The 56817-nt window shown below is 57.6% G+C and carries 56 protein-coding genes (1 of these 56 only partly in view); 19 read left to right on the top strand and 37 right to left on the bottom strand.

Translation table 11 applies throughout. The features are described from left to right. The 3 genes in view from I4W09_RS05770 to I4W09_RS05760 are tightly spaced (each overlapping or abutting the next) and all read right to left on the bottom strand, a layout consistent with a single transcriptional unit that may run on beyond the window. Positions 1 to 367: the 5' portion of a GntR family transcriptional regulator gene (locus I4W09_RS05770; protein WP_002578893.1), read on the bottom strand. The gene continues 17 nt to the left of window position 1, outside the view; only the first 367 of its 384 coding nucleotides appear in the window; the start codon lies at positions 365 to 367; its stop codon lies beyond the left edge, outside the window. Further along, a complete protein-coding gene (locus I4W09_RS05765; protein ID WP_196032698.1) occupies positions 315 to 1469 on the bottom strand; it encodes an MFS transporter in 1155 nt (384 codons plus the stop codon). Before I4W09_RS05765 ends, I4W09_RS05770 begins: the two co-directional genes overlap by 53 nt. Further along, positions 1447 to 1728 (bottom strand): DUF2087 domain-containing protein, encoded by a 282-nt coding sequence (locus I4W09_RS05760; protein WP_055251466.1) that lies wholly within the window; start codon positions 1726 to 1728, stop codon positions 1447 to 1449. Before I4W09_RS05760 ends, I4W09_RS05765 begins: the two co-directional genes overlap by 23 nt. 483 nt (positions 1729 to 2211) lie before the next feature. On the opposite strand from I4W09_RS05760, the gene I4W09_RS05755 reads away from it, so the two are divergent. Then, positions 2212 to 3162 (top strand): hypothetical protein, encoded by a 951-nt coding sequence (locus I4W09_RS05755; RefSeq protein WP_196032695.1) that lies wholly within the window; start codon positions 2212 to 2214, stop codon positions 3160 to 3162. Between the two features lie 136 nt (positions 3163 to 3298). Beyond that, complete coding sequence (locus I4W09_RS05750; RefSeq protein WP_196032692.1) at positions 3299 to 4588, top strand: hypothetical protein; 1290 nt, start codon at positions 3299 to 3301, stop codon at positions 4586 to 4588. A 54-nt stretch (positions 4589 to 4642) separates the two neighbouring features. Here the strand turns inward: I4W09_RS05750 and I4W09_RS05745 are convergent, their stop codons facing one another. The 5 genes from I4W09_RS05745 to I4W09_RS05725 form a co-directional block, all read right to left on the bottom strand. After that, the gene (locus I4W09_RS05745; protein ID WP_196032689.1) at positions 4643 to 4981 is read right to left on the bottom strand and encodes a hypothetical protein; all 339 of its coding nucleotides are present in this window, start codon (positions 4979 to 4981) and stop codon (positions 4643 to 4645) included. A 31-nt stretch (positions 4982 to 5012) separates the two neighbouring features. Continuing rightward, positions 5013 to 6140, bottom strand: coding sequence for a hypothetical protein (locus tag I4W09_RS05740; RefSeq protein ID WP_196032686.1), 1128 nt, complete (start codon positions 6138 to 6140; stop codon positions 5013 to 5015). 280 nt (positions 6141 to 6420) lie between these two features. Next, positions 6421 to 8100 carry an energy-dependent translational throttle protein EttA gene (gene ettA / locus I4W09_RS05735; RefSeq protein ID WP_196032683.1) on the bottom strand — a complete coding sequence of 560 codons (1680 nt, stop codon included), beginning with the start codon at positions 8098 to 8100 and terminating at the stop codon, positions 6421 to 6423. Positions 8101 to 8285: 185 nt separating this feature from the next. Continuing rightward, positions 8286 to 8990, bottom strand: a complete 705-nt coding sequence (locus I4W09_RS05730; protein ID WP_196032680.1) for an SdpI family protein — start codon at positions 8988 to 8990, stop codon at positions 8286 to 8288. Beyond that, positions 8983 to 9261, bottom strand: a complete 279-nt coding sequence (locus I4W09_RS05725) for an autorepressor SdpR family transcription factor (protein ID WP_022094448.1) — start codon at positions 9259 to 9261, stop codon at positions 8983 to 8985. Before I4W09_RS05725 ends, I4W09_RS05730 begins: the two co-directional genes overlap by 8 nt. Positions 9262 to 9560: 299 nt before the next feature. Between I4W09_RS05725 and I4W09_RS05720 the strand changes: the two genes are divergently transcribed. After that, complete coding sequence (locus tag I4W09_RS05720; protein WP_196032677.1) at positions 9561 to 10358, top strand: tRNA threonylcarbamoyladenosine dehydratase; 798 nt, start codon at positions 9561 to 9563, stop codon at positions 10356 to 10358. 14 nt (positions 10359 to 10372) lie between these two features. After that, positions 10373 to 11155 (top strand): TatD family hydrolase, encoded by a 783-nt coding sequence (locus tag I4W09_RS05715; protein WP_230318698.1) that lies wholly within the window; start codon positions 10373 to 10375, stop codon positions 11153 to 11155. A 278-nt stretch (positions 11156 to 11433) separates the two neighbouring features. Here I4W09_RS05715 and I4W09_RS05710 read toward each other — a convergent pair whose 3' ends face one another. From I4W09_RS05710 to I4W09_RS05675, 8 genes are all read right to left on the bottom strand, one after another. After that, positions 11434 to 12297 carry a PfkB family carbohydrate kinase gene (locus tag I4W09_RS05710; RefSeq protein ID WP_196032671.1) on the bottom strand — a complete coding sequence of 288 codons (864 nt, stop codon included), beginning with the start codon at positions 12295 to 12297 and terminating at the stop codon, positions 11434 to 11436. A 14-nt stretch (positions 12298 to 12311) separates the two neighbouring features. Beyond that, positions 12312 to 13280: an SIS domain-containing protein gene (locus tag I4W09_RS05705; protein WP_022094440.1), complete on the bottom strand. Its 969-nt coding sequence runs from the start codon at positions 13278 to 13280 to the stop codon at positions 12312 to 12314. 62 nt (positions 13281 to 13342) lie between these two features. Then, positions 13343 to 14194 carry a sugar phosphate isomerase/epimerase family protein gene (locus I4W09_RS05700; protein WP_196032668.1) on the bottom strand — a complete coding sequence of 284 codons (852 nt, stop codon included), beginning with the start codon at positions 14192 to 14194 and terminating at the stop codon, positions 13343 to 13345. 1 nt (position 14195) lies between these two features. Then, positions 14196 to 15779 carry an amidohydrolase gene (locus I4W09_RS05695; RefSeq protein ID WP_196032665.1) on the bottom strand — a complete coding sequence of 528 codons (1584 nt, stop codon included), beginning with the start codon at positions 15777 to 15779 and terminating at the stop codon, positions 14196 to 14198. Positions 15780 to 15788: 9 nt separating this feature from the next. Further along, positions 15789 to 17252: a YfcC family protein gene (locus I4W09_RS05690; RefSeq protein ID WP_196032662.1), complete on the bottom strand. Its 1464-nt coding sequence runs from the start codon at positions 17250 to 17252 to the stop codon at positions 15789 to 15791. 216 nt (positions 17253 to 17468) lie between these two features. After that, positions 17469 to 18212, bottom strand: a complete 744-nt coding sequence (locus I4W09_RS05685) for a GntR family transcriptional regulator (RefSeq protein ID WP_035138851.1) — start codon at positions 18210 to 18212, stop codon at positions 17469 to 17471. Positions 18213 to 18362: 150 nt separating this feature from the next. Continuing rightward, positions 18363 to 19022, bottom strand: coding sequence for an HAD family hydrolase (locus I4W09_RS05680; RefSeq protein ID WP_328291069.1), 660 nt, complete (start codon positions 19020 to 19022; stop codon positions 18363 to 18365). Between the two features lie 63 nt (positions 19023 to 19085). Next, a complete protein-coding gene (locus I4W09_RS05675; RefSeq protein WP_196032656.1) occupies positions 19086 to 19928 on the bottom strand; it encodes a Cof-type HAD-IIB family hydrolase in 843 nt (280 codons plus the stop codon). 489 nt (positions 19929 to 20417) lie between these two features. Here I4W09_RS05675 and I4W09_RS05670 point away from each other — a divergent pair, with 489 nt between their 5' ends. The 3 genes from I4W09_RS05670 (at position 20418) to I4W09_RS05660 (ending at position 23286) form a co-directional block, all read left to right on the top strand. After that, positions 20418 to 21308: a hypothetical protein gene (locus I4W09_RS05670; RefSeq protein WP_196032653.1), complete on the top strand. Its 891-nt coding sequence runs from the start codon at positions 20418 to 20420 to the stop codon at positions 21306 to 21308. A gap of 63 nt (positions 21309 to 21371) precedes the next feature. Continuing rightward, positions 21372 to 21989, top strand: a complete 618-nt coding sequence (locus I4W09_RS05665) for an ATP-dependent Clp protease proteolytic subunit (RefSeq protein WP_022094432.1) — start codon at positions 21372 to 21374, stop codon at positions 21987 to 21989. Then, complete coding sequence (locus tag I4W09_RS05660; protein WP_196032650.1) at positions 21982 to 23286, top strand: VirD4-like conjugal transfer protein, CD1115 family; 1305 nt, start codon at positions 21982 to 21984, stop codon at positions 23284 to 23286. The genes I4W09_RS05665 and I4W09_RS05660 overlap by 8 nt, the downstream gene beginning before the upstream one ends. Positions 23287 to 23427: 141 nt before the next feature. Here the strand turns inward: I4W09_RS05660 and pgi are convergent, their stop codons facing one another. Together pgi and I4W09_RS05650 are read right to left on the bottom strand one after the other, a co-directional pair. After that, entirely contained in the window at positions 23428 to 25122 is a 1695-nt protein-coding gene (pgi, locus tag I4W09_RS05655; RefSeq protein ID WP_196032647.1) for a glucose-6-phosphate isomerase, read from the bottom strand. Positions 25123 to 25321: 199 nt separating this feature from the next. After that, entirely contained in the window at positions 25322 to 25825 is a 504-nt protein-coding gene (locus I4W09_RS05650) for an iron-containing alcohol dehydrogenase (protein WP_217107727.1), read from the bottom strand. Positions 25826 to 26015: 190 nt separating this feature from the next. Here I4W09_RS05650 and I4W09_RS05645 point away from each other — a divergent pair, with 190 nt between their 5' ends. Both I4W09_RS05645 and I4W09_RS05640 read left to right on the top strand, forming a co-directional pair. Beyond that, positions 26016 to 27587: a Y-family DNA polymerase gene (locus I4W09_RS05645; RefSeq protein WP_196032642.1), complete on the top strand. Its 1572-nt coding sequence runs from the start codon at positions 26016 to 26018 to the stop codon at positions 27585 to 27587. After that, positions 27580 to 28005 (top strand): hypothetical protein, encoded by a 426-nt coding sequence (locus I4W09_RS05640; protein WP_271756766.1) that lies wholly within the window; start codon positions 27580 to 27582, stop codon positions 28003 to 28005. Before I4W09_RS05645 ends, I4W09_RS05640 begins: the two co-directional genes overlap by 8 nt. Here I4W09_RS05640 and I4W09_RS05635 read toward each other — a convergent pair. Together I4W09_RS05635 and I4W09_RS05630 are read right to left on the bottom strand one after the other, a co-directional pair. After that, entirely contained in the window at positions 28002 to 30554 is a 2553-nt protein-coding gene (locus tag I4W09_RS05635; protein WP_196032639.1) for a hypothetical protein, read from the bottom strand. The two genes, I4W09_RS05640 and I4W09_RS05635, sit on opposite strands and share 4 nt — an antisense overlap. Before the next feature lie 272 nt (positions 30555 to 30826). Then, positions 30827 to 31210 carry a heavy-metal-associated domain-containing protein gene (locus I4W09_RS05630; protein WP_006234377.1) on the bottom strand — a complete coding sequence of 128 codons (384 nt, stop codon included), beginning with the start codon at positions 31208 to 31210 and terminating at the stop codon, positions 30827 to 30829. 173 nt (positions 31211 to 31383) lie between these two features. Between I4W09_RS05630 and I4W09_RS05625 the strand changes: the two genes are divergently transcribed. Both I4W09_RS05625 and I4W09_RS05620 read left to right on the top strand, forming a co-directional pair. Further along, on the top strand, positions 31384 to 32088 hold the full coding sequence (locus tag I4W09_RS05625; RefSeq protein ID WP_006234378.1) for a DUF3793 family protein: 705 nt from the start codon (positions 31384 to 31386) through the stop codon (positions 32086 to 32088). Between the two features lie 46 nt (positions 32089 to 32134). Next, positions 32135 to 32554, top strand: coding sequence for a flavodoxin (locus I4W09_RS05620; RefSeq protein WP_006234379.1), 420 nt, complete (start codon positions 32135 to 32137; stop codon positions 32552 to 32554). 117 nt (positions 32555 to 32671) lie between these two features. On the opposite strand, the gene I4W09_RS05615 is transcribed toward I4W09_RS05620, so the two are convergent. From I4W09_RS05615 to I4W09_RS05590, 6 genes are all read right to left on the bottom strand, one after another. After that, the gene (locus I4W09_RS05615) at positions 32672 to 33424 is read right to left on the bottom strand and encodes an amino acid ABC transporter ATP-binding protein (RefSeq protein WP_035138865.1); all 753 of its coding nucleotides are present in this window, start codon (positions 33422 to 33424) and stop codon (positions 32672 to 32674) included. Between the two features lie 12 nt (positions 33425 to 33436). Continuing rightward, positions 33437 to 34798 (bottom strand): ABC transporter permease subunit, encoded by a 1362-nt coding sequence (locus tag I4W09_RS05610; RefSeq protein WP_230318697.1) that lies wholly within the window; start codon positions 34796 to 34798, stop codon positions 33437 to 33439. 118 nt (positions 34799 to 34916) lie between these two features. Further along, positions 34917 to 35777, bottom strand: a complete 861-nt coding sequence (locus I4W09_RS05605; RefSeq protein WP_035138867.1) for an ABC transporter substrate-binding protein — start codon at positions 35775 to 35777, stop codon at positions 34917 to 34919. Between the two features lie 147 nt (positions 35778 to 35924). Beyond that, on the bottom strand, positions 35925 to 36791 hold the full coding sequence (locus I4W09_RS05600) for a deoxyribonuclease IV (RefSeq protein ID WP_035138868.1): 867 nt from the start codon (positions 36789 to 36791) through the stop codon (positions 35925 to 35927). A gap of 152 nt (positions 36792 to 36943) precedes the next feature. Then, positions 36944 to 37963 carry a Gfo/Idh/MocA family protein gene (locus I4W09_RS05595; RefSeq protein WP_196032636.1) on the bottom strand — a complete coding sequence of 340 codons (1020 nt, stop codon included), beginning with the start codon at positions 37961 to 37963 and terminating at the stop codon, positions 36944 to 36946. Positions 37964 to 38054: 91 nt separating this feature from the next. Further along, positions 38055 to 39245, bottom strand: coding sequence for an aldo/keto reductase (locus tag I4W09_RS05590; protein WP_035138911.1), 1191 nt, complete (start codon positions 39243 to 39245; stop codon positions 38055 to 38057). A 325-nt stretch (positions 39246 to 39570) separates the two neighbouring features. On the opposite strand from I4W09_RS05590, the gene I4W09_RS05585 reads away from it, so the two are divergent. Further along, entirely contained in the window at positions 39571 to 40485 is a 915-nt protein-coding gene (locus I4W09_RS05585) for a ketopantoate reductase family protein (protein WP_229090622.1), read from the top strand. A 109-nt stretch (positions 40486 to 40594) separates the two neighbouring features. On the opposite strand, the gene I4W09_RS05580 is transcribed toward I4W09_RS05585, so the two are convergent. The 3 genes from I4W09_RS05580 to I4W09_RS05570 all read right to left on the bottom strand — a co-directional run bounded on the left by I4W09_RS05580 (position 40595) and on the right by I4W09_RS05570 (position 43387). Further along, positions 40595 to 40801, bottom strand: a complete 207-nt coding sequence (locus tag I4W09_RS05580; protein ID WP_161115759.1) for a hypothetical protein — start codon at positions 40799 to 40801, stop codon at positions 40595 to 40597. 189 nt (positions 40802 to 40990) lie between these two features. Beyond that, the gene (locus I4W09_RS05575; RefSeq protein WP_196032633.1) at positions 40991 to 41764 is read right to left on the bottom strand and encodes a hypothetical protein; all 774 of its coding nucleotides are present in this window, start codon (positions 41762 to 41764) and stop codon (positions 40991 to 40993) included. 312 nt (positions 41765 to 42076) lie between these two features. Further along, the gene (locus I4W09_RS05570; protein WP_161115757.1) at positions 42077 to 43387 is read right to left on the bottom strand and encodes an O-acetylhomoserine aminocarboxypropyltransferase/cysteine synthase family protein; all 1311 of its coding nucleotides are present in this window, start codon (positions 43385 to 43387) and stop codon (positions 42077 to 42079) included. Between the two features lie 273 nt (positions 43388 to 43660). Here I4W09_RS05570 and I4W09_RS05565 point away from each other — a divergent pair, with 273 nt between their 5' ends. From I4W09_RS05565 to I4W09_RS05545, 5 genes are all read left to right on the top strand, one after another. Next, on the top strand, positions 43661 to 44599 hold the full coding sequence (locus tag I4W09_RS05565) for a LysR family transcriptional regulator (protein ID WP_161115756.1): 939 nt from the start codon (positions 43661 to 43663) through the stop codon (positions 44597 to 44599). A 12-nt stretch (positions 44600 to 44611) separates the two neighbouring features. Beyond that, positions 44612 to 45148, top strand: a complete 537-nt coding sequence (gene rnhA / locus I4W09_RS05560; RefSeq protein ID WP_161115755.1) for a ribonuclease HI — start codon at positions 44612 to 44614, stop codon at positions 45146 to 45148. A 75-nt stretch (positions 45149 to 45223) separates the two neighbouring features. Further along, positions 45224 to 46330, top strand: a complete 1107-nt coding sequence (locus I4W09_RS05555) for a Gfo/Idh/MocA family protein (RefSeq protein WP_196032630.1) — start codon at positions 45224 to 45226, stop codon at positions 46328 to 46330. Between the two features lie 2 nt (positions 46331 to 46332). Continuing rightward, a complete protein-coding gene (locus I4W09_RS05550) occupies positions 46333 to 46743 on the top strand; it encodes an acylphosphatase (protein WP_161115753.1) in 411 nt (136 codons plus the stop codon). A gap of 61 nt (positions 46744 to 46804) precedes the next feature. Next, positions 46805 to 47185: a Fur family transcriptional regulator gene (locus I4W09_RS05545; RefSeq protein ID WP_192919574.1), complete on the top strand. Its 381-nt coding sequence runs from the start codon at positions 46805 to 46807 to the stop codon at positions 47183 to 47185. Positions 47186 to 47262: 77 nt separating this feature from the next. Here the strand turns inward: I4W09_RS05545 and I4W09_RS05540 are convergent, their stop codons facing one another. The 3 genes from I4W09_RS05540 to I4W09_RS05530 all read right to left on the bottom strand — a co-directional run bounded on the left by I4W09_RS05540 (position 47263) and on the right by I4W09_RS05530 (position 49154). Then, entirely contained in the window at positions 47263 to 48060 is a 798-nt protein-coding gene (locus I4W09_RS05540) for an HAD-IIB family hydrolase (protein ID WP_161115752.1), read from the bottom strand. Positions 48061 to 48143: 83 nt separating this feature from the next. Then, positions 48144 to 48722, bottom strand: a complete 579-nt coding sequence (locus I4W09_RS05535; protein ID WP_052044235.1) for an urease accessory protein UreE — start codon at positions 48720 to 48722, stop codon at positions 48144 to 48146. 3 nt (positions 48723 to 48725) lie between these two features. Beyond that, on the bottom strand, positions 48726 to 49154 hold the full coding sequence (locus tag I4W09_RS05530) for an FKBP-type peptidyl-prolyl cis-trans isomerase (protein ID WP_035138874.1): 429 nt from the start codon (positions 49152 to 49154) through the stop codon (positions 48726 to 48728). Positions 49155 to 49274: 120 nt separating this feature from the next. On the opposite strand from I4W09_RS05530, the gene I4W09_RS05525 reads away from it, so the two are divergent. Next, positions 49275 to 50288: a dipeptidase gene (locus I4W09_RS05525; RefSeq protein WP_035138875.1), complete on the top strand. Its 1014-nt coding sequence runs from the start codon at positions 49275 to 49277 to the stop codon at positions 50286 to 50288. A gap of 74 nt (positions 50289 to 50362) precedes the next feature. Continuing rightward, positions 50363 to 51139, top strand: coding sequence for a M48 family metallopeptidase (locus tag I4W09_RS05520; RefSeq protein ID WP_230318696.1), 777 nt, complete (start codon positions 50363 to 50365; stop codon positions 51137 to 51139). A 6-nt stretch (positions 51140 to 51145) separates the two neighbouring features. Here the strand turns inward: I4W09_RS05520 and folB are convergent, their stop codons facing one another. From folB to nrdD, 5 genes are all read right to left on the bottom strand, one after another. Beyond that, the gene (gene folB, locus I4W09_RS05515) at positions 51146 to 51631 is read right to left on the bottom strand and encodes a dihydroneopterin aldolase (RefSeq protein ID WP_161115749.1); all 486 of its coding nucleotides are present in this window, start codon (positions 51629 to 51631) and stop codon (positions 51146 to 51148) included. Positions 51632 to 51674: 43 nt separating this feature from the next. After that, positions 51675 to 52256 carry an HD domain-containing protein gene (locus I4W09_RS05510; protein WP_196032627.1) on the bottom strand — a complete coding sequence of 194 codons (582 nt, stop codon included), beginning with the start codon at positions 52254 to 52256 and terminating at the stop codon, positions 51675 to 51677. A gap of 2 nt (positions 52257 to 52258) precedes the next feature. After that, positions 52259 to 52816 (bottom strand): GTP cyclohydrolase I FolE, encoded by a 558-nt coding sequence (gene folE, locus I4W09_RS05505; RefSeq protein ID WP_117848756.1) that lies wholly within the window; start codon positions 52814 to 52816, stop codon positions 52259 to 52261. 66 nt (positions 52817 to 52882) lie between these two features. Next, positions 52883 to 53464 carry an anaerobic ribonucleoside-triphosphate reductase activating protein gene (gene nrdG / locus I4W09_RS05500; protein WP_196032624.1) on the bottom strand — a complete coding sequence of 194 codons (582 nt, stop codon included), beginning with the start codon at positions 53462 to 53464 and terminating at the stop codon, positions 52883 to 52885. A 426-nt stretch (positions 53465 to 53890) separates the two neighbouring features. Then, positions 53891 to 56113 (bottom strand): anaerobic ribonucleoside-triphosphate reductase, encoded by a 2223-nt coding sequence (gene nrdD, locus I4W09_RS05495; protein WP_196032621.1) that lies wholly within the window; start codon positions 56111 to 56113, stop codon positions 53891 to 53893. Between the last annotated feature and the right edge of the window lie 704 nt (positions 56114 to 56817).

Raw genomic sequence — 56817 nt, 5'->3', positions numbered from 1 at the left:
CCTCCGTTAAAATGTCCAAAAGGCGATGTAATTCCTCTGTGGATAGATTTGCCATTCTTGCAGCTTTTATTGCTTCGGTGAGATTGTTTTCTACTTTGCAAATAAGCTGCTCCTTAATCAGTTCTGAACCAGACCCCATTACGAAACATCCGCGCCCCTGCACATTTTTAACAAAGCCCTCTTGCTCTAATTCTGTGTATGCCTTTGTCACTGTTAAGACGCTGATCTTTAAGTCTTTGGCAAGTGTTCTAAGGGAGGGCAAAGTTTCTTCGGCTTGAAGCTCGCCAGATAAAATAGCCGCCTTGATCTGCTGTTTAATCTGCTCGTATATGGGGACGCCAGATACATTTGAAATAATCAGTTTCATTGCTGCATCCTCCGTGTGTTTTAACTGTCATGCTGTTGTGTATAACAACAGCAACCGATTGCAAAGACTCCCTAATTGAAAACAGGCCTATCGATTCAGATCCGTCTCTCGCCAAATCCTGCAGCGATGTTATGAGAAGCACATCTTGAATGGCGTTTCCGGCACCGACGATAAAAAGGAAAATAAACGATATCCCAGACGCATAGCGATAGCCAAACGCCAGATACGCACCGAGCGCAAGATACGTCACAAAACAATATGATTTAACGCAATCGGAACCACTGATTAAACGACCATATATTGTATTTCCGAACAACAGTCCGATTGTAAGACTGCCCTGAAGGAATCCGTATTGTATCGATGACGAGTCAAATTGCAATTGCGCTATAGCTGGCAAAAGAGAATTCAGAGAGCCGAATGCCACGCCACTAGAAATATCGATTAATAGGAAACCAATTGCCAAGTGCTTCGCGCTAAGATCACTAAATGCAGTCCTGTATTTTTCATTTTTGCTTATCCCCTCTTTATCATTAACCTCGATAACCGACGGAACATCTCGCAGCAACCAGAACGACGCGGCAAAAGATAGCGCGTCTAATGCAAGAACAGCCTCCGCCCCAAATTGAGCGACAACAAAACCGCCGGCAACTGGCCCCAGAACCATCATCAAATTCTGCAGAAACCCAAACGAATTATTAATTACGTCGCGATTGATACTATTCGTATTGGCTCTTAACAACGAGTAAAAGCAGGGCATTTCAACCGTTCGGCAAAGCGATACCGCGCACGTAATAGCAAACATACTCCATTTACTATCAACAAAAATATAGCAAACGAATAATCCCGCGCGAATTAAGTCTGCCAATCTCATGGCCTGCAGTGTCCCGATACCCATCTTCTGAGGCAGCTGCGCGAGCGCAACTGAAAACAGAGAGGGGGCAAATCTGCAGCAGACCATCAAAGCAGTTGCAGAAACATCGTGAGTTACCTCGTAAATCAGCATTGGCAAAGCAATATTCGCACACCAATTGCCTATTTCGCTTATCCCTCTAGCAATATATAGGACCCGAACCGGACGGCTAGCTCTCAATACCGTGAACATCACGATTAACCTCGTATTTCAGGCCTCGTTCATCCCTTAATAGGAATCCATAATCAACCAAATACCGCCTCAACACGGCATAATCAGGATAGAGCTGTGAAAGCACACGATTAACCTGAAGCTCCGTATAACTTGTATTTAATTCAAAGAAAGAGACGGCCCATAGCAGCATGATTCTTTTATAGCTTTCCTTTTTTGGAATTGAAACCAGCTCGCCATTCTTGAGAAATCGTTTTTTAAAGTCTATTAGCTCATCCATTCACATCCTCCATTTCATACGCATCTAATACTAAAAATGCATACGCTTTAGGTCATCGCATTCAGCTTCTTTATTCGAACTAATCTAAATAATTTGCTCAAACACTCTTCGAAAGCTCGTTTTTCACTCTGAGTAAAATGCCCTTCCCAGTCAGTCCACGAACAGGAAGGCAACTCACAACGAGCGGAGTCGAAGCCCTCTGCCGTCGGTCGTTCAAAATGCACGATAACCTTTTCGACATCGACATCTGTAATCAGGTCAGAATGAATGACCTCGGTACCGTCTTCGAATGTCATATACGGGTACATCACGTAAACCACCTCGCAATCGTAAGTCCAGTTTAGCATCAAGCTATTTCGCCAAAGACAGCAAGCCCCCCTTGATGAGTTGATGGTATCTGTTAAACGTCGCGCACGATTCACATCTGGTGGGTACCCTGAGGGCTACACGAAACGAAGCAGATTTACACCGGGAGGACCCCGTATGACAACCAAGTACACCGACGCGCCGCGCACACGTGTCATGACGCCGGCATCGCTCAACAACGGCGTTCACGAAAACCATTCCATCGGACAGACCATGGCCATCGCGCCCAAAAAGGGCCTGTTCGACGACATTTCAATTCCCCAGATCATCGCCGGCGCCGCAGCTGCCGCCACGAGCGTCGCGCTTGCCTCCAAGATCGGTATCGCCGGATCGGTAATCGGCGCCGCCGTGAGCTCGGTCATCACCGTTGTGTCTTCGCAGGTCTACCGCCACTTTATCTCTGCCAGCGCCGAAGCCCTCAAAGGTACGCACGCCGCCGTCGACTACCCCGCCGGCGCCTATAAGCCCGTTGAGTTTAATGCCGAGGAGCACCTGGGCGGCGCCGCGACTACGCAGGAGATGCGCCAGATTGCGGGGCGCGCAACCACGGCGCGCGTCGCTCCCGACAGCCTGCGCGCCAAGGCGGCGGCAGAGCGCAGCCAGACGCAAAAGAAGGTCATCGTCTTCTCGATCGCCATCGCCATCGTCGCGGTCATCGCCTGCGCCGGCGCCATCCTTATCACCACCGCCGGCGAGGGTCTGGGCGAGCGCCCCGAGCCGATCCTTTCGTCGCGCACGACCAAGAGCGACGCGGATAGCTCCGGCCAATCGCAAAGCCAGCAGGCACAGACGGACGGCACGCAAGACAGTTCTACCTCTGCCGACTCGTCATCGAACACCCAAAACCAATCGCAGGGCACCGATTCCTCTACGTCCAACAGTGGCACGCCGTCCGGCACAACCGACTCAAGCCAAACGACCGACGGTTCGCAGCCGAACACGGGCGGCCAAACTAGCGACACCACGTCGGGAACGAGCACAGCAGACAGCAACAGCAGCAATTCGAGTGGCACCACATCGGGCACGACATCTGACAGTTCAAGCCAAGGCACGACATCGGGCAACTAGGCGCTGCATCCCCAGATAGGCAACCTGTACAACGGGCGCGAATCGATAGCGGTTCGCGCCCGTTTGCCTTGGGTGCCGTCATGGCGAACGCTATGCGATGGTAAGATGCTTTACGTGTGTAAAGAGGAGATTTGCCATGAGCAAGACAATAGTTAGGCCCACGCTATCGCTGGGCAACCACATCTATCTGTATCGCCTGCTGCGCAATGCGATTGGATGCGGCAAGCAAACGTTTATGACGCAGGTCGAGGAGGCGCTCGCCGCTGGCGACATGACTGCTTATGACCTGGGCTTCGAGTCCACGCGCGAGTTGCTCGAGGAACTCGACGACTGCATTAAGCTGACCGTCTTTAAGGGCGGCCGCCTGTATGCCACCGTCATCGCCAACGATACCTGGGATGCCGCCCTTGCCAAGGGCGAGGACAAGCCCAAGGTAGCCAAGGGCGCCAAGCAGTCCTACAAAAAGAAGAAGCGCGGCGAGAAGGACCTGAAGGCCGTGCGCCCCAAGCACGTTAAGCGTCCCGAGCCCGTAGTTGAAGCTGTGCCCGAGCCCGAGCCCGAGATCGAAGTCGCTATTGAGGTAACGGCACAAGCCGAAACCGAAATCGCCACCACGGCCGATCCCAAAGTCATATCCGAGCAGGAAGCCACTGCGGAGCTCAACGAAGCTCCCAAGTCGACAACCGAAGAAGCCGCCGACCAGCCCGAGACGTCTGCGTTCCAAAACAGCGATGTCTTTGGCGACGAGGCCGAGGACGATCAGCCTTGCGAGCCCGCAGAACAGGACGCTACCGAGGTGGCATCGGAGCCCGAGGCACCGCAGCCTGCCATCTCGCTTACGGTCGTCTATGACCCCGAGAACGCCAACGCCGGCATCACCACCATGGCCTCCACGCCCATCGAGGCAAAGTCGAGCGTCGAGAATCAGAGCGCTCCGCAAGTCGAGTTCGACACCGCGACCGCAGACGCACCCGCCATCGTCGAGCCCGCAGATTCCGCGGCGATGCCGAAAGCGGACACCGAATCAGTACTCGGCGCCGAACCCGCGCCCGTCATCGAGGTGACGCCCGTCAATGAGCAGGCCTTCGCACCGACGATGGTACCGGCCCCCGCACCCGTAGCGCCCGCCATCCCCGAGGACTTCCCCGTCGATTTCGCAACCGAGGTCTTCTGCCCCGGCCCGCTTCTGCACCAGTTGTCGACCTATCTCCCCTACGGCGCCGACACGCTCGGCATCGTCGGCGAGTACTACTGGATCGCCCGCGAGCGCGGAACCATCGAGGCCGCGCGAAACCGCGCAAGCTTCCCCCTGCGTTACACGCAGGCAGGCGAGCGCCACGAAGTCACCGTGCGCATCCGCCGCAACACCACCGGCGGCCTCGGAGCCGCCTGGACCATCGACAAGGTCAACGCCCCGGTCGAGTAAAAAACGGCCTCGGATAGCCAATTGACCATCCGAGGCCGTTTGAATTCAGGCCTTTTAGTTGCCATCGGCGCATATAGACACCAGAGAAGCAAGCTCCTCCTCAAGTTGCGGAGCAAAATACCTAAAAGAAACTTGTGCTCCAATCGGTATCGACTCAATCATATTCGCAGCATTATCTGAAACACGGTACGATGCAGTTTCACCTGTCTTTAATTCCTCTATTGAGCAGACAGCGTCTTCAGCATCAATCGACCTAAGCATGCCTTTACCTTGCAACATCACATCGGCATGCCCACCAGCTATTTCCAATGAATCTGAGTTTGTCACAGACATTTCTCCGGAATCTCCGCGCGGCATCTCTTCTTTTGTTGAACAGCTCACCAATAAAGCCATCAACACCAAAGACAGGACTAAACGAATCGTCCTACTTCGAAAAAGTCGTTCCATAAGTCCACGCATAATAACTCTGATCATACTTCAGGAAGGATAAGGATGAATTCCAGCCGTCCGCTATGCCAATCATCTGCCTTGTCTCTCCAGTTTTCTTACCAGTAAGTGTGGCGTAAGCCTCCGCTGTTACAGAATGGGCTGATCCGTTGTACAAACTCGCATGTAAAACATTCGGTCTATTAGAGTTAATCTCATTTTGAATGTTCACGATAGCCGGGGAGGAGACAGTGCGAGCGATAAGATTACTCCCTCTGCTTGCGCAGTAATTTGTAAACCCCGTTGCACAGGTTGAAATCGGCGTTCCGCCCAAAACAACACCGGGAACAGTCTGTTCTTCATCGGAAAGAGCATGGGTATTGGTGTAATTCCATATCTGCATATATTGCGGAGGGTCGCTATATAAATTGGCAATGCCATACAGTTCCGCAACGTTCGAAAAAGCCGTCACCATACAAGCATAGTGGGCGGTAAGCCTCTTAATCTCGCTTTCATCATATGACATAAACTGAGAAATGGAACGAAATCCAGATACTGTGTAATCCTGCATTTGAGTTGCGTAAATTACAACATCGTTCCAGCTTGAAGGTTTATTCGATAAAACGACAGGCCGTCCTTCTATGGAAACAGCCGGGATTGTTCTTCCGCAATTTGTTGTTATTGAACCGTCCAAAGATTGCACGCCGAATTCGAATGGATTGATCATTACGACTGGGTTATTGAAAGAATAAGGCTCGACACCAAGATCTCCTCCCCGATCCATAGGGCTGACTAAGCCGTCTCCAAAACGATATCCCGTAAGTATTTCATCATCTGAAGCATCTAAAACCAAATAGCCCGCGGCTCTATTGGATGTCACAACCGGAACAATGTAACCAAGCGGGGACCCATCAACGTCTACAAAAGGAATAGGGTCAGAAGGCGTATACGAAGAGCCGAGGAGTCCCTTTATATATTTATCGGCAAGCTCTTGCGCAATTTCAGAAGTAAATTGTATCTGCTCACCATCAATATTGCCCGTCGAAGCAAAAACCTCTTTCGGACGTGCGGCTAAGGCGACAATTGAAGACGCGACAAGTTGCAGAAAACGACGACGCGAAAGCATATGTTCTTCTTTCTAGAGGAGCGACTTATAAGATACTCCTATTCTATAACCTTTTTTGTAACGTTACAGCACTGGTTATATTTCAATTCGATTCGCTTATGTCCTTGTAACCCAATACATCTTTACGTTTTAAACGGAATTAGAAAATCACTCATAGCAAAAACGTGCTTTAATCCCAAAGAGATGACTTTGATTATGAATCAAACCAGCAGCCAGGGCATAGCTGCAGTGCAATTGCTACAAGAAAGGCCGCCCTTGCTGGCGGCCTTTCTACTTGCTACTAGTCGCGCGTCAGCTTACGGTGGATACGATGCGGCTGGGCTGCGTCCTCACCCAGGCGCTCGATACGGTTGGCCTGATAGGCCTCAAAGTTGCCCTCGAACCAATACCAGTTGCCCGGATTCTCGTCGGTGCCCTCCCACGCCAGGATGTGCGTGGCGACGCGGTCCAGGAACATACGATCGTGGCTAATGACCACCGAGCAGCCCGGGAACTCGAGCAGCGCCGCCTCGAGCGAGGACAGTGTCTCGACGTCGAGGTCGTTCGTGGGCTCGTCGAGGAGCAGCAGGTTGCCGCCTTGCTTGAGCGTGAGCGCCAGGTTCAGACGGTTGCGCTCGCCGCCGGAGAGCACGCCAGCGCGCTTCTGCTGGTCCTGGCCCTTAAAGCCAAAGCTCGCCACATAAGCGCGGCTCGGAACCTCGGTCTCGCCGACCATCATGTGGTCCAGGCCGTCCGAGACGACCTCCCACAGGTTCTTATCAGGATCGATGCCGGAACGGTTCTGGTCGACGTAAGAAATCTTGACGGTCTCGCCCACCTCGAGCTCGCCCGAAGTCAGCGGCTCCAGGCCCACGATGGTCTTGAACAGCGTGGTCTTGCCCACACCGTTGGGGCCGATGACGCCCACGATGCCGTTACGCGGCAGGGTGAACGAAAGGTCATCGATGAGCACGCGGCCATCGAACTCCTTGTGCAGATGATGGGCCTCGAGAACCTTGTTGCCCAGACGCGGGCCGACGGGAATGCGGATATCGGTCCAGTCGAGCTTCTGGCTTGCGCGGGCCTCGGCCTCCATCTCCTCGTAGCGAGCCAGACGGGCCTTGTTCTTTGCCTGGCGAGCCTTGGGCGAGCTGCGTACCCACTCGAGCTCGGCCTCCATGCGCTTGGCGAGCTTGGCGTCGCGGCTACCCTGCGCCTCGATACGCGCGGCCTTGGTCTCCAGATACGTGGAGTAGTTGCCCTTGTAGGGATAGAGGTGACCGCGGTCGACCTCGCAGATCCACTCGGCAACGTTATCCAGGAAGTAGCGATCGTGTGTGACGGCAAGCACCGCGCCCTGGTAGTTGTGCAGGAAGTGCTCGAGCCACAGGATCGACTCGGCGTCCAGGTGGTTCGTAGGCTCGTCGAGCAGCAGCAGGTCGGGAGCCTCGAGCAGCAGCTTGCACAGGGCCACGCGGCGGCGCTCGCCGCCAGAGAGCACGTTGACCGGCATGTCGGAATCGGGCAGCTGCAGGGCGTCCATGGCCTGGCCGAGCTTGGAATCGATATCCCAGCCGTCGGCGGCGTCGATCTCGTCCTGGAGCTTGCCCATCTCGGCCATGAGGGCGTCCATGTCGCAATCCGGGTCGCACATCTCCTCGCCGATCTTATTGAAGCGATCGACCTTGGCAATCATGTCGCCAAATGCCATGCGCACGTTCTCGATGACGGTCTTGTCGTCGTCGAGCGGCGGCTCCTGTTGCAGGATGCCCACGGTGTAGCCGGGGGTGAGCCTGGCATCACCGTTGGAGACCTCCTCGATGCCGGCCATGATCTTGAGCAGGGTCGACTTGCCCATGCCGTTGGGACCCACAACGCCGATCTTGGCACCGGGGTAGAAGCTCAGGGTCACGTCGTCAAGGATTACCTTGTCGCCATGGGCCTTACGAGCCTGATACATCTGGTAGATGAACTCTGCCATTTGCCTGTTTTATCCTTTCTACCTGCTGTTTCTCTATTCTTGATTCGCTTTAGTGGAAACGAAATGAGGAAACCAGCTCTGAAACTTAACGAAAAAAGGGGCATGGTTGCCCATACCCCCTAATACTACCTGGGAAAAATCCCCCAGAACATACCATGAACTGCGTACGCTAGTTTTCCGCAACCTTAACGAGCGGCTCGCTGCGATTTGCGCCACAGCAGATACGAGTAGACGTAGACGGCTCCGACCGAACCAAACGCCAGAACCGCAATCACCGCGGCGACGACTTCACTCGAAAGCACCGCACCCGCCACGCCCATCACAATCAGGCCAACACCCAGCACCATAAAGCAGGCACCGCCAAAGCGCTGCGTACGGCGCCAGTTCTCGGGATCGGCAAGTGCCCAGGGCGTCTTGATACCGAGCGTATAGTTCTGCTTCACACGCGGCAAGTAGTTGCCTACGCCGATGAACAGCAAACCGATAGCACCGGAAATCAGCACGTTGACCGAACCGACCGCCGGCACCACGCCCCAGACCGTAAGCTCACCCAACCAGCTTATGGCGCACATGAACAAGGTGAAGGCGATTACGAAGCCCTGATAGAACTTGCCCGAGGTTCGATATGCCTCACCTTTGGGATCGATGCGCGGCACCACGCAGAACATTGCGAGAAGCGCCAGCGGCAACGCGCCGAGCGCCGATGCCATCCAGCTAGGACCCCAACCGTCGACGGCGCCGCTCGCTCCCCAGTGCGTGGGGATCTGCGCCGGCAAGCTCGGCATCACCATGAGGTGCGCTACGACATTGGCGACGCACAGAGCGACCAGCGCAATCCACACGCGCGACGATACCCCCGTGGGGTGAATGCCCTTGTTTTCGTTATTCATCCTTATCACCTTCCGTGTTTGTAAAGCCCATAAACCAGCCAATTAAATCCTGCATGACGGTGGTGTTTAAGCTGTATACGATGTTTTGGCCATGGCGCTCGTCGGTCACCAACCCGGCGTTTTTGAGCGTCGCCAAGTGATGGCTCAGCGACGGCTTACTGATATCGAAATGCTCGGCAAGCTCCCCCGCCGTGCAATTGCCCTCGCGTAGCAACTCCAAAATGCGCCGTCGCGTTGGATCGGCAAGCGCCTTAAAACCCTCTCCCGGCATAGGACCTCCTCTCATCATCTCTCATGACGTGCACACTATACTCTATATTTAGATGTTTGTCTAATTATCTAATCTTACACTCAAAAAATAGCCGCCCCCGCGTAATGCGAAGACGGCCACTTCTCACGCTACAAACGTGTTTTGGAGTTGGCTAACCCGCGGCAACGGGCGCCATCTGCTTCAATCTTATGCGAATCCCGATCCCATTTCAACAAACCCCAAGGGTTCAAATGGAATCGTAATAATACCTATAATGGCGATAGCTAAAACACGATTCGCTTCCCCATCGGAGGATGTCTATGGCCGAAACCACAGCCGCAACTCTCATCGAGACACGCGACACCAAGCTCGAGATCATCATGGGCCGCGAGGCACTTAATAAACTCGCCAACGCCACGGTGCTGGTACTCGGCTGCGGAGGCGTGGGCTCTAACTGCTGCGAGGCACTTGCCCGCGGCGGCATTGGTCATTTCGTCATTCTGGACAAGGACATCATCGCGCCCAGCAATATCAATCGCCAGGCCATCGCCTTTCACAGCACCGTCGGCAAGCGCAAGGTAGACGTGATGGAAGCCATGATTCGCGATATCAATCCCGCCGCAACCGTTATCAAGCGAACTGAATACTTGCTGAGCGACAACATCGACAAGTTCTTTGCGAGCGTTTTGGAGCAGACGGACGGCAAGCTCGACTACGTCGTCGACGCCATCGACACCATCTCGGCCAAGCTCACCATTGCCAAATATGCTCAGGACCACGACATTCGTTTGGTTAGCTCCATGGGCGGGGCCAACAAGCTCCATCCCGAGTGCCTCCGCTTTGCCGACATCTTCGATACGGTACGTGACCCCATGAGCCGCATTATGCGCAAAGAATGCAAGAAGCGCGGAATCAAGAGCCTGCATGTACTGTTTAGCTGCGAGGAATCGGTTAAGACACAGCCCCGCGATCCTTCCAACATCCACGAGCGCACCGAGCTGGGAACCGCCAGCTTTATGCCGCCCATCATGGGTCAGATGATCGCCGGCGAGGTTATCCGCCAGATCAGCGGTCGCGGCATCGAGCGCGTGCGCGCCGATGGCCAGCGCCTAGACTAGCGGAGCGCACCGAGATGGAGCCCCGGTTATTTGATGCACACTGCCATCTTGATTTAATGGCCCACCCGGACGCCGTTGCCGATGAGGCAACGGCGCTGGGCTTGGGTCTATTTGATTGCGACGTCGATCCACGCGACTTTTCGGCCGCAAACGAGCGCGCTCGTCGCCACCCGGGCATCATCGCCGGCGTTGGGCTTCACCCCTGGTGGCTCGCCGACGGCCGCTGCGGTCCTGCCGAAGTCGATCTGCTTTGCGAAGTTGCTGCCCAAGAGCGCTACATCGGCGAGGTGGGACTCGACTTTTCCGCACGCTTTGCAGGAAGCGAGCCGCTACAAATACAGGCGCTTGACCGGCTCTGCGATGCGCTCGTGCAGCATCCTCTTGTCGGGCGTGTGATATCAATTCACGCCGTTCGTTCGGCAGGAGCCGTACTGGACGTCCTCGAATCGCATGGACTACTCATCCCAAACTCCGACTCCCCCGCTATCATCTTCCACTGGTTTAGCGGCACTTCGGACGAACTCGCCCGCGCGCGTAATGCGGGCTGTAGTTTTTCCGTCAACGAACGCATGCTTGCGTCTAAACGTGGACGCGAATATGCCCGACAGATTCCACTCGACCGTCTACTGCTCGAGACCGATGCGCCAGCCGAGCCAAACACAGAAACAAGCGCACAGTCGCTCATCAGATCGCTCACAAGGACCTCGATGCGCATTGCCTCACTCAAAAACTGTGACGCTAAGCACATTGAGTCGGCAGTTTTAGCAAATGCGCGCTCTGTATTTGACCTTCGCTAACCCCTGTGGGCAAAAAATGCCAAATATGAGTACTGCTACCGGAATGGATACATTACTTTTAACTTCCCAACCGCCAGAATAATCCTCGATTGTCCGCTAATTAAAGCTTTTACAGTCATTCATCCTGCGTTTTCGCAAATCTTAAACCCCTCCAGACGCTCAAATCACATCTGAAGGGGTTGATTTTGCTGCGACTAAATTAGTCACAGTACTCATATTTGGCATTTTTTGCACACCGAGTCCCGGGGAGGCACCCGCACCTCCCCGGGACCGCTCGGCTATTCGACGATTGGTGCTCCGTGGCCCCAAGAACCTTCCATGCCGCACACGGTCGAAGCAAACCCAGCAGCAAAGTCGAGCGCGCGCTCGATGGCCTCGGCGCCATCCTCACCACGCTTGACGGAATCGAGATAGCACATCAAAAACGAGGTGAGGAACGAGTCGTCCGCCCCCATGGTGTCCTTCATGTCCGTCACCGGTTTAGCCAGCTGGCGGTAATAACGCTCGCCGTCGTAAGCAATGCAGCCCTCGGCGCCCGCCGTAGCCGACACAAAACGCGGACCCAGACCCTTCACCCATGCCAGACGCTCGCGAATCTCGTCCTCGCTCGCGGCATCCGCCGCACTAAAGAAAGCGAAATCGACGTAGGGCGCAATCTGCTCGTAGTACTCGTCGGTGGAGTCGTCCGAAAAGTCAAAAGAGACCGTGACGCCCGCAGCCTTCAACTTGGGCAGCTCGCGCTCGGTAAAGCAGTAGTTGCCCGAATGAACCACATCGAACTGCTTCATGTACGCAAGGTCAAAGCGATCAAGGACATAGCGCACATCGCCACGGATACCGCCCTCGTTGGAGCCAAGGAAGACACGGTCACCGTCAACGACGGTCACGCGAGCCGCCCCGTTCTCGCCAATCATCTGCTCGCACTTGTCAAGCTCGATACCCTCATCCTCGAGGCTTGCAATGACATGCTCGGCAGCGGCGTCATTGCCAAAAATGCCCATGTATGCAGAGCGTGCGGCACCGCATTTCTTGGCATAAACGGCGAAGTTCACCGCATTGCCGCCGGGATACATGGTGTGGATATGCTCGTAGCGATCGACGACGTTGTCGCCAAATCCGAGCGCGTTAACGTTAAATGCCATGGCCTTTGCCCCTTCTAGTACTCGACAACACCCATATAGCGGCGGAAATCGGGATCGTGATCAAACACCTTGCCGCGTGCGGCGCGCAGCTCGCAGTTCATGGCGTAGAACAGCACCGGGTCCAGATAGGCACGGACGCTCGCCGGCACGGCTTCCATACCGTACTCCTTGGCATCAAGCACCATCAGCGTATCGGTATGCGTCTTAAGGAACGCCAGGGCGCGCTCGTCCATAGCACGGCACTCGCTGGAGCCCATCTGCAGGAAGTAAAAAACGCCATCCTGAGTAGCCTCGAAGGGGCCGTGGAAGTACTCGGCAGAGTGGATGTAGCTGCAGTGCTGCCACTGCATCTCCATAAGAGAGCAGATAGCGAAACCGTAGGTCTGGCTAAAGTTGGGACCGCTGCCCAGAATGTAGAAGAACTCGTGCTCCTGGCAAAGCTTGGCAAAACGATCGCCCAGCTCGGCATTTACCTTCTCGCGTGCCGGAGGAAGAATCTTATCCATCTCAGCAATACCGGCATACATATCGGCAAGATCGGCGTAGCCCTCCTGCTGATCGAGCAGCTCGGCCGCAAGCGACAGCGAAATGCCAGCGGGGACCTCGGCCTGCGGCACGCCCTCGCCCCACGGGTAGACCCACGTGGTCCACTTGCCGGAGTCAATCTTGGATCCAGCGTTGTCGGTCTGGGCGATCACCGTAGCGCCGGCAGCAAGGGCAATCTCACAGCCCTCGACGACCTCGGGGGTGTTGCCACTGTGGCTACAAGCGATGACCAGGGACTTCTCGCCCAGACGACGCGGACGCATGATATCGAACTCGCGAGCCGTATAGATATACGAAGTGAAGGTGGTTGCCTCGCGCTGCAGAAGCTCATGGGCCGGGATCAAATCGATCATGGAGCCACCGCAAGCAATCCAGTAGACGCTGTCGAACTTGCCCTTCTCGGCAATTGCCTCTTTGATCAGATCGTGTGCGTTCATATCCAGTTCCTTTCTTATTTGGCCCGCAATCAATGACGTTGGTTGCGTGGCCGATGGTTGTTTTAGTCAATCAGATATTTCTCGAATGCGGCCATGTTCTTGGCATCTGCCGCCGCCGGGTCATCGTAGTAACGACCGTCCGTGATTTCCTGGCCCAGCATGCCGTCGAAACCATGGGCGTTGAGTGTGGCGACGAAGGCGTCCATATCGTGCTTGCCATCGCCCCACACCAGATGACCATACGGATCACCGTCGATAAAGTGCATCTCGTGAATTGCCCCATCACCAAAGGCGACAAACCAGTCCTCGAGCGTCTCGCCTGCAACGCCCATCGCGGTTGTATCAACCATGGGCTGTAAGTACGGGCTCGCGACCTCGTCAATCATGCGCTTCGCATCGGAAACCGTCGTCACAAGGTTGCTCTCCTCGGGACGCAGGCTTTCCATCGTAAGCACCAAACCGTGCTCGCCGGCATACTCCGCCAGAATGGACAAGTGCTCGCGGCTGCGCTTCCAAGCTTCCTCGCGGTCCTCGTCCCAGTCGCCCCAGCCCGAGTTGACGGACATACGGTCGCACCCAAGTACCTCGGCAAGCTCAATGCCGTGCTTAAAGTACGCCAGGCTGCGCTGCTCATGCAGCGGTTTGCGTGCGCAATACTGCCAAGGATAGACAACATTCTCGGGGCACAGAGTACGATACCTAAGCCCACGGTCTGCAGCCTTTTTCGCCAGGACCTCAGCCTCAAAGTAGCCCGTGTGGTCGAGCGTCACATGCGGCTCTGCACACCACAGCTCAATGGACTCAAAGCCCAAGCGCTGCTGCACATCAAGGAAGTAATCGAGCGACCACATGATGTAGTGGATATTCATGCCCGCAATCTGCTCGCGGTGCAGCGTCGGTTTGGATTCAGACATCTTATGCCTCCTTATTTCGATCGAACACGATTTGTCCATCCGACATCGTCATATCAACCGCAAGATCGCGTGCGTCGCGATAATCGAGGTCAAACACATCCCGATCGAGCACGCAGATATCGGCAAGCTTGCCAACCTCAAGCGTACCCAGCTCGTCTTCGCGCATCAGATCGTACGCGCCCCCGGCAGTCCAAGCCCGCAAGAGCTCGACAAGCGTCAGCGTGTTGACCTCATTCACGGGCAGTCCGTCGGCGAAGAATCCGCCGCACGCGCTGTAGATTGACTCGCCCAGGCTCGGAATCAGCAGCGGCAAATCCGTTCCACAGCACACTGTGCATCCGGAATCTTCCATGCCGCGGCGATTCCAGCTGTGTAAAAGTCGCGTCTCGCCAATTTGTCGACGCATCATCGACAGGCAATCCTCGCGCCGGTCCAGCGTCAGAATCTGCGGATAGACCTCGCAAATTCCACCTAACTTGCCAAACTCGACAAGATCGGTCGGGTCAGAGTTCTCGAGATCGGTAATCGCATGGCGGCGAAGCATCCGTCCATGCTCGTCTCGAGGCAGCGAGGCATAGAGCGCCACGGTGCGACGAACGGCGCCATCGCCCTGGCAATGCAAGGAATATCGGAAGCCGTCAGCATCAATTGCACGCAGCTCGCTCTCAATCAGATCCCACTCTGGCTCCTCGACGACCGTCTTGCCGGCAGCGCCCGCATCGGCCGAGTCCTCATAGGGGTCTATCATCTCTGCAAGCCCCGCCCATACGCCGCGATCGGTCATACGGTTGAAGCCAGAAAAACGAACGAACGGTCCCCGGAAGCGCTCTCGTGCCTCGCGGGCATATGCCAGATTTGCACCGGCGCCCACCGGCTGCGACATCATAGAGACGCGAACCGTCAGCTCACCAGATTCCTCACGGCGAGCCATTTCGTCGGCAAAGCCATAGTAGTCATCAAACGCCATTTCCTTGATGGCGGTAACGCCACGCTCGTTAAGCATGCTCATGTAGTCCGAATACCCGGCACGCACCTCGGTCAGCGCAAGGAAATCACTCATCATGCGCCAGATCTTCTCGGCATAGCACGCCTGGGGTGTAAAGCCGTATCGCGCACTGGCGGCAGCATTGAGAACGCAGGTCTCCGCACCCGGTGTAAAGCAGACGACAGGGATATCGCCAAAACAATCGTCAAACACAGCTGCCGTATTTGCGTTCTCGGCATCCGATGCCAACGTTTCGGGTAGGTTGTGGCCAAAAGCCGCCGCGCAATCCGGATGATCTTCTTTCCATGCACGCAAGAGCGACACAGCCTCTTTGGCATCAGCGATGCCGGACAGATCAGACCCCAACGTCCGCAGCGCCCAACCTGTATAGAAGGTATGCACATCGATCAGGCCAGGCATGACAGTGCGGTCGCCCAGGTCAACTACATCGTCCGCCTGGGTCAAATACGAAGTTACCTCACACTTGGTGCCAACAGCCTCAATTCGATTGCCACGGACCGCTACGAAACCTTCAAACGGCAGGTCCCCCGTACCGGTAAAGACGCTCTTAGACGTCAGGACCGTCAAACGATCAGACATCACAACCACCTACACCGGAAGCATGCCAGAGATTGCCGTTACGATCAGGCCAAAGACGACCATGAAAATGAAGAACTTCCAAATGGTCTTCCACCATTGGCCAAACGAAATCCTAGCCACGGCAAGACCGGCGACCGTCATGCCCGCCACGGGGCTGATGGTGTTGATGGTCTGGTTGGCAAACTGGAGCGCGGTGACGGCCGCCTCGGGATTGAGGCCCATGAGCTCGGTCAGGGGGCCCATAACGGGCATGGTGAGAGCCGCCAGGCCAGAACTCGAGGGAACCAGCAAAGAGAGCAGACCAAGGACGACATACATAAACGTGGTGTAGACGGCGGCGGGTGCACCGGCGAGCGCGGTAGCGAGCGCCTGGAGGATGGTGTCGATGATCATGCCGCCCTCGGCGATGACCAGAATACCGCGAGCGATACCGATAACGACGGCAGCGTACGCAAAGTCGGCGAGACCCTTAACGAACTCCTCTGCGATCGTCTGCTGGTCAAGGCCGCCCAGGATACCGGCAAGCAAGCCCATGCCAAGGAACACGGCGGAAATCTGATTCATGTACCAGCCCTGGGTAACAAGACCCCAGACGATAATGCCCATACCGCAAGCAAAATCGATAAGCACGAGCTTCTGACGGATAGTGAACTCTTCCTCGATGGAGGCATCGGTCACGGAAAATTCAATACGCTTGAGCTTATCGTCCTCGTACACAATGGACGACTCGGGGTTTTTCTTGACGCGCATGGCGTAGCGCATGGCCCATGCGATACCGACGGCAGTGAAGATGACCCAAGAAACGGCACGCAGCCACAGTTGCGGATTACCCTCGATGCCAATGATGCCTTGGGCGATCAAAACATTAAACGGGTCGATGGTCGAAGCACAATATCCCAGGTTAGGACCAAGGAAGCAGATGATGAATGCCGTCATCGAGTCATAACCGATACCCATCATGATGGGAATGAAGATGGCATAGAACGGCAGGGCTTCCTCAGACATACCAAACGTAGTGCCACAAATGGACAGCAACGTCATCGTGATGGGAATGATGAGGATGTCCTTGTTCTTGAGCTTTTTAATCACACGGCTCATGCCGGCATTCAAAGCGTTGGTCTTGGTGATGATCGCGAACGATCCGCCAATCAATAAGACGAACGCAACGACGTCGGCAGCCTCTTGGATACCCTTGGTGGGCGCTTGCAGAACCGCGAAGATATCCTGACCCAGATTGATGGTCTCGCCGGTCTCGGAATCGGTGTAGTTCTTATCGACCTGCTCATAGGTTCCAGCAACGGCGACTTCACGCTCGCCCGCCGCTGTCGAAATCGTCTTGCGCTGATACTGACCAGAGGGAACGATCCAAGTCAGGACCGCAAAGACAACTATCAGCAAGAACATGATCGTATAGACATGCGGTAATTTGAACTTAAAACGTCTGTTTGTCTTCTTCGCCTTCGTATCTGACATAGATACCTCCAAAGAACTCGAGACTGCATCGCATCTCGCTTCAACGTTTGCACAATGCAAACGTTCTATGACGTCCCATAGATTACCACAGCTTTTCCTTCATCAAGATAATTTCAAACTGATTGCCGCAACGCGGTTGAACGGTTGCGTTTGCGCCGTGAACGGTATGGAAACGCCCGGTGAGATGATCCACCGGGCGCTTCCATTCGCAATGTCCTAGATGTCAAAAACGTAGCGAGACCCAACGATCCGCTGACGACCGATGATAAACGGCCGCCGCTGCTCATCGAAAAAGAAGGCTTCCATATAAAACAAGGGTTCGCCAACGGGAACTGCCAACAGCCGAGCGACCTCGGGCGACGCGCACGCGATCTCGAGCGTGCACGGGTCGGTAAACGCGGGCGTGCGGCCCGTTCGGTTGCGCACGAACTCAAAAATGGATTGGTTAGATAGAGGTGCCGTTGATAGATAGGCGTTGTCCTCGTAAACGTATATGTTGTTCTCGAGCATGACGGGGACTCCATCGGCAGTACGTACACGCTCAACGCAAATCAAATCAGTTCCAACGGGAACACCAAAGAACTGCGCTTCGGTAGAATCTGCCGGCAGTATCTTTCTCGAAATGACGCACGCCCCCGGCTCCATTCCGTTAACGCGGCATGCGTCCGAAAAACTCTGGACGTCATCCTTCTGGCGAATCTTGCGCTTAAGCTTGGGGGCATTGACAAACGTGCCTTTCCCCTGCCGCTTCGTTAGATAGCCCTGCTGGACGAGCTCCTCAATAGCGCGTCGCACGGTAACGCGGCCAACTTTATAGCTCTCAGCCAATTCGAATTCGTTGGGTATCCGCGCGCCCGCCTTGTAGGCACCGGAGTTGATTTCGTTTTTAATGATATCAATAACCTGTTGGTACAGCGGTATCGCTGCTTTACCATCAGTTAGCCCTTCAGTCGGTGGCATATACCCTCTCCCAGCACAATTAAGTCTAAAACGGGCTTAAGGGCATTCAGCAAGTCCTTAAGCCCGCATTAGCATAAAGTATGCTTGCTGCCGCACCAAAATGTCGGGTATTTACTCATCAGACCCGAAAAACGCGCAACTACCGCGCTCCTAAGAAAGCGTGAGCAGCTCCGGCAGCTGGTCGATAATCTTGTCCGCGGCATCCTGGCTAAAGCCAAAGCGTTCCTCGCGCTTGGCAATGACTGTCAGGCCGGCTCGCTTGCCAGCGGTGATGCCGGGCACCGAATCCTCAACGCAGCAGCAGCGATTCGCGGGCAGCCCCAGCAGATCCAGCGCATGCAGGTAGATGTCGGGCTCGGGCTTGCTCTCCTTAAACTGCTCGCCGCTCACCACATACTCAAAGGCATCCGACAGCCCGCATGCGTTGAGCACTTCCTCGATGCTATCCATGGGAGACGAGCTGGCAAGCGCAACGCGAACGCCGCGGCGCGGCAGCTCTCGAATCGTATCCACGGCGCCCGGGTTGATCAAAGCCTGATAGTCGCGCGGACGCTTATGCGCCCACTCGTCCCAACGGGCCAACGCTTCCTCGCCAGTGAAATGCCCCTTACCGGCACGCTCAAACCAATCGACCAGCATATGCAGGAAGAACTGATGCGAGGTACCGACCTGGCCGTTCAACTCCTCTTGAGTCAGATTAAGCCCAAGCTCCTTGGCAAACGCGGCAGTCTCGCCCAGGTAGTAATACTCGGTGTCGACAATGACGCCGTCCATGTCAAAGATAACGGCGTCGAACGGAAATGCGGACACGGCACCCTCCCTAACAAAAGGGCGCCCGCAAGCGGACGCCCGAACCATGCACTATCGGCGATTCTAACCCAGTAGCTGGTCAAGTGCCACCGCGATACCGTCTTCGTTGTTGTTGGCGGTCACCATCTGGGCCACGGCCTTGACTTCATCGACAGCGTTACCCATGGCGACGCCGGTACCAGCCCACTCGATCATGGACTTGTCGTTCTGGCCGTCGCCAAACGATACGACCTCGCTGGCATCGATGCCGAGCTTGGGCAGGGCACCCTCGAGCGCGCGGGCCTTGTCAATACCGGGCGCCGTGTACTCAAAGTACCAGTCGGCCGTAAACATGCCCGAAAGCGTCTGCTTAAAGGGCGCATACATCTCCTCGTAATGTGCCTGCAGGTAGGCCGGATCGCCCGCCGTCAGCAGCTTGTCCACGGGATAAGCATCCGCCACCTCATGAAGGCTCTCGACTTCGCGAATCTTAAGGTCGCAGGCATCGCGCTCGTATTTGACGATATTCTTCTGCGAGCCGTCCGGCAGTGTAATCATGCAGCGATACGAGTCCTCTACATGCAGGTCGCGCCCGAGCGAGATCATGGGGATCACATCATAGTTTTGCAGGTGATCAATCAGACGGTGCAGCTCGTCAGCCGGCATGGCCTGGTCAAAAAGGACCTCATCGGTCTGAGCGTCGACCACATGCGCGCCATTAAAGGCAACCAGCAGACCGTCATGGTTTTGAAGGTCGAGCTCCTGCGCCAGAGCATGTAGTCCCCATGCGGGACGGCCCGAAGCCAAAATGAGCTTAATGCCCGACTCCTGCGCCGCGAGCAGCTTTTCGCGCGTGCGCGGGCTAATCACTTTCTGGTCGTTGGTGAGCGTACCGTCAATATCCATCGCGATGGCTTTAATTGCCATATGTGCCTCCTTGCATCGTTTTTATCGCGCACTATCTTATCCGAGCCGGGGCACGTTCGCACAGCGCGCGTATGACGGTTGCAAAACCACCCCATTTGAAACAAAGGCAAAAAAGTACTTGCAAAGACGCGTTCCGACATATAAGTTGATAAAAGACCGCCGTTGCGGTTTTAAGTAGATCGAGCATATGAAGTTTGAGTTTTAGCGTGTAAGAGAAGGAAGATCGGCAAAGTACAACCCCAAACGCAATGACAACTTAATGAGGTAACTGCCACATGTGAGGCACCCAGGGCATTGCTGTCTCGATTTTGAGCACGATGCCTTCCGCCTTGCATGGGCCGTTCCATCCCGCCCCTGCAGCAACTGCCTCACGGGCTCATTGAAAACCGCATAGCACCCCAACGTCAGCACATCACCCACGGCAAGCGCATCACTCACGACAACCAGCACATCAACAAACAGCACGAACATCAACCGTTTGGAGAAGCTATGACAAACCACCACGCTGAAGACGGCGATAAGAAAAGCATTCTGGATGCCCGCATTGAGCGAGCATATGCAAACGAATATGACGCCGCCTTTGCCGCCGCGACCATCAAGAACTACGCGTCGCTACCGCTCGCGACGATCTTGGCCGACCACCCTCAACTGCTGAAGCGCTGCACAAAGATCATGGGCGACCCCGACATTCGCAAGCTGACAGACCCCTATGCCCCAAAACGCGACAACGATTCGTACGTTCTTACCGTAGGCTGCCTAGCCCATATGCTTACGGCGCTCGACACGAAACTCAAGCTCGAATGGAAACCCGACGAGCGTCATGAACTCGAAAGCAAGCGGAACACCCTGCGCACCGCACTGTTCCTTCCGTTGGACGGCCTCAAGCGCTGCAACGTCGAGCTCAATACACAGGCGCGGCAAAAGCCCGGGACCACGGGGCAGAAAACTCCAAGACCCCATGTGGCCATCGTCGACCGTAACCGATATAACCGCATGACCGCGCACTTTTCCGCCGAGGGAGCAGCCATAAGGACGCTGATCGACCTGCTGTGCCTCCTGAGCATCAACGAGCTATTTGAGGGCTATCTCGCTCTTGTTCCCGCGACGGCACCCAAGTCGGTAGCAAAGATCATCGAGACCTGCAGACGCCAGTTTGAGCGCCATCGCAATGGCAGCGAGATGAACGCCAGCATCGCGCAGTACTACGCGGCTCATTACAAAAATGACGGATGTGCCCCTGTCGAGCATCAGCTGCGGCTCGCCTACACCACGCCCGCCGCAACGCTCCATCGCTTTGGAGCCCTTGGCGCTTGCGAGCCGCACGAACAGGCAGCCTGCCCCACAACCGAGCTCGATCTCAGGCTCGGACGAACCCTGTAGCCCGCCAGCCCCTCCACGGGCAACAATCCTATTCCACAACACAACCAACAGAAAGGAGTCCTCATGGACACCAATCATTCCCCCATCATCAGCCCCCTCACCATGCGTGAATCCGCCCGAGGTATCACGCTCACCAGCATTTACGATGAGATGCTCGCCCGTCGCGAGCTCTCCGTCATGGGAAACATCGAAACCCCGATGGCCCACGACCTATGTCAGCAGATCCGCCTGCTCGATGCCACCGACCCCAGCCGCCCCATCACCATATTTGTCGCCAGCGCCGGCGGAAGCGTGCGATCGGGTCTTGCGATCTATGACGCCATGCGCCTCGCATCGTGCCCCATCCGCACCGTCTGCCTGGAATTCGCCGCGTCCATGGGCGCCGTGATCTTTATGGGCGGCGACGATCGCCGTATGGCGCCCCATGCAGAGCTCATGATTCACGACCCGCTGATCCCCCAGGGGGCAGGCGGCTCGGCACTTGCGCTGCAGGAAACCAGCCGGCGTCTCATGCAGACCCGCAAGACCCTCACGCAAATCCTCTCGGACCGCAGCGGCCTCACGCCCAAGCGCATCCAGTCCCTCACTGCAAAAGACACCTACCTTTCGGCCGAGCGCGCCGTCGAGCTCGGCTTTGCCCACGAAATCCTCTCGACCACCAAGGAGGTCGCCCATGTCTAACCTCGCCAGCCGCCTCGCCGCATCTGAGTCCGCATCGTCCACCATCCTCGCCAAGGATCGAACGCTTTCCTGCGACACCCGCCAAACGGGACTCAACAACAACGCACTTGTGATCGGCCCCTCGGGAGCCGGCAAGACGCGAAACGTCCTCAAGCCCAACCTGCTGCAAATGAACGCAAGCTACATCGTGCTCGACACCAAAGGCACGCTCTGTCGCGAAGTGGGACCCGTGCTGGCAGCCCACGGTTACCGCGTGCAATGTCTCAACTTCGCCGACCTCAACACCGTCCCGGCCCTTGCGCCCGGCATCGAGCGCTGCGGCTACAACCCCCTGAGGCACATTCGCCGCAAGGTGGACGGCAGGCCCAACCAGCAGGACATCCTCTCGGTAGCAAAGGCCATCTGCCCCATCGAGGACAACAACCAGCCTTTTTGGGATCATGCAGCGGCAAACCTGCTGTCGTGTCTTATCGCCTACGTCACCGAACAGCTACCCGCCGACGAGCAGACGATCAGCTCGGTCATCAAGCTGATCGAGCACCTGCAGGACGGTGCCACGAGTCGATTGTTTGACGACCTGATCACGATCGACCCCCAAAGCTATGCCCTCTCGCTATGGCGGCGCTACGCCATTACGCAAAATGCCGAGCGCATGCACGCGAGCATCGTCGGCATCCTTGCCGAAAAGGTCATGTGTCTGGGATTCGACGGTGCGGCACAGCTCTATCGTGAGTGCCATCAGGTGGACTTCGCTTCCATGGGACACACCCCCTGCGCCCTGTTTGTAACCGTGAGCGATATTGACCGCAATCTCGATCCGCTGACCGGCCTCTTTATTTCGCAGGCGTTTATGGGCCTCATTCGTGAGGCCGATAGGCAGCCCGACGGCAGCCTGCCCATGCCCGTGCGCTTTATGCTCGATGACTTCGCAAATCTGCAGATCCCCCAGATCGACAACGTGCTCTCGATTATCCGAAGCCGCAACATCTGGGCAACGCTGCTGCTGCAGTCGACCAACCAGCTCGATGCGCTCTATGGCGAGGCACGCGCACGCTCCATCATGGGCAACTGCGACACGCATCTGGTGCTGGCGTTCCAGGATCCCGAGAGTGCCCGGGTGTTTTCCGACCGCGCCGACGCGCTGCCCAGCACACTCATGGCGACGCCGATTGATTGCTCGTGGCTCTTTGTACGCGGTCGCACTCCCGAACAGGTCGAGCGCTTTAGGCTCGAAGACCATCCGCTCTACGGGGAGCTGCCCGAGGCGCAGCGAGGCCATGCGGAGGCCAAGATCTAAGCGCAGGGTTCTCGCAGCGCGCGGCGCCCCGGCGATGTTCCACAAAGGCCGTGCGCCCCGGGACCACGGCAAAGCAAAGGGGCCCGCATCCGATAGGATACGGGCCCCTGACTATAAGGCACGATGCGTTAACAGCAGCGACTACTTACGGTGAGCGCGGTAGAACTCGATGAGCGCCTGAGTCGAAGCGTCCTGCTCGGCCTTGGCGGCGTCGTCGTGGAAGGCAGGGGTAATCTGCTTGGCAAGCTGCTTGCCCAGCTCGACGCCCCACTGGTCGTAGGAGTCGATGCCCCAGACCGTGCCCTCGACAAATACGATGTGCTCGTACAGGGCGATGAGCTCGCCGAGCGCAAACGGGGTCAGCGTGTCGCCAAAGATCGAGGTCGTCGGACGGTTACCCTCAAAGCAGCGGGCCGGGACGATCTGCTCGGGCGTGCCCTCGGCACGAACCTCGTCGGCCGTCTTACCAAAGGCGAGCGCCTTGGTCTGGGCCAGGAAGTTGCCCAGGAACAGCTCGTGGACATCCTGGCCGCTGTCGGTCGCAGGGTTGGCAGTGTTGGCGAAAGCGATAAAGTCGGCCGGGACCACCACAGTGCCCTGGTGCAGCAGCTGATAGAAGGCATGCTGGCCGTTGGTGCCGGGCTCGCCCCAGAAGATCTCACCGGTATCGGAGGTCACAGCGCTGCCGTCCCAGCGGACGTGCTTGCCGTTGGACTCCATGGTGAGCTGCTGCAGGTAGGCCGGGAAGCGGTGCAGATACTGGCAGTACGGAAGCACGGCGTGGCTCTTGGAACCGAAGAAGTTGACGTACCAGACATTGAGCAGGCCCATCAGCGCGACGGCGTTGTTCTCGAGCGGGGTGTTGCAGAAGTACTCGTCGATGGCGTGGAAGCCTTCGAGGAACTGCCGGAAGCGCTCGGGGCCGAGCACGACGATCAGCGACAGGCCCACGGCGGAGTCAACGGAATAGCGGCCGCCAACCCAGTTCCAGAAACCGAAGGCGTTGGCGGGGTCGATACCGAAGGCCTCGACCTTCTCGAGTGCGGTGGAAACGGCGACGAAGTGCTTTGCCACGGCCTCGGCGTTCTGCTCATCGGAGCCGTCGATGGCGCCCTGAGCCTTGAGCTGCTCGAGCATCCAGGTCTTGACCTCGCGGGCGTTGGTGAGGGTCTCGAGCGTGGTGAAGGTCTTGGAGACGATGATTACGAGCGTGGTCTCGGGATCCAGGCCCTTGAGCTTCTCGGCCTGGTCGTTGGGGTCGATGTTGGAGATGTAGCGGCAGTCGATACCGGCGTCGGCATAGGGGCGCAGAGCCTCGTAGGCCATGACCGGGCCCAGGTCGGAGCCGCCGATGCCGATGGACACCAGATGCTCGATCTTCTTGCCGGTAACGCCCTTCCACTCACCGGAGCGCACGCGCTCGGCGAAGGCATACATGCGGTCGAGGACCTCGTGCACGTCGGCGACGACGTCCTGGCCGTCGACGATGAGCTGGCCCTTCTCGCTTGCCGGGCGGCGCAGCGCGGTGTGCAGGACAGCGCGGTCCTCGGTAGTGTTGATGTGCTCGCCAGAGAACATGGCGTCGCGGCGCTCCTCGAGCTTCACCTCGCGGGCAAGATCGCACAGCAGCTTGACGGTCTCATCGGTCACCAGGTTCTTCGACAGATCGAAGTGCAGGTCACCGGCGTCAAAGCTCAGCTTGTTCACGCGGTCGGCGTCAGCAGCGAACCAGGCCTTGAGGTCGATACCTTCGGCCTCGAGCTTCTCCTGATGAGCCTCGAGCGCCTTCCAAGCGGCAGTCGACGTAGCATCGATAGGTGCGGCAACAGTTGCCATAGAGTCCTCCTCAGCATACGGGCGCACGCCTCCATGCGCCCGGACATTCAGATGCCACTATTCTAGCGCAGGTCAAGACTACAATCAGCGAGCGTTGCCAATCGGCCCCCAAACGGCAACCGATTAAAAAGGGACAGGCTTATTTTGGCAGGTCAAACGCTTTACCAACCAAAAACAACCCGTCCTTTTATGGCAAATATTAGGCCGCGGCGCAGATGCTACCGAGCAACTCACGCAGAGGAGACCCGATGCCCTCCAGCAGTTCGGGCGCGATAATGGCAAAAACGGGAACCTCACCGATGCCCACGACAGCAGGCGCCTTGCCCTCCGAGACAATGCATCCATAAGGGACAAAACCGTCTTCGCCGGCATCGAGCGCCGCCATGCGACGCGCGAGCTCGCGCGCAAAGCCAGCAGTATCGGCATCGCCAATCGCCAGGACAAAGTCCACGCCTTCGTCGGTCGCCAGGGCCACGGCTTCGTCGATCAGCTCGTCTCCCCCGTCGCCCTCAAACGAGCCGCAGCGAAAAAGCACGCGCTCGAGCAGGGCTCGATCAAGCGAGCCAAGTGCCGCCGAGACAAGCTCATCGCGCGTATGCTTGTCACCGCCCAACACGACCAGCGCCTTGGTGCCACCGTAGTGAGCGACCAATCGTCCGCACCAGCGAGCCACGTCTCCATCCGCAACAAGGCGCGTCGGCATACCAAACCCATAATTGACCATCTTTCCCACAACCCTTCCGTGCGCATAGGCGGTATCAATCGTTAGGCTCATGCTACGAAGCGAGGTTTTCCGAGCTGTTTCGCACTCTTTAGAGCTGCGTTAAAACCCAATCCAACCGCACGACCATACCTACCAAAACAAACCAGTCCCTTTTTGACAGGTTTTGACGATGTCCGGACGAGCGGGTATTATCGAACAGATATTCGATAAGAACATGTGTTTGATGGGAGGACGCGTGGGGCACGAGCGTCACACCTATATCTGCATCGACCTCAAGACGTTTTACGCTAGCGTCGAGTGCGTCGACCGCGGACTCAACCCGCTCACCACCAACCTGGTCGTTGCCGACGAATCGCGCGGGCGCACGACCATCTGCCTCGCCATCACACAGGCCATGAAGGACTTAGGGATTCACAATCGCTGCCGTCTGTTTGAGATTCCCGACGGCATCGACTACATCAAAGCCGCACCGCGCATGCAGCACTACATGGAAGTGTCGGCGCAAATCTACGGCATCTATCTGGAATACGTGAGCCCGCAAGACATTCACGTCTATTCAATCGACGAATGCTTTATCGACGTGACGCCCTATCTAGACCTCTACCATACCAATGCCAAAGGCTTTGCCTGCATGTTGCGCGATGAGGTCCTCGCGCGCACCGGCATCACGGCGACGGTCGGCATCGGCCCCAACCTATTCCAGGCCAAGGTAGCGCTCGATATCACCGCCAAGCACGTACTCAGCCGCATCGGCATACTCGACGACGAGACCTTTCGCAAAGAGATCTGGCCCCATCGTCCCATCACCGATATCTGGGGCATCGGCCCCGGCGTGGCAGCACGACTCGAAAAGTATGGCGTCTACGACCTGATGGGTGTCGCCGCACTCGACGAGAACCTGCTCTACGACGAGCTCGGCGTCAATGCCGAATATCTCATCGACCACGCCTTTGGGCGCGAGCCGACAACCATCGCCGATATCCAAGCCTATCGCCCACAAGCAACTTCGACCACCACAGGACAGGTGCTCTCGAAGGGTTATGCCTACGAGCAAGCCTACACCGTCTTGCGCGAGATGGTCGACAACGCCGTGTTGGACTTGGTCGATAAACACGTGGTCTGCGACAGCATCTCGCTCTTTGTGGGCTACGCGAGCGAGCGAGCCGACATACGCCGCCTCGACGCCAGCGGTACAGCGCAATATGTGGACGGATGCGGACACCTGCGCTCGAGCACATCGAGTATCGAACCTACCGCAACCGCCGGCCCCGAGCTCGCGCCCCGTGCTCCCAAGCCCGTCCAGAGCGATGACGAACGGCGCCGCCTGGTGCGCGAAGCGCAGGCAATCGATGGCATCTTTGTGGGAGAGCATGGCGGCAAACCGCGTGGTGGCTATGCCGCACTCTTTGCGCACTCCAATGCCTCGCGAAAGCTACCCGAGCGCACCAATTCGTTCAAGAAGATCATGAGCTATTTCGATGAGCTCTGGGCGCAAACTGTCGATCCCAAACGACCGGTCAAGCGCATCAACCTGGGATTTGGCAACCTCATGCCCGAGGAATTTGCCACCATCGATCTGTTTAGCGATATCGAGGCCGATGAGCGCGAGCGCGACCTGGCGCGCGCCGTCCTGGCCGTGAAAGGCAAGTACGGCAAGAACGCGCTCGTCAAGGGATTAAGCTTTACCGCCGGCGCCACCGCGCGCGAACGCAACGACCAGGTTGGAGGACACCGTGCCTAAGCCCAAACAACAGCCCGTGCGCCCGCCGACCGCCTTCGAGCGCCTGGCGGACCCCGAGGGCAGACGCCGCGTCGCCGACCCCAAGCTCACTGCCAACGGTGCCGTGCGCGCCAACCGCGCCGCACAGTTTATGCCCTTTGCCGCCCTCACGGGATACTACGAACTCGTGCGCAAGCAGGAAATCACCGTCGAGCAAAAACGTGAGCTCACGGAAGAAAAAGCCCTCGAGCTTTCGCAAAAGCTCGAGGGCCTCAAACGCGGCGACTTGGTGCGCGTCACCTATTACGATACGTACGGCTATCGTAGCCGCACGGGCATTCTCGACGAAGCGTTACCCGCATTCAAGCTGCTCAAACTCAGGGATATCGCCATCAACTTCGACGATATCCAGGACATTGAGCTACGCGGACGAGCCTAGCGACGAGAACGCTTGCGCAAGACGAGAGCAATGCCAAGCACTGCGGCAGCTGCAACCAGCAATCCCAAGACCAGCGTGAGGGTCGAGTCGCCAGCGCGAGGCAGCGAGCCGTCCTTCGGAGTCTTCTTAGCGGTCGTCGTGACGGTGGTCGTGGTGCTGCTCGACTGGTCGTTGCCACCCGTCTGGCTGCCGCCAGGCTGATCGCCGCCACCCGGCTGCGAAGGATCGGTGGGTTCCGTCGGATCCGGAGTACCGGGATCAACCGGATTCTCCGAATTCTCCTTGCGTTGGATCCAGACCTGGCAACCATAGAACGGGTTGGCGGTACCAAGGCACAGACCCTGGTTGGTCACCGCAAAGGTGCGCAGACCATGGTTATACGGATCGTTAAAGCCATTGGTCGTCAGCGTCGTAAAGTTCACGCCGTCCTCGGTCACATACATATCAAAGCCGCGCTCGGCATCGCGCAGGTAACACATGCACGTAAGGACACTCTGCAACTTCTTGAGGTTCTCCTCGCTCAGCAGCTTATCGAGCGCATCCTGAATATCGCTCGGCAGCTCGGTGCCATAGGCATCCTCGTACTGCTGCTTAAGGCTCTCATAGCTATCGAGCATGTCCTGATACTGGTCGGCAAAGGACTTGAAGTACGCGATCTCGCCATCGATCTTCTGGACATAAGCGGCGTCGTCCTCAAAGTCCTGGGACATCGTCGCGGCCTGATCGCAAAGACCGCCCGCGGCATCCTCCAGCGCATCGCTCAGATCGCCAAAGCCCTTAGCAACCTCGGTCTTCTCGTCATCGACATCGACGGCCTTGTTTGAATCATCAACCTCAGCAGCTTCGTTCGAATCATCGACCTCGACGGCCTCGTTTGAATCATCGTCCGCAAGCGTGTTCACGGGAACGATGGGGTCGTCAGGCGATTTCTTGTCGAGCAGGTGATCGAGCAGGTCCCTAAGGCGCTGAACCTGAGAGTCCCACTCCTCGGGCGTCATATCGATAATGTCGCCATTGGAGAACTGGCCGATCGGCTCAAGCAGGCTCGCGGTATCAAAGGTACCGATATACAGCTTGCCGTCGAACTTCTGCATGCGCCAAATGTACTGGTTCTCGTTTCGGCCAAAGCCCGAAGTCAGGCCGGAAATACCGCCCTCGGGGAACATGTCGGTGCGATCGCCAACGACGAGCTCCATGTTCTCGTCCTTGTCCATGCGATAGATGTTAACCGACTGCCCAAGATTGGCATTCACAAACGAGCAGTCAACGCCACCCATGCTGCCCTTGCCGCCCTCTTCGGTGTTGGATTTGTTGAACAGGATGCGCTCGAGGGCAATCTCCTCGTCGTTGTATTCACCGATATAGAGGTAGTCGTTGTAGACGATGAGGTTGGCAGCGCCAGAACGGGTACGGGCAGGATCGATGCCAAAGCAGTACTTTGCACCGTCCGTCTTCTGATCGCCGACAATGGGAGTCCACGAATAGCTGCCGTCGGCATTCTTGTCGCCACGGACCATGGCAAACGACTGCATGGAATTATCATCGGGAGCGTTCTCGGGCGTACCGGTGCAGATGGTCGCATAGAGATGGCCATTGTACGAGACCATATCCCAAATGGCGCCGCCGTAGATGCTGTCCTGATAGCGAATCGCCGGATAGCCAAACAGCGTCTCCGAGTTGGCAATCTCGGTGAAGCTGTCCTGGCCCTTCGAGGGGTCAGACGACGTCAGGATTGTCGACACAAAATTACCGTTCGCGTCTTTACCCACATTACTGATGACGAGCTGGCCATCATGGACGCACATGCCGCGGATACCGGTAGAAATGCCCTGCTTGTAGGCAGCACCGTAATCCTGCATGCTCGAAAGGCCCTGATAGACAACTTTGTACTCATCCGTCTTAGGATCGATCTCGTATACAGCAGGCAGGCCGCCTTTGCCGTCATTGGTCCTGACGCTGCCGCAGAAATAGAGCTTACCCTTATAGCTCACGGCATTGCGGAACAAAGGAGCGACGCCGTTGAGCGATTCAGAGAGTAGCAGCTTGGTCTCACCGGTCTTGGTATTGATCTTGACCAAGATGCCGCCGCTGTCCTTGTCGGCCGTGCCGTCCTCCTTCTGCTGTCCATAGAAGAAGGTACCGTTAAACATGGCCTCCAGCGTCAGGCGCATGGTTTCGACATCAAAGGAATCGCCCAGCGTGCTGTTCATGAGCGTCAGCGTGTTGCCCATCGCCGCATAGCAGGTGCCCACATAAAGCCAGTCACCATAGCTCGCAGCCGCCCAAGTGTAGCTCTGGCCGCGATCGCCTTCGTTGTTGGCCGTATTACCATCGGCGCCCGGAACGGCAACGGCACCGTTACCCTGGTAGTCGACGATGCCATCCGGCTGCGACGTTCCTACCGTAGGATGCGAGAGCTTCTCAAAGGAATACCCATTTCCCGCATTGTAGGTAACGGCACCCGATGCGTCTTCGGCGTGCGCCGGCAGCGGCGATACCAAGATAGCGGCAAGCGCTGCCACCAAGCCAAGTGTTCCCACTCGTCTCATAAGGTTATAGCCTCCCCTGTCCTAAAGCCCAGTTTTAGCATTCTTCATTTCTGTCCACGGTTAATTGCAATCTGAGCACAGCAATAATCAGTGTATAAATATACACCTGTAATTTTTTGGACGGGTTCATAGATGCTCGATTGGTAGCGAATTCCGCGCAAACCGTCACCAAACTCCACTTTTGCCGCATCTAAAGGTTATTTTTGCGCAAATTTTTGGATGCCGATAGTCACAATGGGCAGGAGGCTGGTACCCACCGGAGAGGGCAACGCCTACATTTTCATAACGTAATAGCCCGCACCCCTCACTGCCGTCTCGAGTGTGTCGCGATCAACCGGGCGCTTCGAGCGCACGCGTGCCGTGTGGTCCGCGTACGTTACCGTAGCCCACACGCCATCAAGCGCATTGAGGGCATTCGTCACATTCCGGGCGCAGCCGTCGCAACTCATGCCGCCGATAAGGAGTTCCTCACGATAGGGGTAGTGGGACTCGTCGGTGTCTGCCACCACAACCTTTTTGGCCTTCTTGCCGCTCGCACCATCGCTGCAGCAACTCTTCCCGTGTGTCGAAGCGGCAATGCGACGCAGTCCAAAAAACATGCCGACGGCAATGACGGTCAGCACGATGAGATTCGCAGGGTTGAGCAAGTCACTCATGCGTTCCCCTTTCAGTAGCACTATCTAGATACCCCCATGGGGTGTCCCCATCTTAACCCAAAATCATGTCCGTTCGGTCAATTAGTTTTCCTCTTCAAACTTTTTTGTTGACCATGGCTTACTTTCGTGTATAAGTTTTCCTAGGCTAACAGTTTAGATCCGTAAGGAGCGACGTGACTCGAACCATAGACATCCCAACGTTTCAGGCAGCAGTCGTGCGCAACTGCTCCCCCACGCTCGCGGGCATCAAGCCGGCATCGCTCTTTACCTATCCAGGCACCTACGCCCACGGGGACGGCTCGACCGCAACAGAAACCATCGCAGAACGCCGAGCACGCCTGCTCAACGTTATCGCCCAGTGCAACCGCGAGCTTGACCCGCTTGGCATCCACCTGAGTGTTTTGGTCTGGCGGCCCTGCGGAGCGCTCGTGTACGTGTACCGAGCCAAAAGCCTCACCACCTATTTCGCGGACCCTTGCGCCAAAACGGCGCTCGCCTCGGAAGGCTACGACACGAGAGACCTTTCGACATGCCTTGTGCATTTGGCATCACGCATCACGCTCGCGAGTAATAACGTCGCGGAATGCGCCTGTAGCCAGACTCGATGCGCACTACCCCAGCAAGCTAGCTGCAGCAACGACTGCACCTGCGAGTTTCCGCACGAAATAGGCTACTTCCTAGGATATCCCTACGACGACGTGCACGAGTTTATCGTCCAGCGCGGCGAGAACTATAAGGTCTTTGGGGCCTGGAAGGTCTACGCAAATGTCGAGCAGGCACTTGCGACGTTTGATGCCTACCGCGCCTGCACCCAATACTTCACCTTTGTCTATCAGCAGGGCTACAGCTTGGCGCAACTTGCCCAGGCAACCCGATAGAACATAGAAGCCGTGGCAACCTGCCGCACAACTGAAAGGACTCAACATGAGCAAGATCGCCGTCGTCTACTGGAGCGGCACGGGCAACACCGAGGCCATGGCAAACCTCGTTGCCGAAGGTGCAACCGATGCCGGCGCCGAGGCAGAGGTCATCTCCTGCGCCGACTTCTCCGCAGACAAGGCCGCTGGCTATGACGCTATCGCCTTCGGCTGCCCCGCCATGGGTTCCGAGGAGCTTGAATATGATGAGTTCCAGCCCATGTGGGATGAGGTCAAGGAGACCCTCGGCGACAAGAAGGTCGTCCTCTTTGGCTCTTATTCGTGGGCCGAGGGCGAATGGATGGACAACTGGAAGGCGGACGCCGACGAGGAGGGCGTCAACGTCGTCGATTCCGTCATCTGCTACGACGCCCCCGATGATGAGAGCGAAGCGGCCTGCCGCGCCCTTGGAGCCGAGCTCGCCTAGCGGCAATGAGCTCCGCCCGCAACGCGCATTGCAACAAAACACATTCGCGTCCCAACAAAAACGGGAGCCGGATCACATCCGGCTCCCGTTTTCTGCTATGTCAGTCATATAAAGCGGCTACGAGATATTGCCCAAGAACGCCTTGGTGCGCTCGCTCTTGGGGTGGTCGAAGACCTCGCTCGGCGTACCCTCTTCCACAATGACGCCGCCGTCCATAAAGACGACGCGGTCGGCGACATCGCGGGCAAAGCCCATCTCGTGCGTCACGACGATCATGGTCATACCGTCGTGCGCCAGGTCGCGCATGACGCCCAGAACGTCGCGCACGAGCTCAGGGTCGAGCGCCGACGTGGCCTCGTCAAAGAGCATCACGTGCGGGTTCATCGACAGGGCGCGGGCGATGGCCACGCGCTGCTGCTGGCCGCCCGAGAGCTGGCTCGGCATAAAGTCGATGCGCTCGGCCAGGCCGACCTTGGTCAGCTCCTCGACGGCAATCTTCTCGGCCTCTTCCTTGCTGCGCTTGAGCACCTTCTGCTGCGCGAGCATGACGTTCTTTTTGACTGACAGGTGCGGGAACAAATTGAACTGCTGGAACACCATACCCAGATGCGTACGTACTTTGTTAAGGTCGACGCCCTTGGCGCACACGTCCACGCCCTCAACGACAATCGAGCCACTCGTGGGATGCTCCAGACGATTGATGCAGCGAAGCATCGTCGACTTGCCCGAGCCCGAAGGACCCAGGACTACGACGACCTCGCCCTTGTGCACATCCAGATCGATATCGCGCAGGACCACGTTATCGCCAAAGGCCTTCTGGAGGTTCTTGATGCTGACGACGACCTCGTTCGCGTTATTGGTTTCGCTCATGATAGGACCTCCTTACAGACCGGCGATGTGATCGGCGGGCGTCGCGACAACCTGTCCGGCACTCTTGGTGGGACGCTTCTTTTTGGTTTCGGCCGTGTCCAAAAGCCTCGCCTCAAGACCGCTCACCAAGCGAGCAAGCGGCAGGGTGATGACCAGATAGAACAGGGCGGCAACCACGTACGGTGTAATGGAGCCCGTCGTGGCCACGATGGTACGGGCGTTCATGACGATCTCGACCACGCCCACGGCCGCAAGCAGCGACGTATCCTTGTAAAGCAAGATAAACTCGCTGGTCAGCGTAGGCAAAACATTGCGGAACGTCTGCGGAATCATAACGTAGAGCAGCGTCTGGAAGGCATTCATGCCCAGAGAGCGAGCAGCTTCGTTTTGGCCCTTGGGGATCGATTGAATACCGGCACGGAAGATCTCGCATAGGTACGCAGACGAGTTCATGGCCATGACGATAACGCCCAAGACATAGTCGTCCACCTTGACGCCGGCCAACGGCAGACCGAAGAACGCGATATAGATCTGCAGGAACGCCGGCGTACCGCGAATGATATTCACGTAGATGCCGGCGAGGCAACGCAGGATGCGCGACTTGGAGATGCGCATGAGCGACAGGGCAAAACCGAAGGGAATTGCCAGCGGAAACGCCACAAGCACGATCGAAAGCGACATAAGGAAGCCCTTAAAGACGATCGGCAGGCTTTGGACCAAAATGACCGGGTTCAAGAACAGGCGCAGGAACATATTGGAGTTCCAGGCCTCGACCCACGGCTGCTCCTTAAGATCGGCCAGGAAGTTATCGAAGGCCGTCACGCCCTTGATCTCGACGGAAGGAATTTTTGAAATCTTCTTGGTCGAACCGTCGGCGAGCGTATAGGTGCCACTAAAGGCCTCATCGCCGCCCTCGACGGGAAACGTCACGCCGTAAACCTCGACACGGAAATAGCCGCCGGCAGGCGCCGTCTCGCCAAAATCAATCTTGAGCGTCTGGCCGTCAGCCTTGCACGTGGGCTTCATGGGCGTACGATCCATGAGGTCCTCGCCCGAGAGCATCGTCAATCGCGTGTCATCGGTACCAAACGTCGTGCCGTCGACAAACGTCAGCGAAAGACCGCTCAGCTCCTCATCGGCATCGGCCTGGACCTCCCAGGTAATGCGCGTCTCGGTACCGCCGACCACAGCGCTGCCCGAACCAGTGTTGGGTCGGGCGGTAATCTTTGCGGTCTCAAGCGCCTGGGCGGTCGTGGGCGCATATGCCCCTGCGCACACCAGCGCGAGCGTCACGGCCATGGCGCAGGCTAGCTTTTGAAGCAAGGCGGGCAGTGGAAAACGCTGCTCCGCGGCTCCTTTGTTCAGTCGAGACAAGGTGGCTCCTATCGTAGAAGTTGCCGGCAAAACGAGACGGAAATACTCTCCGTCAAGAGAAGCGCAAAGGCCCTCTCCGCCAAAACGGAAAGGGCCCGCGAGCAATCAAGTAGCTATTTTACTTGATGTTGTACTTAGCCATGAGGGCGTCAACGGTACCGTCGTCGGTCAGGTCCTTGATGGCCTGGTTGATGTCGTCCTTGAGCTTGGTGTTGCCCTGGTTGATGGCGATGGCGTACTCCTCGCCGGTGCTAATCTGCTTAATGGTCTGGCAGGTGTTGAACTGCTCGGCGGTCAGCTGGCTGGCAACAGAGCGGTTGGTGACTACGGCGTCGCCCTTATCGGACTGCAGGGCGCTGAAGCACTCGGTGGCGTCCTTGTAGGGGACAATCTTGGCCTTGGGGAAGTTCTCCTGGGCAAAGGACTCGGCGGTCGAGCCAGACTGGACGATGATGGTAGCATCGGCGTTGTTGAGCTTCTCGCTGTAGTTGTCGGCCGTGATGTCGGTGTTATCGACCTTGGTCACGATAGCCTGATCGTCCATGTAGTAGGAATCGGAGAAAGTGACTTCCTTCTCACGCTCGGGCGTGTCGGTGATAGCCGCGATGGAGACGTCATATTTGGCACCCGAAGCGACGCCCGGAACCAGCGTGTCAAAGTCATTGTTGACATACTCGACATCCAGGCCCAGCTTGTCGCCGATAGCCTTGATGAGCTCAAGGTCAAAGCCCTGATAATCGCCGTTGTCATCCTTGTACTCAAACGGAGCGTACTCGGCAGAGGTGCCGACGGTCAGCGTACCGTCCTTGACGAGCGCGTACTCCTTGGAGCCGTCGACCTTCTCGACCTTAGCGTCGTCAGAGCTGCTGGAACCGGCATCAGAACCAGAGGTGGCGTTGGACGAGCCGCAGCCCGTCAGAGCGAGGGCGAGCGCCATAGCACCCGTGGCGGCAAATGCGCCAAGCTTCTTCAGCTTCATAATCAGTCTCCTTCCAATGACCCCACGTGATTCAGAGGTCTGCAAAAACTGAGGGTTATTATGCACCCGCTTGGAAGAATCTGCAATTAGAAAACTGATTGAAACAAACCCATAACGTGAATGGAGCGCTCCACTTTATGGCAGCCATTACTGCTGCAACGACCTTAACAGTTTGATTTCAGCCGCATAACCTGCAAGTTCGTTCGGTGTCTCCAAGATGAATGGCAATGCGCGCAAGCGGCCATTCGATACAATATTCTGTATAACCTGCATACCGCCGCCAAACTCTTCACTACCCAGGTAGCCCTTGCCGATGCACTCGTGGCGATCCTTATGGGCGCCGCAGGGATTCTTGGAGTCATTGATGTGCACGGCGCGCAGGCGCTCGATACCCACCACGCGATCGAACTCGTCAAGCACACCGTCAAGATCGCGGACGATGTCATAGCCGGCGTCATTCACATGGCAGGTATCTAGGCAAACGCCCAACTTGGCCGACAGCTCGGGGCGCTTGTCGGCAACGCCCTCGATGATTAGCGCCAGCTCCTCAAAGCTGCGGCCCACCTCGGTGCCCTTGCCGGCCATGGTCTCGAGCAGCACCGTCGTCTGCTGGCCCTCAAACATCACCTGGCACAGCGTATCAACAATCATCTGAATGCCGGCGTCGGAGCCCTGCCCCACATGCGCACCGGGATGGAAGTTGTAGTAGTTGCCGGGCAGTGCTTCCATACGCTGCAGATCCTCGGCCATGGCCTCCAGGGCAAACTCGCGCGCCCGCTCCTTAGCGGAGCAGGGGTTATAGGTATACGGGGCATGAGCCACGAGCGGGCCAAAGTCGTTTTGCTCCATAAGCTCGCGCAGGGCCGCCACGTCATCCATGTCAAGGTCTTTTGCCTTGCCACCTCGCGGGTTGCGCGTAAAGAACGCAAAGGTATTGGCGCCAATGGACAACGCCGTCTCCCCCATCGCCCGATAGCCCTTCGTCGTCGAAAGATGACACCCGATCGTCAGCATCTCCAACTCCCCCTCATCAGTTGCGGAAAAATACGGTCTATTGGTGCCTTATTTTGGCGCAAACAGACCGTATTCCACCGCAAGTTATAAAAGGGGCATCAGGGGCAAAGGCCTCCAAGGCATTCCAGGCGCTGGCGCCATGCCCCCGCGCCCTAAAGTTTTAAGCGAATCGCATCGATGATGTGCGCACAGCGCTGCGTGGCGGCAAGGGGCATGACGGGACTCTCGAGTTTCCCCGCCCAGATGAGCTGGGTCGCATGCTGGATTTCGCCGTAGAAATCATCGATCTCAAACGGGGCATTTATTTCTAGCGTTCGACCGTCGGAATACTTCACATGGGCGAGCTCGGGGCGATGGAGACGCTCGATTTCCAACGAGCCTCGCTCACAGACAATCGTTAAGCGGCTTTCATATGTTGCTTTGCCGTCGCACACCATATGAATGGGTATACCGCCGACGCTCATACGGATCTCGTCGGCCCAATCGACGCGGCCGCCTGATACGTCACGCCAGCGAACTTCACGGGATGAAACCTCGCACGCGCCCGCGAGCAAATCCTCAAACCAACCGACCGCATAGCAGCCCATGTCATATAGACAGCCGCCCTGCAACGAATCAAGCAGATAGCCCGAAGGAGGCTCGCCGTAATCGAGCTTTTGCACGCTTTCAATCGAGACAATACGGCCAAGCTCACCCGACGCAAGCAAGTCCTTCACGCGAGTGCGCATCGGGCAAAACCGATTCTTCATCGCCTCCATAAACAGCACGCCGCGCTCACGAGAGGTGGAGGCAATCGAGAGAGCCTCTTCCTCACTCAAAACGGCCGGCTTTTCGCACAGCACGGCCTTTCCGGCGCGCAGCGCGCGACAGGCCCAACGCGTATGCATGCCATGCGGAAGAGCCAAGTAGATTGCGTCGACATCGGGGTCGGCAATCAGCGCGTCATAAGCCGCATTGCCGTTATCGTCGACCGAGACATGGCCATGCGCAGCATCGATCGAAAACACTCGGCAAAATTCCTCGACATGTGCAGGAGTGCGGCCGGCCGCAGCCACCAGCCGTGCCCCGTCGACCTTCTTGAGCGACGATGCAAATCGATGAGAAATGTGCCCGGCGCCCAAAATGCCCCAACGAACCTCACGCGAATCATTACGTAAACCTCGGTCACCCACGATAGTCTCCCATTAGTTGCGGCGAAATAGTTCCTGCTGTTGCCCTATTCTGCCGTAAACAGGAACTATTCCATCACAAGATATAAAAGGATCATGAGGAGCGCGTTGTGCGGAAGGCTTTAAGCACAGCCGTTACGGGGCCAGGCTGGAAACGTCGGCGCACGTCATCGAGACGCTCGGGAATATCGATGTGCTGCGGGCAGTGACGTGCGCATTTACCGCACTTGACGCAATTGCTCACCAGCTTGGGCTCGCTCGTGCGCACCGCGCTCGCCGTAAAGTATTGAGACAGCCCCGTAAACCAGCTGTGCGCGTAGCTCGCGTTGTAAGCGGCAAAGCAGCCGGGAATGTTAATACCCTTGGGACATGGCATGCAGTAGCCGCATCCCGTGCAGGGCACACGGTTCGATTTCTCAAACTCCATCAACACGCGCGCAATCGTGTCGAGCTGGTTGGCCGTCATCGAATTCGGCAACGCGAGGTCTGCCAGTGACGAATTCTCGTCCACTTGCGCGGTATCGGTCATACCAGAAAGCAACATGGTCACCTGGGGATGATTCCACACCCACGAGAGCCCCCAAGCGGCAGGCGTATGCAAATGCCGATCGCATGCACCATCGAGAACAGCGCGCGCCCGCGGAGGCAATTTGCCTGCCAAGCGTCCGCCCAAAAGCGGCTCCATCACAAACACCGCGAGACCTCGCTCGGCGGCGGCCATGAGCCCCGCCGTTCCCGCCTGATATCGCTCTCCAGCGTAGTTGTACTGGATCTGGCAAAAGTCCCACACATACGCATCGAGCATCGTGAGGAAGTCCGCCGCACTGCCGTGGTACGAAAAACCGATCTGGCGAATGCGCCCCGAAGCCTTTTGGCGCGCAATCCAGTCCTCGATGCCCAACGCCACCACACGTTCCCACTGGGCGGGCGAGGTAATGTTGTGCATGAGGTAATAGTCGATATGGTCGGTCCGCAGGCGGCGCAATTGCTCATCGAAGAACCGGTCGAAATCCTCCGCACACTTGCACGAAGCATGCGGCAACTTGGTCGCCAGCAACACCCGGTCACGCAGCCCCAATCGTTCAAGCGAAGCGCCCATGCACGCCTCGTTGCCGGGATAGAGATAGGCCGTGTCCAGGTAGTTAATCCCCTGCTCCACCGCACGGGAGATGATAGCGTCGGCGGTCTTCGCATCGGGGTGTCCCGGCGCACCGGGAAACCTCATGCAGCCCAGACCCAGAGCGGATATTCGGTTACCACTTTTGGGGTCAACACGGTATTGCACGGCCCCTCCCTTCGCCATCAGCGCCCCGGCAAGGCGAAACACAATGGTCACGCAGCCGAAACATCGTGGAATCGCAATCGAGAACGTATCGTAACGCAGCAGAAATCGAGCCGTCACGGCACCGCTTTAACATCAGCAAAAAGCCCGATGAAAGGAGCCGGGCATGACCACGCGTATGTCTTTGCGGTCTGCCCTGCAGCGTAGCGTCCAGGCAAACGTTTCTTTTTTATAACAGCCGCCCCGCGCACCCACCAATCACCCTGGCAGCATACAATCCATCAGGCGCCCCTTACGCGGGCGCCTTTTACATGGGGAGATGATTCACATGCAGATCAACAAGGTCGCTTTTATCGGCAAGGGCGGCGTCGGCCTGCTCTACGGCAGCATGATTGCCAGGGCCCTCGGCAATGACGCCGTCGAATACGTTATGGATGACACCCGTTTTGAGCGTCACGCGGGCGATGCGCTCACTGTCAACGGCAAGCCCTGCGATCTCACGTCCGTCCGCGCCAGCGAGGCGACGCCCGCCGATCTGGTCATCCTGACAGTCAAGACCACCGGTCTCGACCAAGCACTCAAGACTATGGAGCGCGTCGTGGGACCCAACACGCTCATCGCCTCGCTATGCAACGGCATTACGAGCGAGCAAAAGATTGCCGAACGCTTTGGCTGGGAGCATACCGTTCTTGGTATCTGCCAGGGCATGGACGCCGTGTTCCTCAACGGCGCGCTCACCTTTACCAATGCGGGCGAGATCCGCTTTGGCGCGGCGGCCGGCACGGACCCCGCGACCGTCGCCGCTATCGACGAGCTCTATACGCGCTGCGGCATCGCCCATACCGTCGAGAGCGACATTGCGCACCGCATGTGGGCCAAACTCATGCTCAACGACGGCATCAACCAGACCTGCATGGCCTACGGCGGGACCTACGGAAGCGCCACGGAGCCGGGCTCCGAGCAGCGCCGCTGTTTTGTCTCCGCCATGCGCGAGACGCTTGCGGTTGCCAACGCCGAGGACGTTGAGCTGACCGAGGCAGATCTGACGCAAATGGTGCACCTCATCGAGGGAATCGACCCCGCCGGTATGCCCTCGATGGCTCAAGACCGCATCGCAAGGCGCAAAACCGAGGTTGATGAGTTCGCGGGCACCATCTGCCGCCTCGCAGCCAAACACGATATCCAGGCACCGCAAAACGAGTGGCTCTATCGGCGCATCCGCGATATCGAGAAAAGCTGGTAGCGCCGACGCGCCGCATTCAACAGCCTTAACAGCAAAACCGCCGCAAGGGAACCTTTCCCCTGCGGCGGCCTTCATCTTCGTCTATGACCGGCGGCCGATCTCACAACAGTTAGCGTTGCGACCCCGGCACCTCGTCCTCATCGTCGCGGCAAAGAACCACGCCTGCGCTTCCCAGCAGCGTGGCCGCGATCAGCGCGCCGACCACAATAGAGGCAGCCCCACAAGACCCCTGCACACCTGCGACGAGCGCGGCCGTAGGACCAAGGCAACCAAGCGTCAATGCAATGGCGGCAACGGCGATATCTCGAGCGTTCACAAGACCACTTCCTCCACGAGAAAGACCTTATTTCTCATGAACTAGTGTGCCCCGCATCCATACGCCCAGCGTACCGCCACGGTAAGGGCTCTGTTAACTCGAACGCACATAAAGAACGGGCGGCTTTACGTTGCCTAAAAGCTCAGTAAAGACGCCCGCCCATCATGTGCCTATTTTGCTTATGGCAGATTACCAACCGGTGTAGTAGTCGGTGGTTCCGGCAGCGCAGCCGGAGTCATAGACCTTGCAATCACCCTTGGAGCCCGTAAAGGTCGAGCCCTGGGCCATATCGCCCGCGGCAACAACGTAATAGCCGTCGGAATCGCGCCAGAAGCCCTCAGAATCCTGAGTCCATTCGCCCGTGCGATAGTGATAAAGCACATTGCTGCTGTAATAGGTCTCGCGGCGCCCGTTGTAGTTATTGACACCCGCAGAGCGCGTCAGGCCCGATCCGTTCGCGTAGGACGCGGCAGACGCGTAAGGCGGAGTATAACCGGCGTTGTAGTACGAAGCCTGGGCGGCCTCGGCAGCCTCCGCCTCGGCGGCAGCCTCGAGCGCTTCGCACTTGGCATCCTCAAGCGCAGCGCGCAGCTCATCGAGCTCGGTCGACTTGGCGTCGACCTCCCCCATCGTCAACAGGCTACCCGCACCGTCGATGCAACCCTGCAGCACAGCGCGCTCGTCATCGGTGGCATAGTCGCCATACATATTCATGATGATCTGAGCGCGCATCTCCAGGGAATCGCGCTTGGCCTCCATCGAGGCGTTCCACTCCTGCATGGAACCATAACCATCGCCACGATAGTCAACGGGCTGCACCAGCGTCGTCTCGGACGGAGTAGATCCAACCGTATCGGACAGTGTTGCGGCGTGGGCATCAGTTGCACCGGCGCCCGCCAAAAGTGCCACGGTCAGAGCGGCGGAAAGGGCGGCGGTTTTCGGTTTTCGTGAATCAATCCTCATGTAGCTGGAAACCTCCGTAGTGCGTTTTTGCTGCGTTTGAGCTGCGTGTGATTCGATCGCGCTGCATAGTACCCCGAGCAAATCGCGACCTGCGGTTTTACTTAAAAGGCGCACGTCAATTGCGTAAAACTCACATCCTCTCAACAGGAGTTTTCCACAACTCGAATGCATAAAGCGTGTCAAAAACCCTGTTTTTGCACCCTCTCTATGCAAATAAGGCGCCTGTGCAACCATTGTTCGCACAGGCGCCTTGAGCAGGCATTTTATGCAGTTATACCTATCGAGTCGCAAGGGGTCCTTGCACAAGTCGCCTTACTCGTCCAGCGCGGCGAAGGCCTGCTTCAGATCCCAAATGATATCCTCGGCGTTCTCGGTACCGATGGAAAGACGGATCGTGGAGGGCGTGATGTTCTGCTCGGCGAGCTCCTCGGCAGAGAGCTGGGAGTGCGTGGTGGTAGCCGGGTGCACGACGAGCGACTTGACGTCGGCCACGTTGGCGAGCAGCGAGAACACCTGCAGATGATCGATGAACTTCCAAGCTGCCTCCTGGCCACCCTTAATCTCAAAGGTAAAGATCGAGGCACCGCCACGGGGGAAGTACTTCTGATAGAGCTCGTGATCGGGGTGCTCAGGCAGGCTCGGGTGGTTCACCTTGGCGACGTGGCTGTCACCAGCCAGGAACTCAACGACCTTCTTGGTGTTCTCGACATGACGGTCAACGCGCAGCGACAGAGTCTCGGTGCCCTGGAGCAGGACCCAGGCGTTGAACGGACTGATGCAAGCGCCCTCGTCACGCAGCAGGATAGCGCGGACATAGGTTGCAAAGGCGGCGGGACCGGCAGCCTCGGCAAACGAGACACCGTGGTAGGAGGGGTTGGGCTCAGCAATCTGGGCGTACTTTCCGCTCGCCTTCCAATCGAAGTTACCGCCGTCGACGATCACACCGCCCAGCGAGGTGCCGTGGCCGCCGATGAACTTGGTTGCGGAGTGGACGACGATATTGGCACCATGCTCCAGCGGACGGAGCAGATACGGGGTGCCGAAGGTGTTGTCGACGACAACCGGCAGACCGTGCTTCTTGGCGATCTCGGAGATGGCGTCGATGTTGGGGATGTCGGAGTTGGGGTTGCCGAGCGTCTCGAGATAGATGACCGTGGTGTTGTCCTTGATGGCACCCTCGACCTCTTCAAGGTTATGGGCATCGACAAACGTGGTCTCGACGCCAAACTGGGAGAGCGTATGCTCCAGCAGGTTGTAGGAGCCACCGTAGATGGTCTTCTGAGCCACCACGTGGTCACCGGCCTGGGCAAGAGCCTGCAGGGTATAGGTGATGGCAGCAGCACCGGAGGCGACGGCAAGACCTGCCACGCCACCCTCGAGGGCGGCGATACGGTCCTCGAAGACGCCCTGGGTGGAGTTGGTCAGACGGCCGTAGATGTTACCGGCGTCGGCAAGACCAAAGCGGTCGGCGGCGTGCTGGGAGTTGCGGAACACATAGCTCGTGGTCTGGTAGATAGGCACGGCGCGGGAGTCGGATGCAGGATCGGCGCTCTCCTGGCCAACGTGCAGCTGCAGGGTATCGAAACCAAAGGTGTGCTCGGGGTTGTTGATAAACTGGCTCATGATGATCTCCTTGATCGAACAAAAGTAATAAGAGTAAGAGAAGTGAGTCGCTGTCTCCTGATCACGCCGACGGGCGCAAACAGGAGCCCGGCATTCGTCTTGGTAAGCAATTCATATGCGGGCCTCCTTTCGCATCCCGGTTCCGTAGTTGGCTTAATTACCTACCGTCTTTGTGTGTTTTGAATAGTACGAGCATTGTTTTCCTCGGTCAATCACTTTAAAGCGCTAACCTGTTATCGGTTTTATAGATAACACTCGAAAGGACGGGCGCCGATGACCCTCCAACAGCTTCGCTTTTTGATCGCCGTGGCAGAGTCCGGTTCGATCAACGCCGCAGCCCAGCGCCTCTATACGGCACAGTCCAATATCTCCAATGCCGTCAAAAGCCTGGAGCAGGAACTTCATATCGAAATCTTTACGCGCTCCAGCCGCGGTGTTGCACTCACCAACGACGGCACCGAGCTTTTGGGTTATGCACGCCAGGTCGTAGAGCAGGCCGACATGCTCGAGGCCCGCTACGAGGACGGCGGTACCCCGCAAGCCCGCCTCGCCATTTCCGCCCAACACTACGCCTTTTCGGTCGAGGCCTTTGTCAACGTAGTCGAGCGCTGCCGCGACAGCAAGTTCGAGTTCATCATGCGCGAGACCACCACAGCGCAGATTATCGACGACGTGCGCGCGTTTCGCAGCGATATCGGCATCCTCTATCTGGATGACTTTAATACCCGTGTCTTGCAGAAGGCCTTTACCGATGCCCGAGCGAGCTTTCATCCCCTCTTTGATGCAAAAGTCCACGTGTTCGTCAGCGAACGCCACCCGCTCGCACGCCGTTCGCAGCTGTCCCTTGCCGACCTCACGCCCTATACGCGCTACAGCTTTGAGCAAGGCACCTCGAACTCCTTCTATTACGCCGAGGAACCGTTTAGCTATATTCCCTGCAACCGCAATATCCGCGTATCCGACCGCGGGACGCTCACCAACCTGCTTATCACCTCGAACGGCTATGCGCTGTCGACCGGCGTACTCTCCAGCGAAATGCAGTGGGGCATGGCCTCGATCCCCCTGGCAGACGCCCCGACGATGCATGTGGGCTACATCATGCATGACGACCGCAAGCCCTCTCCCCTCTTGCAGCAATACCTCGACGAGCTCAACCGCATCATCCATGCCAACCAACTGTCGGAAGACGGGGTAGAAATCGTAGATTGCTAGCCCCCGGCGGGCATGGCGCTACAATGGTCACTCACGCGAAACGTACCCAACGAAAGGAACCATGTGAAGGTCATCATCTATACCGACGGCTCGGCCCGATCAAATCCGGGACGCGGCGGCTACGGCGCCGTGCTCAAATACACCAACCCCGCCGGCAAGACCTTCACCTCTGAGCTTTCGCGCGGCTACGCCAAGACCACCAACAACCGCATGGAGCTCATGGCCGTTATCGTGGCACTCGAGGCGCTCAACCGCCCCTGCGACGTCGAAGTCCATTCCGATTCGCAGTACGTCGTTAACGCCTTCAACAAGCACTGGATTGACGGATGGAAAAAACGCGGCTGGAAGACCGCCAACAAGCAGCCCGTCAAGAACCGCGATCTGTGGGAGCGCCTACTCACCGCAAAGAGCAAGCACAAGGTTGAGTTCATCTGGGTTAAGGGTCACGCCGGCCATGAGCTCAACGAGCGCTGCGACGAGCTCGCCACCACGGCGGCCGACGGCAGCAACCTCGATATCGACACCGGCTTTAACGAGAGCGACCTGTAACGGCGTTTTCGTACGCTATTTCCTGCCCCTTCGCGCTACACTCATCCTGTAAACCGAACGGCACGAGGGGGATACATGCTGCGTATAGCGACCATCGGCACATCCATGATTACCGACGACTTTATCCAGGTCGTCAACGCCAACGACCAAGCCGCGTTTGTGGGCACGCTCTCGCGCGATGCCAATCGCGGTGCTGCCTTTACCGCCGAGCGCGGTGGCGAGCGAAACTTTACTTCACTCGATGAGCTCGCGGCAGCCGCCGACGTCGACGCCGTCTATATCGGCAGCCCCAACGCACTTCACTACGAGCAGGCCCTTGCCTGCATCGCCGGTGGCAAGCACGTCATCGTCGAGAAGCCCTTCTGCGCCACCGAGGCGCAAGCGCTGGAAGTCTTCCGCGCTGCCGAGGCAGCAGGTGTCGTGGCCCTCGAGGCCATGCGTCCCCTCCACGATCCCGCCTTCCACGCCATCGAGGACGCCCTGGGTGAGATCGCCCCCATCCGCCGCGCCTCATTGCGCTTTGGAAAATATTCCTCGCGCTACAACGAGATTCTCGCGGGACGCGCCACCAATATCTTCGACTGCAATATGGCCTCGGGTTCCCTCATGGATATTGGCGTCTACACCGTCGAGCCCATGGTCGAGATTTTCGGCATGCCCTCCGGCCTTACGAGCATGACCACCCTGCTCGATCCCACCACGCGACAGCTCACGCACGGCCCCATCGACGGCTGCGGTTCCATCCTCGCCAGCTACGGCGGTGGCCGTATCTCCGTCGAGCTCGCGCACTCCAAAATTACGAATGACCTGCTGCCCTCGCAGATCGAAGGCGAGCGTGGCACTATCCAGATCGACCATCTGTCCACGCCCCGCAACGTCCGCATCGACTATCGCGGCGACGTCGTACGCGGCTCGGCGACCGAGGCGCCGCGCGAACAGGGCGACAACGGCCGCGTGCTCGACCTGCCCAAATCGAGCAACACTATGGAATACGAACTCACAGACTTCATCACCGCCATCGGCGGCATCGATAACGTCAAGGAAGAGATTTGGGAGACCCCGGCGGGACGCCACGAGCTTGGCCACTACCGCGATGTCACACTCGTCTCACTACGCATCATGGATGCCGTGCGCCAGCAGGCCGGCATTACCTTCCCGGCCGACGCAGGCAAGCAGGCATAGCGATGGGCCTCTTCGATACGTTCTTCTCCAGCGTCACCGGCGGCAGTCGAGAGCCTCAAAAACCATCAAACGTCGAGCTCGAGCTGCGCCGCAGGCTTACTGTGCTCGCAAGCGACGAGGCCACTCAAGACACTCCCCTGCGCTATTTCCTGCGCTGGGAGGGGCAAGTCCAAGGCGTTGGTTTTCGCTTTACCAACACCAACCTCGCGCAGGCACGCGCACTCACCGGCTGGGTGCGTAACATGGAAGACGGCTCAGTCGAGATGGAGATACAGGGAGCTCCGGCAAATATCCTATCTCATCTCGAGGCGCTTCATGCCTCCTACGAGCGCATGGGAACGCGTTTTCGCCTCATAGACGCTCAGGCCCGAGCCCCACTTGCCAATGAAGACGGTTTCAGTCCTCATTATTAGTATTGTGTGCTAAATACGGTATCATTTACCTACGACCGTTGATAGAAAAGAGGCGAGGCGCATGGCGGTGCAAAGAAGGAATACCAGGCAGCGAAAGCTGGTTCTTGACGCCGTGCGCCAAAGCTATAACCATCCCACCGCCGACGAAATCTACAACGCCGTGCGCGCGCAGGATGACAAAATCAGCCGCGGTACGGTCTACCGCAATCTCAATCTCTTGGCCGACGCCGGCGAGATCCTCTCCATCAAGACGCCGGGCGGCAGCCGCTTCGATCGCACGATCGAGCCGCATGCGCATATCATCTGCACCTCGTGCAGCCGCGTCATCGACGTACCGCTCCCCTTCGATGCCCAGCTCGACGCCAAAGCGTCCGAGCAAATCGGCTGGCACGTCACGTCGCACTACACCATCTTCGAGGGTCTCTGCCCCGACTGCCGGTAGATGTTCGGGACATGCCTTAAAATCCACCTTTCCGCGCTTTGCAGCAAACAGTACATTTCTAGGCATGTCCCGAAAACCTACTCGGCGAGCAGGCGGTGCAGTTCTTCTTCGACCGTGTGCACGTAACGGACGCGATCGTTGATACCGCGCATGGTGGGGTTGCAGCTCTCCATCAGATAGGGATGGCCCACGACGTTGAGCATGTCGCGATCGTTCTCATTGTCGCCAAATGCCATCATCTCATCGGGCGAAATCCCCAGGACACGACCGTAATCGACAAGCGCGGAGCCCTTGCCCGAACCGAAACCGATAAGGTCCGTCCATGCGGTTCCTGACGTCATCACATCGACACGGTCGCCAAAGAGGCGCTCGAAATACTCCCGGGCCGCCGGATAATCCACCTCGGGCGTCTGGAAGCCAATCTTAATGACATCCTCGTCGATGTCCTCGGGACGGTCGACCACCGCCACATCGCAGTGGACCACATAGCGCAAATGGTCGACGAACGCATCGTTGCCGCTCATGGTGTAGATGTGCCCCTCACACGAAAGGGTCATGTCGGTATGGGGATACGCAACCACGGTATTCGCGATAACCATAGCAAGGCTACGCTCCATGGAACGCTTGACGACGGCACGCCCCTCGCTCATCACCAGGGTTCCGTTTTCGCATACATAGGCGAGCTCATCGGCCACCGGGGCAAACAGGTAGCGCAAGCTCGCATATTGACGGCCACTCGCCGGCATAAACACGATACCACGACGATGCAGCTCATCGATAAGCTCAAAGGCCTCGGAACGCAGCTCGCGCTCCCCCGGATGCAGCAACGTGCCGTCCAAATCGCATGCAATCAGTTTGATTCCCTCAAGACCCATATGCTTCCCCCAAAGCCTCATATCAACAGCAAGACGGACCTTGATCGGTCGCCCCTCAAAGCCCGTCTTGCGCATACGCGCGCTTAGCCGCGCGCCTTTTTTACGATGGTAAAGTCGGGAGCCATGCTCACGACGACCTCCGCCGCACTCGACGCAAAGCGCCGGTCCGCATCGAGTTCACGGGTAACCAGCGAGAGCCGAACACCCTCGACACCCCGGAGCATGCGGCCCAAAACAGGCTGCACCGGCGTATACATGCGCACAGTATGCTCGTCCGAGTCGCCCCGGAAGAGCGGCGCATGCATGTTGCCGATCTCCCAGCACGAATGCGCGAGCGCAATCGGGTCCATGCGGTCAACTTCGACCAAATAAACCTCGGCGCTGCGCAAGCGCACGACAACCGCCACGGGCACCATGCCCGAACGGTCAATGGCGAGCACGTCGCCGTCGGCAAGACGACCGCCGTCGGCAGTATCCAGCCGAACATCGACCGTGCGCCCCAGCTCCGTCACGCCCACAAACGCGTATACATCAGCCTGGTCCCAATCGAGCAGCAGATCGTCAACTTCAAAGACGCCGCCCAACTTCCGGCGAAGCAGGAGTTCATAGGACGGATCGTTGAGATTTCCCAAGCATGTCGTCGAAACCAAGCGTTCAGGCATACTCTAACCCTCGACCTCGACGAGCTCGATATCAAAGTTGAGGTCCTTACCGGCCAGCTCGTGGTTGGCGTCGAGCGTCACGGCCTCGGGCGTTACATCGATGACCACGGCGGGGACGGGCATACCGCTCGGCGTGGACAAGAAGAGCTTCATGCCCTTCTCAATCTGCTCGATGTTGGGAACCTGTTCGGCCGGGAAGGTCAGAACCATCTCGGGATTGTGCTCGCCGTAGGCATCGGCAGCAGGAATGTGCACGGTCTTCTTCTCACCCACCTGCATGTCGACAACAGCGGCGTCGAAGCCCTTGATCATCTGGCCGGCGCCGCAGGTGAACTCCAGCGGCTCACCGCGATCGTAGGAGCTATCGAACTGTGTGCCGTCGTCGAGCGTGCCGCGATAATGAGTCTTGACCTTCTTGCCCTGGTTGGACATGGAAACCTCCGTGATAAGGGCGGCGCACAACACGGGCCGCCATGAACATATGGCGCTAACTATACCCTAGTCATACAATTTGAAGACAGTTTGCAAAGAAACGCTGCAACCGGAGGAACCATGGCATATCCCGTATTTGACCTACACTGCGACACCGCCGACCGAATCGGCTGGGCCACGCTCGATCTCGACCTGCGCTTTACCGCCGGCACCGACGGTTATTTCCCCGGCGACGAAACGCATCCGCAAGATTTCGACCTCATCGAGGGTAACGCCTGTGCCATCTCGCTCGCAAAGATCGGCAACACGCCGTGGGCACAGTGCTTCGCCACGTTTGTCCCCGACGAGATTCCCACCGCCCACGCCGCGCGCTTCCAGGCGCAGATCATGGCGCATATGAGCGGCCAGGCAATGCTCAACCACGACCGTATGGTCAACGTGCGCAGCGCCGCAGACATTCGCCCCGCGCTCAAGGACGGCAAGGTCGCTTGCATCCACACCATCGAAAACGCCACGTTCTTTGCCGAGGACCCCGCGCTGATCGAAGTGCTCAAGAGCTTGGGCGTGCTTATGTCGTCACTCAGCTGGAATGCGCAGGGGCCGCTCGCGAGCGGCCACGACACCCACGCCGGCCTCACCGGCGCCGGCATCGAGGCACTTACGCAGATGGAGCACGCCGGCATGGTACTCGACGTCTCCCACCTCAACGATGAGTGCTTTGACGAGGTTGTCGCCCACGCCACGCGTCCCTTCGTCGCCAGCCACTCCAACTCCCGTGCGGTTTGCGGCGTCAAACGCAACCTTACCGACGACCAGTTCCGCACCATTCGCGACATGGGCGGTATCGTCGGCCTCAACTACTGCAGCGAGTTCCTTTCCAACGACGCAACCGACAAGACCGCCGCAGACGTCACCTTCGACCAGCTAGCGGCACATATCGAGCACTGGCTCGACCTGGGCGGCGAGGACGTCATCGCACTCGGCGGCGACTGGGACGGTGCCACGGTGCCCGCTTTCCTCTCCGATGCCAGCAAGATGCCCGAGTTCCAGAACATGCTTTCCAAGCATTTTGGCAAGACCGTGATGCAAAAGCTCTGCAGCGACAACGCGCTTGCCTTCTTTGAGCGTTATTAATTTCACATCCCTTGAGCAGGTCGGCATGCCGAACGGTTGACATGCCGGCCCGTCCCCAATCTGAAGGACCGCTTTTGACGCAGCAGTTTACGATTTCCGTATCCCGACCGCATGGGACGCCCATCCCCGTCGTCGTTACCAAAAAGCGCGTCAAGAACTTCAACCTACGCGTCACATCGAGCGGTGAGGTCCACGCCAGCGCACCGCTCGGCGCCAGTCGCGAGCGCATCGAAGCGTTTGTGAAGCGCAACAGCGCCTGGATTATCAGCCGGCTTGCCCAGCGCGAGCAACGTCAGGCGACGGCACGAGAGCCGCTCAGCCCCTCGTCCATCATTGCGCTTTGGGGCAAGCCCATCACGGTACAGGACGCACTCGATCACAACTTTGCATCACCCGCACCGCGGCCCAAGCAGGCCACCTTCGCAAGTTTTATGGGTGCCGACGAGCCAGACGAACGTCCGCAGGCCAAGTGGAATGCGACCCTCGACGGCTTAACGCCCAGTGAGATCCAAGCCCATATTGACCAGCTCTATACGTCCGAAGTCACATCGGCGCTGCGTGATATGGTGCACGCATACGAAATCGCAATGGGTGTCGCCGTTTCCCGCGTTTCCGTGCGCAGCATGAAAACGCGCTGGGGATCATGCACGCCCAAAACCGGCGCCATTCGCATCGCACGAGAACTTGCCGCCTACCCCGTCGAGTGCCTTGACATGGTTGTCGCCCACGAGCTCGTCCACCTGCTCGAGCCGAGCCACAATCATCGGTTTCACGCGCTGCTCGACACGTACTGCCCCAACAACAGGGCTCTGTCGCAGCGGCTCAAGCAGCCACCCATAGAGACGTATTAGAACCGGTTAGCGCACACGCTCGATCTCGACGCCACAGCTTGCCAAGGGCAGGCCAACAGGCGCCCACGGCTTATCGAGCTTGATGCGCACACCAAGCAGCGAGGGATAACGGCGCAGCAGCATCTGGGCCGTACCTTCAGCTGCCGCCTCGATGAGCTTAAACGTATGCTCGCGCAGATAGCCATCGACATCGTGGCACACCGAGCCGTAGTCAATCGAGGCGTCCAAGTTATCGTGCTCTCCCGCTGCACGCAGGTCAGCATAGAGTACCAAGGACACGATGAATTTCTGGCCCAGCGCGTTCTCTTCGGGATACACGCCGTGGTTAGCAAAAACCTCAAGACCTTCAACGGTGATGCGGTCGGCATGGCGCAGATCGTCATAGTTCACGTGGGGCACCGCCGTTGCGGTGGATATTTCGCCCCTTCCACGGCGGGCGAGCTCGGCGCCTTCAGTCTTGGTTGCATTCTCGGGCAGTTTCTTGTTGCTCATCGCGATCGTCTCCTTCGTTTAGAACCCCGACCGCGTAAACTAACTACACGCGAATCGACAGGTTCTTTTTATCATCGCTCCAGTTGCAAGCATTGCGCGCGGGGCATGCAAAGCAGGCGCGCGACGCTTTGTCGGCTGCATAGAGCAGGCGCTCGAGCGGTTGGCTGTTCACGCGCAGCTTTCGATGGCCCAGAATGGCCGTCTTAATGGCTGCGGCATCGGCCGGCTCAAACGCTACGTCATCGGGCATACCGCCGAGAATCGCATCAGCGACGCGTTCGCTTGCAACATCATGGGATATACCCGATTCATACTGTTCATCTTTGCCGATATCGTGAAGAAGTGCCGTGGCGTAGATGACCTCGCGGTCAAATCCGAGCTGTTCCTCGAGATTCTTGATCCACATAATGCGAGCGACATCCAGCAGGTGGTCAATACCGTGGCGGCAGAAGATGCGCCCCGATTCCAACTGTGCAATGCTGCCCAGGTGCCGCCGGAACAGACCGTTGGCACAGATGTAATCAATGCGAGGCATGGCACCAAAAGGCGCCAGGCCCGAAGCCATAAAACCGCGACGCGGCGTTCCCTCGTCAGTATTCGATGTAAAGTCGTTGACGACTCTCATAGTTAGCGTCCCAGCATCCTAAAGAATCGCTCCTCGAGCGCCGGATCGGCCTCAAAGACGCCGCGACGAGCGAGCGTCACGGTCTTGGTGCCAGGCTTTTGCACGCCGCGCATGGTCATGCACATATGCTCAGCTTCCATGAGCACAATCGCTCCCTGGGGAGCGAGATACTCCATGAGGGCATCGGCAACTTGTGCGCACAACTGCTCCTGCAGCTGCAGACGACGGGCGTAGACCTCTACCGTGCGGGCAAGCTTAGAAAGCCCTGCGACACGGCCGTTGGGGATATAGCCAATGGCAGCCTTGCCGTAAAACGGCAGCAGATGATGCTCGCACAGCGAGTAAAACGTGATGTCGCGCTCGATAACCAAATCGTTCGAAGCGACGGCAAAGGTTTTGGACAGGTGCTCCTCGGCACTCTGGTCCATACCACCGGCGATCTCACCATACATACGGGCAACGCGCGCCGGGGTCTCCAGCAGGCCCTCACGAGTTGGGTCCTCGCCTATGCCCTCAAGCAACAGCTTAATGGCGGCCTCGACTTTTTCCTGATCGACCATCTGGGCCTCACTTTTCCGATTTTGCGTTCGCGCTATGGTACCACGCCCTTTGGCATCGGCCACAAGCTACATAGTATGGGTCGAATAGACCGGATCGTCCCGCCAAAGCTCCACAGCGTCGCAAAGCGCAACGCCCTCGCGCACAGCACGGGCGCGCGTGGCGTTCATATCAATCACGCGCTGATTGCTCGAGCCCCTAAAACGCAATGAGATATCGTACAGATCCTGAACAAACGGGCCATCCACCAACATATCGAGGCAGGCAAGGATACGGTCCGTCACCTCGGTATGGTGACGACCGCCCAGCATAAGCTCCTCGAGTACGTCACCGGTAAAGCACCAAATGGTCTTCCCCGACCCCACAGGATAAGCGGCACGAACACGCTCAATAAAATCAACGAGCCCCGCCTGGTTCTCGGGTTCCATGGGCTCCCCGCCCAGAATCGTCAGGCCATCAATAAAGGGATGATCGAGACTCTCGATGATTTTATCCTCGACGGCACGGTCGAACGGCTCACCCGCAGCAAAGTCCCACGCGACAGAGTTAAAGCAATTCTTGCAGCCACGACGGCACCCACTCACAAACAGAGAAGTACGGACACCTTCCCCATCAGCAATGTCGAAATACTTAATGTTCGCGTAGTTCATAGGTAACCTTCCTGGGGGTCTGGAGCATATCATCCCGTCCTCAAACATTCTCGGCCTTCGGCCTGCGAAACTGCGGGCGGGACGATATGTCCCGGCCTCATGCAAAGGGTAGCTCAATGAACGAAGCGAACATCGAGTATAGGGTTCGAGGTCTAATAAAAAATTTGTTGCAGCTCAACCGTCATCACAAGCAAAGCGCTGCTGCAAGTCAACTCATTTCCGCTAAGAACTTCGAGAAGTGAGCAGGCCGCATGCTGCATCTCAGCTACATCAACTTGGCCGCCCCGTAGCGAGGCCGCGGACCTTTGCTCGATATGAGTTCCGCACGAACAGGAGGCGCCAGTGGCGCCTCCGTCGTGAGCCAGGACTGTCCGAAATAGCGAGTAAAGGTCCGCGGCCTCGCTACGGGGCGGCCTGGGGCAGTTATTAGAGATGCAGCACGCGGTCGCGGATCTCCTCGGTTCGACCCTGGTTCCAGAACTGGGTACCGATGTAGCCGCACGTACGACGAGCGACATTCATCTTCTCCTGATCGCGGTTGCCGCAGTTGGGGCACTCCCACACCAGCTTGCCGTCATCCTCGACAATCTTAATCTCACCGTCGTAGCCGCACACCTGGCAGTAATCGCTCTTGGTGTTAAGCTCGGCGTACATGATGTTGTCGTAGATGTACTGCATCACGCGAATGACAGCCTTAAGGTTGTCCTGCATGTTGGGAACCTCGACGTAGGAGATGGCGCCGCCCGGCGAAAGCTGCTGGAACATGCCCTCAAACTTAAGCTTATCGAAGGCGTCGATCTCCTCGGACACGTGGACGTGGTAGCTGTTGGTGATGTAGCCCTTGTCCGTCACGCCCGGGATGATGCCAAAACGACGCTGCAGGCACTTGGCGAACTTGTAGGTCGTCGACTCAAGCGGGGTACCGTACAGCGAGAAGTCAATATCGCTTTCGGCCTTCCACTCGGCGCACTTGTCGTTCATGCGCTGCATGACGGCCATGGCAAACGGCGTGCCCTCCTTCTCGGTGTGGCTGTGGCCCGTCATGTACTTGACGCACTCGTACAGGCCGGCATAACCCAGACTAATGGTGGAGTAACCGCCCACGAGCAGCTTGTCGATCGTCTCGCCCTTCTTCAGACGAGCGAGGGCGCCGTACTGCCACAGAATCGGTGCGGCGTCAGAAAGCGTACCCATCAGGCGCTCATGACGGCACAGCAGGGCACGGTGGCACAGCTCAAGGCGCTCGTCGAAGATCTTCCAGAACTTATCCATATCCTGATGCGAGCTCAGCGCGACATCGGGCAGGTTGATGGTCACGACGCCCTGGTTAAAGCGACCATAGTACTTGGGCTTGTTCGGGTCGTAGTTTAGCGCGTTGGCAACGTTGTTAAAGCCGTTGCCCGAGCGGTCGGGCGTCAAGAAGCTGCGGCAGCCCATGCAGGTATAGCAGTCGCCGTTACCCGCGGTCTCGCCCTTCGACAGCTTGAGCTCGCGCATCTTTTTCTCGGAGATGTAATCGGGCACCATACGCTTGGCAGTGCACTTGGCAGCCAGCTGGGTCAGGTAGAAGTACGGGGAATCCTCGTGAACGTTATCGTCCTCGAGTACATAGATAAGCTTGGGGAATGCCGGGGTGATCCATACGCCGGCCTCGTTCTTAACGCCCTCGTAGCGCTGGCGAAGCGTCTCCTCCACGATCATGGCAAGGTCGTGCTTCTCCTGAGGCGTACGGGCCTCGTTAAGATACATAAAGACCGTCACGAACGGCGCCTGGCCGTTGGTGGTCATAAGGGTCACGACCTGATACTGAATCGTCTGAACGCCGCGACGGATCTCGTCACGCAGGCGATCCTCAACAACCTCGCGGACCTTTTCGGGAGATGCGGAAACGCCGAGCTCCTCGAGCTCGCGGGCGACCTCGACGCGAATCTTTTGACGGCTCACCTCGACGAACGGGGCAAGATGGGTCAGCGAAATCGACTGGCCACCATACTGGGAGGAAGCAACCTGGGCGATGATCTGCGTCGCGATGTTGCAGGCGGTCGAGAAGCTGTGCGGCTTCTCAATCAGCGTACCCGAGATAACAGTACCGTTCTGGAGCATATCCTCCAGGTTCACCAGGTCGCAGTTATGCATGTGCTGGGCAAAGTAGTCCGAATCATGGAAGTGGATCAGACCCTCATTGTGAGCATCCACAATCTCCTGGGGCAGCAGCACACGCTGGGTCAGGTCCTTGGAGATCTCGCCGGCCATGTAGTCACGCTGAACGGAATTGACGGTCGGGTTCTTGTTGGAGTTCTCCTGCTTGACCTCTTCGTTGTTGCACTCAATCAGCGACAGAATCTTGTCGTCGGTCGTGTTCTTCTGGCGCTTCAGGCTCTGAACATAGCGATAGATGATGTAATGGCGAGCGACCTCGTAGCAGTCGAGACGCATGATCTCGTCCTCGACCAGATCCTGAATCTCCTCGACCGACACGGTGTGGCCCGCGTTCTCGCATGCCTCGGCGACGTTTTGTGCCGCGTAAACCACCTGGCGGTCGGTAAGACGAGAGCTCTCCTCGACCTCCAAGTTTGCGGCGCGGATGGCATTGACGATCTTATCGATGTCAAAGACAACCTCGGTGCCGCTGCGTTTGATGATCTTCATCCTCTTGCCTCTTTCGTATCGTAGCCTCATCGCGCTTCAGAGCCAAACGATACCTGGCAGGGCTTGCCCCTGTCTTGCGGCGCCGTCGCGCAATCTGTGTTCTCGATAAACCATAAGCCTCCATGCGGACATTCCCTGGAGCCGATCAAGCGGCTCAAGGACACGTTCAAAAGAGGCAGTTAAGGTCTTCGTTCTCTGTCCGCCATCTATCATACGACAAAGAGGCATCTATATCCTGTATTCTTTTTTTAGGTCAAACACAACATATAGTGTTTCAGCAGGTCAAAGCAATTAGTCATTTTGCAGACGCATTAAAAATGAGGGGTTCTTGGCAAGTCGGTAAAACGCTACCAACACGGCTACCTGCATGGCAGTTATAAAACCCCCTTAGTCAAGCCGCTGACAAATCCTACCAAAATCAAGTCGCTCACGCCAAAAGAATCCAAAAGATTATGCTTGACCAACATGTTGCGGTCACGATCGGCCAGGACGTATGCAATCTGCCGGCACCTCTACGGGATGCGAAGACCATCGCGTACAGACCTTGGATCAATATTTGGTGGCTTATATTGGCGGCGTGCTTGGTGGCAAAACAAAACAGCCCAGAGGATATAGCCTCTGAGCTGCGAACATTTGGTGGGCGTTAGAAGATTTGAACTTCTGACCTCTTCCGTGTCAGGGAAGCGCTCTCCCCCTGAGCTAAA

The organism is Collinsella aerofaciens, from assembly GCF_015670795.1.
In the GTDB taxonomy this organism is placed as follows: domain Bacteria; phylum Actinomycetota; class Coriobacteriia; order Coriobacteriales; family Coriobacteriaceae; genus Collinsella; species Collinsella aerofaciens_Q.
This window is presented reverse-complemented; position numbering and strand designations above follow the sequence as displayed.

Excerpts from the sequence above, each read along its gene's own strand:
- I4W09_RS05765 (WP_196032698.1), bottom strand. The coding sequence starts at position 1,469 with ATGTTCACGGTATTGAGAGCTAGCCGTCCGGTTCGGGTCCTATATATT.
- I4W09_RS05760 (WP_055251466.1), bottom strand. The coding sequence starts at position 1,728 with ATGGATGAGCTAATAGACTTTAAAAAACGATTTCTCAAGAATGGCGAG.
- I4W09_RS05755 (WP_196032695.1), top strand. The coding sequence starts at position 2,212 with ATGACAACCAAGTACACCGACGCGCCGCGCACACGTGTCATGACGCCG.
- I4W09_RS05750 (WP_196032692.1), top strand. The coding sequence starts at position 3,299 with ATGAGCAAGACAATAGTTAGGCCCACGCTATCGCTGGGCAACCACATC.
- I4W09_RS05745 (WP_196032689.1), bottom strand. The coding sequence starts at position 4,981 with ATGGCTTTATTGGTGAGCTGTTCAACAAAAGAAGAGATGCCGCGCGGA.
- I4W09_RS05740 (WP_196032686.1), bottom strand. The coding sequence starts at position 6,140 with ATGCTTTCGCGTCGTCGTTTTCTGCAACTTGTCGCGTCTTCAATTGTC.
- ettA (WP_196032683.1), bottom strand. The coding sequence starts at position 8,100 with ATGGCAGAGTTCATCTACCAGATGTATCAGGCTCGTAAGGCCCATGGC.
- I4W09_RS05730 (WP_196032680.1), bottom strand. The coding sequence starts at position 8,990 with ATGAATAACGAAAACAAGGGCATTCACCCCACGGGGGTATCGTCGCGC.
- I4W09_RS05725 (WP_022094448.1), bottom strand. The coding sequence starts at position 9,261 with ATGCCGGGAGAGGGTTTTAAGGCGCTTGCCGATCCAACGCGACGGCGC.
- I4W09_RS05720 (WP_196032677.1), top strand. The coding sequence starts at position 9,561 with ATGGCCGAAACCACAGCCGCAACTCTCATCGAGACACGCGACACCAAG.
- I4W09_RS05715 (WP_230318698.1), top strand. The coding sequence starts at position 10,373 with ATGGAGCCCCGGTTATTTGATGCACACTGCCATCTTGATTTAATGGCC.
- I4W09_RS05710 (WP_196032671.1), bottom strand. The coding sequence starts at position 12,297 with ATGGCATTTAACGTTAACGCGCTCGGATTTGGCGACAACGTCGTCGAT.
- I4W09_RS05705 (WP_022094440.1), bottom strand. The coding sequence starts at position 13,280 with ATGAACGCACACGATCTGATCAAAGAGGCAATTGCCGAGAAGGGCAAG.
- I4W09_RS05700 (WP_196032668.1), bottom strand. The coding sequence starts at position 14,194 with ATGTCTGAATCCAAACCGACGCTGCACCGCGAGCAGATTGCGGGCATG.
- I4W09_RS05695 (WP_196032665.1), bottom strand. The coding sequence starts at position 15,779 with ATGTCTGATCGTTTGACGGTCCTGACGTCTAAGAGCGTCTTTACCGGT.
- I4W09_RS05690 (WP_196032662.1), bottom strand. The coding sequence starts at position 17,252 with ATGTCAGATACGAAGGCGAAGAAGACAAACAGACGTTTTAAGTTCAAA.
- I4W09_RS05685 (WP_035138851.1), bottom strand. The coding sequence starts at position 18,212 with ATGCCACCGACTGAAGGGCTAACTGATGGTAAAGCAGCGATACCGCTG.
- I4W09_RS05675 (WP_196032656.1), bottom strand. The coding sequence starts at position 19,928 with ATGGCAATTAAAGCCATCGCGATGGATATTGACGGTACGCTCACCAAC.
- I4W09_RS05670 (WP_196032653.1), top strand. The coding sequence starts at position 20,418 with ATGACAAACCACCACGCTGAAGACGGCGATAAGAAAAGCATTCTGGAT.
- I4W09_RS05665 (WP_022094432.1), top strand. The coding sequence starts at position 21,372 with ATGGACACCAATCATTCCCCCATCATCAGCCCCCTCACCATGCGTGAA.
- I4W09_RS05660 (WP_196032650.1), top strand. The coding sequence starts at position 21,982 with ATGTCTAACCTCGCCAGCCGCCTCGCCGCATCTGAGTCCGCATCGTCC.
- pgi (WP_196032647.1), bottom strand. The coding sequence starts at position 25,122 with ATGGCAACTGTTGCCGCACCTATCGATGCTACGTCGACTGCCGCTTGG.
- I4W09_RS05650 (WP_217107727.1), bottom strand. The coding sequence starts at position 25,825 with ATGCCGACGCGCCTTGTTGCGGATGGAGACGTGGCTCGCTGGTGCGGA.
- I4W09_RS05645 (WP_196032642.1), top strand. The coding sequence starts at position 26,016 with ATGTCCGGACGAGCGGGTATTATCGAACAGATATTCGATAAGAACATG.
- I4W09_RS05635 (WP_196032639.1), bottom strand. The coding sequence starts at position 30,554 with ATGAGACGAGTGGGAACACTTGGCTTGGTGGCAGCGCTTGCCGCTATC.
- I4W09_RS05630 (WP_006234377.1), bottom strand. The coding sequence starts at position 31,210 with ATGAGTGACTTGCTCAACCCTGCGAATCTCATCGTGCTGACCGTCATT.
- I4W09_RS05620 (WP_006234379.1), top strand. The coding sequence starts at position 32,135 with ATGAGCAAGATCGCCGTCGTCTACTGGAGCGGCACGGGCAACACCGAG.
- I4W09_RS05615 (WP_035138865.1), bottom strand. The coding sequence starts at position 33,424 with ATGAGCGAAACCAATAACGCGAACGAGGTCGTCGTCAGCATCAAGAAC.
- I4W09_RS05605 (WP_035138867.1), bottom strand. The coding sequence starts at position 35,777 with ATGAAGCTGAAGAAGCTTGGCGCATTTGCCGCCACGGGTGCTATGGCG.
- I4W09_RS05600 (WP_035138868.1), bottom strand. The coding sequence starts at position 36,791 with ATGCTGACGATCGGGTGTCATCTTTCGACGACGAAGGGCTATCGGGCG.
- I4W09_RS05585 (WP_229090622.1), top strand. The coding sequence starts at position 39,571 with ATGCAGATCAACAAGGTCGCTTTTATCGGCAAGGGCGGCGTCGGCCTG.
- I4W09_RS05575 (WP_196032633.1), bottom strand. The coding sequence starts at position 41,764 with ATGAGGATTGATTCACGAAAACCGAAAACCGCCGCCCTTTCCGCCGCT.
- I4W09_RS05570 (WP_161115757.1), bottom strand. The coding sequence starts at position 43,387 with ATGAGCCAGTTTATCAACAACCCCGAGCACACCTTTGGTTTCGATACC.
- I4W09_RS05565 (WP_161115756.1), top strand. The coding sequence starts at position 43,661 with ATGACCCTCCAACAGCTTCGCTTTTTGATCGCCGTGGCAGAGTCCGGT.
- rnhA (WP_161115755.1), top strand. The coding sequence starts at position 44,612 with ATGGCGCTACAATGGTCACTCACGCGAAACGTACCCAACGAAAGGAAC.
- I4W09_RS05555 (WP_196032630.1), top strand. The coding sequence starts at position 45,224 with ATGCTGCGTATAGCGACCATCGGCACATCCATGATTACCGACGACTTT.
- I4W09_RS05550 (WP_161115753.1), top strand. The coding sequence starts at position 46,333 with ATGGGCCTCTTCGATACGTTCTTCTCCAGCGTCACCGGCGGCAGTCGA.
- I4W09_RS05545 (WP_192919574.1), top strand. The coding sequence starts at position 46,805 with ATGGCGGTGCAAAGAAGGAATACCAGGCAGCGAAAGCTGGTTCTTGAC.
- I4W09_RS05540 (WP_161115752.1), bottom strand. The coding sequence starts at position 48,060 with ATGGGTCTTGAGGGAATCAAACTGATTGCATGCGATTTGGACGGCACG.
- I4W09_RS05535 (WP_052044235.1), bottom strand. The coding sequence starts at position 48,722 with ATGCCTGAACGCTTGGTTTCGACGACATGCTTGGGAAATCTCAACGAT.
- I4W09_RS05530 (WP_035138874.1), bottom strand. The coding sequence starts at position 49,154 with ATGTCCAACCAGGGCAAGAAGGTCAAGACTCATTATCGCGGCACGCTC.
- I4W09_RS05525 (WP_035138875.1), top strand. The coding sequence starts at position 49,275 with ATGGCATATCCCGTATTTGACCTACACTGCGACACCGCCGACCGAATC.
- folB (WP_161115749.1), bottom strand. The coding sequence starts at position 51,631 with ATGAGCAACAAGAAACTGCCCGAGAATGCAACCAAGACTGAAGGCGCC.
- I4W09_RS05510 (WP_196032627.1), bottom strand. The coding sequence starts at position 52,256 with ATGAGAGTCGTCAACGACTTTACATCGAATACTGACGAGGGAACGCCG.
- folE (WP_117848756.1), bottom strand. The coding sequence starts at position 52,816 with ATGGTCGATCAGGAAAAAGTCGAGGCCGCCATTAAGCTGTTGCTTGAG.
- nrdG (WP_196032624.1), bottom strand. The coding sequence starts at position 53,464 with ATGAACTACGCGAACATTAAGTATTTCGACATTGCTGATGGGGAAGGT.
- nrdD (WP_196032621.1), bottom strand. The coding sequence starts at position 56,113 with ATGAAGATCATCAAACGCAGCGGCACCGAGGTTGTCTTTGACATCGAT.